The following is a 43,811-nucleotide window of genomic DNA, read 5'->3' on the forward strand; positions in this document are numbered from 1 at the left end:
TGCTAGAACCTACGAAGAATTAGATCAAGCTATCACAAATGCCCTAGATGCAGTGACTAAAAAAGACATTATTGGATGGTTTACTCACTGTTGTTACTATATTGCACCCAACTGAGAACCGCTATATAGGTCTCGCTCAAGCAAGGATCGTAGTAAGATGTGGACAGTAGGGAAGTCCAGCCTGGTGCTACCGATTCTGTGGAGACAATTCCTGAGCCATCGGACTGTAAGCGAAAAATGAGTACACGATCGCTCTTCAAAAATTGCCTGACTTCGCTGACAGTAGTTTGGAGAATTTCGTCAATATCCAATGATTGATGAATTTTTTGAGTAATTTGCGAGATTAATCTGTCTTTTTCAATGCGTAGTTGCAGTTGGTTTTGTAGTTCTACTCTGGCGATCGCCGAGTTAACGGCCATTTGCAGCCTTTCTGCGGTAATCTGCTCTTTGACTAGATAATCCTGCGCTCCCGCTTTCATCGTCTGGACGGCGATTATTTCGCTACCCTGTCCAGTTACAACAATCACAGGTAAGTATAGCTGTTGAGATGAAGCAGGATACAAGGTAGCAATAAATTCCAGTCCATCGGTATCTGGTAAGCGGTAATCTAGCAATACAACATCTGGTTGATGCTGCTGCCATAGTTCTAAACCTTGCTTGCCAAGAGTTGCTTCTAAAATGTTATAAGAATAGTCTTTGTCTTTGAGCAAACACCGCCGATAGAATTCTCTGTCGTTTGGGGAATCATCGACTATTAATACAGTACGCTGTTGCTGGCTCATGAGCAATTGTTGGGGTAATCTGGCATAATCTTAATTTCAAAACGATAATCTACAAAGGTTTCGATGTCTGCTTTAATTAAAAAAAGTTGAGCAGCTTGGCGATTTAGCTGTTGACTTTATATTTTGTAACAATCCGAAATATCTTTGTAAGATTAAGTAAATTTAACTTTAATTCTTATGTGAATTAAAAATTTTTAAACAATATCAAATTTATCACCCTGAGCTTGAGTTAAAAACTCAAGCTGGAAGAAATAAACATAAAAAATAGTTGCATTCGCTAGCAATTAATTAGCAAGAGGATTAAGCTATTGTGCATACAAGTTGCCTCATTAAAATTGTATGTCAATCGCCACCAAACCAGCTATTACTAAGCGAGTGGCTCAGGAAGCAAAAATCGCTACAGAAATTGAGTATCAGATAGTACATAAAATTCCTGGCAGAATTCGATTTCGCGTTCCGTTGTTAAACCACGAACTAAATTATGCTCAAAACCTACAAGAGTTACTAGAAGCTGATAGTAGAGTTTTACAAGTAAGGATTAATTGTGCTTGTAGTTCTGTTGCAATTAGCTATCAATTATTTAGCCAGAATCATGAGTTAATACAAGCGGATTTAGTCGGTTTGTTAATTGAGGCGAGGCAACGTCAAAATTCTCTCATTCAAAGTCAAAACGTAGCAGAAGTAGATGATGATGGTCTGAAGTTGCCAGCTTTTGCGACGGTTTTAGCTTTACTGGGTTTAGGGTTTCCTATCCCTAGATTGATAATTGCGGCGACTGTAGCATTAGCAGCTTTACCGATCGCAAAACGGGCTTACGTTAGTATTACGCAAAAACGCAAATTAAATATAGATTGCCTAGATTTTATGGCGATCGCTCTCACTTCTGCCCAAGGCAATTTATTAACACCAGCTTTGGTGATGACTCTGCACGAAATTGGCGATATGATCCGCGATCGCACTGCACGCGTTACCGAAAATCACGCCGCCGATTTACTCGATTCTTTGGGACATTTTGCTTGGGTAGAACAACCAGACGGACAAAAACAACGCATCCTCGCCACCCAAGTCCAACCACAAGACACAGTAATCGTTTATCCTGGTGAACAAATCCCCGTAGATGGACAAATTCTACGCGGCACAGCGTTAATCGACCAACAAAAATTAACTGGTGAATCAATGCCAGTCGTGCGCCAGTCAGGACAAGCAGTTTACGCTTCTACTTTAGTCCGCGAAGGCGAAATTTACATCCAAGCGGAACGCATAGGTGCAGCGACTCGTGCCGGTGCAAGTATTGAGTTAGTGCAGAAAGCCCCAGTTCACGATACACGAATGGGTAATTATGCCGCCAACATTGCCGATAAAGCAGTATTGCCAGCTTTAATTTTTGCTGGCTTGGTATTTGCCACCACCCGTAACCCCGCCAGGGCTGCATCTATTCTCACCCTCGATTTTGTCACTGGGATTCGTGTTTCTTTACCCACAACTTTCTTAGCAGCCTTGCACCACGCCACTAGACATGGTGTATTAATTCGTAGTGGCAGTACTTTAGAAAAATTGGCAGAGATAGACACCTTAGTATTTGATAAAACAGGCACTTTGACTCAAGGTGATATTGAAGTTGTCGAAGTTGAAACCGTGGCGGGGAAAATGCCTACTAAGAGAATGTTAGCCCTAGCCGCCGCTGCCGAACAACGCCTGACGCACCCAGTCGCCGCCGCCGTAGTTAAATATGCCGAAAAACAAGGGATTGAAATTCTCCCCCGCCAAGAATTTGTTTATGAAATTGGTTTGGGTGTCCGCGCCGAAATTGATGGTGAACAAGTTATAGTCGGGAGCGATCGCTTTTTGCGTCAGTGCGGTGTTGTCCTCGATTGTCTTTATGAACCACATCATTGCAACGATGCAGATTGTCCACACCATTTAAATTGCCGTATTTCTGCCCATGATTCTTTGTTATATGTGGCAGTTAATCAAGAATTTCAAGGGGTAATTTATTATACAGACCCGCTACGTCCTGAAAGTGCAGATGTGATTGAGCAACTGCAAACCCAGTATGGTATGGAAATCCATCTGCTGACTGGAGATAATCAGCAAAGGGCCGTAGCGGTTGCTGAAGAACTGCATCTGCCCCTATCGCAAGTTCATGCTGAAGCATTCCCCGCCCAAAAAGCTGAAATAATCCAAAAATTACGTCAATTAGGGAAAACAGTCGCCTTTACTGGCGATGGCTTAAATGATTCTGTGGCTTTAGCTTATGCTGATGTAGCAATTTCCTTTAGTAATGGTTCCGAAGTAGCCAGAGAAACCGCCGATGTTGTCCTGATGGATGATAACCTCAGCAGTTTTTTAGCAGCAATAGCGATCGCTCGTCAAACCAAAGCAGTCATTAAACAAAATATCGGTTTAGCCGTCGTTCCCAATTTAGCCGCCTTGGGATTAGCTACAACTTTCGGGTTGCATCCTTTAGCCGCGACAATTATTCACAATGGTTCAGCAATTGCGGCTGGGTTAAACGGGTTGCGTCCCTTAATGCACCAAGATCCACCAAGACAGTCACAATAAAAGAGAGGCTAGTAATTTTTAGCTTATAGCCCATGAAATAAAATGGCTATAAGCAGTCCTAAATGAATTACAAACATCTCTACCTTGTCTCTTTAATTCTCATATCAAATAGGATTGCTATATGTCTGTAAAACCTAATTACCAACCACAGGCTACAGACACAAATATCGATGCAGATATTTATCTATTTGCGCGGCTGCAAAAACTTTCATTGGCTCAACGAATAAAAATCTTTGCTGCCCATGATAGTGGTGTGAAAAAACTATGTTTGGCAGGAATTAAAACTCGACATCGTGATGCTGATTTAGAAATAATTCGCAGTATATTCGCTCGTGCTGTACTAGGAGAAAAATTTACTCCCACTTTTCAAGCAATAGGTTTTAATGAAAGTATGTGGATTCAAGACTCGATTAGCCTTGCAGGTGAAATACACCAAATTTTTGAGTCTATAAATATTCCTTATTATGTCAGTGGTGGTGTTGCTAGTTCAATTCACGGTGAGCCTCGTTCAACCCGTGATTTAGATTTGGTGATTGAAGTTCAAATTGACCAAATTGATTTACTAGTAATCACACTAGAAACTGCTGGCTATTATTGCCCAGCAGGTGCAGTTGAGAACGTGAAACAAGCAAAAGAGCGAATGCTCAACATTACACATACAGAAACTATTGCTAATGCTGACATTTATATCAGTGACAAGTCCCCATTTGCTATATCACAAATGGCACATCGGATTTTAATTAATTTAGATGGCATATCACCTTTTTGGGTAGCTTCAGCCGAGGATACTATTTTACAAAAGCTGCTATGGAGTCGTGGTAGTGAATCTCAAAAACAATGGCGCGATGTTTTGGGGATACTCAAATTACAAGCACAAAATTTAGACTATGTATACCTTGTAGAATGGGCTGAAAAGTTAAATTTAGTTGATGTTTTTAGTCTGGCATTAAATGAAGCTGGTTTATAAAAGTTAAACTAGTTCTTAACTTTTAAATAACAAGTATGCAGCAACTTTTATCACATTGATGCCCAGTTTGCTTTGTGCGATCGCCAAATTTAGGTAAAATCTTGAGGCGATCGCTATCTTTGAGATATACCATGAGCAACATTCCCCAAGCTGGACAACCTACACCCACTTTTGCGACACCAGACCAAAATGATAATTTAGTAAGTCTAGATGATTTTAGTGGTCAATGGATTGTCCTTTATTTTTACCCTAAAGATGACACCCCTGGCTGCACCACAGAAGCCCAAGACTTTACCCAATTAAATTCAGAATTTAGCCAATTGGGAGCTAAAATCATCGGCGTTAGCCCAGATTCTATTAAATCTCATTGTAAGTTTATCAACAAACATAACTTGTCAATTACCTTGTTGAGTGACCCAGAACACCAATTAGCAGATTCTTATGGTGCGTGGCGATTAAAAAAGTTTATGGGTAAAGAATATATGGGAATTGTGCGCTCAACTTTCCTCATTTCCCCAGATAAAATCATTGCTTATGCTTGGCCGAATGTCAAAGCCAAAGGTCACGCTCAAGCAGTACTCAATAAATTATCAGAATTAGCAAATCATTAAATATATGAAAGCACCACACCTGATAATTAGTCAATTAACTTTACTGGCAATAACTTGTATATTCGGAGTGCAAAATTCTGCCCTGTCCCAGTCTCCAACTCCCGCACTTTTGCCATTTTTTGATGATATCGATAACCCAGTTCCAGTGGGATTTCCTAGAGGACAGCAATTAGATATCTCACCAAAACCACCCACACTTAATACTTTTGACGGTTCTGTTCTGAAAACTTGTGGTGCGATTGGTACAAGAGTCCAACCCAATCAGTTTAAACAATTACTATTATCTTATCCCAATGTATTGCGAAAAATTCAACAAGCTAGTGGTGGCGAAATCCGTTCTGGTCGCCGCAGTCAAAACCAGTTTCTTGAAGATTTAACTAATGTTTGGTTTAAGAATAAAGGATTTGAACATATTTTTTGTGGTGAAATCTATAACGCCAATGATATTGGTGGGTTACATTTTGCTGGCAGATATTTGCAACTCCAAAATTCAGGCATTGCTGGCAGATTACCCAATAATCAAAAGCGGGAAGAAGTGGTTCCAGGTGTCATCTATACCCTGGGAGTAGTCATTAAACAAAATAACAGAACAGTTACAGATAAAATTAAGGGCTATAGTTATCTCAGCAATGCCGAAGAAATGTTAATTGATGCCACTAGAGCATTTAAATTACAACAAAATCAAGAAGGTGCTTGTATTTATAATGTTCGTGACTCAGAAACAGGTACAACCTTTCCTACTGTTTTTGTCAGGAAAAACAAAGCAATTGTGACTTTTTATCCTGATGCTACTCCCCAAGGGACAAAATGTAGAAATTGATACCGAGTTGCTGTCAAAGATAGAAATTTAGGGTGAGAGTAGGGAGTAGGGAGTGGGGAGTAGGAATTCGTTCCACCCAACCTACATTTATTTTTCTCTCTTACCTGTCACCTGTCACCTATTACCTGTCACCTATCACTGATACCCCTTCCAAGGAGTAACTTCTAGTTTGCCATTAGGATTAAACACTACTTGGTAATGCGCTAGAGGTTCTTGGTTGTTTGGTGCTGCGCCATTGGAACCATAAACAGATTGAAACATATTGGGCAATGGCGTTTCACGGAAATTATCAAAGGCGACTTGATTTAATGGTTCATAATCAGCAATGATGCCATCTTTATTGACGGCGACTCGATAGCGTAAATCTTTGGTGTAGCTGGGAGTCCCTTTCCAATTTTGGCGAATTGTGTTGTACAGCTTTTGGTTTAACTCTTTAACTGTGTTAGCGTCTGTAATTTTCCGACCTACTACCTGTGGTGTACCAGCATAACCGCGCCAAGGGCTAACTTCTAACACACCTTTGCTGGTAAACACTACTTTAAATTGGGCTATGGGTTCATTATTAATTGCCGAACGTTTTGCCGGGTTGTAAAGCAGTTTTGGTAACGGGGTGAAATTGATTCCTTCGTTTGACCCTTGATTTACTGCCTTATAACCAACGATCGCACCATCACCAGCTACACCTACACGATAAACTAAATCTTCTTTGACTGTCGAGCGATCGCTCCAAGCCGGGTCTATTTGATTCCACACCTGACGATTTAAAGCCCGTAGTTGAGATGGGTCAGTAATTTCGGCTGTTGTATTTAATAGGGCTTCTAAGTCTGTGGTTGGGGGTGCTGTAGCAGCTGTAGTCGGAGTGGCTGTCGGTGTGGCGCTGGCTAGGGGAGTTGTTTCTGCGGTGGGGGTAGGAACAGCAGTCGTAGTTGGTGTCGGAGTGGCGCTGCTTTGGGTTTCTGGTTGCGGTTCTGGTGTGCGGACTTGGGGGGGTGGAATCAAACTAAAAGCCACAGCTGCAACGGCTACACTCGCAACTCCAATACTGGCTGGTACTGCTTGTTTGATGACAACTTCACTAGCACCACTGTAGCGTCGGGGTATTGGTTGTAACTCTAGGGCTAACTCCGGGAGTGTTTGGGTATCGGCAAAAAATTGATCTACTGCTTCTACTAAATCAAACAACTGCACCGTGTTCATATCAATTTGAATCGGTGATTTATTTTGCTGAGAACCCAACACTTCGGTACTGCTTTCAGCATGAACAATTAGCCGATGACGGTTATGGTCAATTTTTTGGAGTTCTACTAATTCTGAGTCTTGGTTATGGGCTTGGGGGTTGGGTACATTGCTTAAAAATTCTTGTCCATAAGCACTTACAGCCCTCACCAAACTTTCAAAAAATTCTCGACCTCCAACTAGAGGCTGCTTATAACCAGATATATAGCATTCTACATTTACCAATATCGATAATTCTGGGCGGAGTTCTTGTAAATGTGCTGCCCTGGAAGCATCGCTTAAACCCTCTAAAAGCAACGTACAGTTAGGTAAACTGTATTTCCGTTGAATGTTCATTCCACTTCCCCATCAAAAAGACTAATCCAGAACCGTTGCATTCCGGCCGTACCAGTACAAAATAGAAGTTTTTCTAACAAATTAATTGCTAACTCATCCAATTTTTCATCAGAAGTTAATGCTAGTACTCCAGAGCGCCGCGCATTCATTCTGCTTTTAAAATGCACTCGGAAGCGTTCTAGGTAATTAGATAAACGTAAATTTTGTTCCAGAGGAATCTGTTTTTCATTCATTTGCTGATATATCATCAGCATTTGGCGGATGACCACGGTTAACCGCCGAGCAATGTAACAAGCAATAACTACTAAAGCCTTGGCTTCTATAATTGTTAATGGTCTGCGGATATTAGCGCGGCGCATGGGGTTAGAGCTACGCATCCGCCATAAATTTACCCGATTTTTAATGATTTCTTTTAAATCCAACTCTTCTGCAAAGGCCAAAATCGCTTCGGAACCACCAAGTTCTAAAGCTTCAATGGCCAATAAGATGAGGTCGATTTGTAGCCGAGTTCTGGGCGGACATCCTTGTCCTGCGATCGCCGGATCTGGTAACGTATCCAGAATCATGGGCGTTGATGCAGGTGCGGGACTGTTGAACGGCGTTATGCTCGCGGAGACATTCATTCTATAAATTACCTTGTGCGCTTCCAACAGACTAGATACACTAGTACAACTAAATTTAAGATAAGTAGCCAAAAAATAACATTAAACCTGTGGCAGTAGCCATAATACTTGACGTATACATGACTTAACTTGTTCTACTCCAAAGTTTGCATATACTTAAATTCCAGTTTTTACAGCATCAGTTCACCTTCTTGTATTGAGTACCATTCCATAATTTAAGCTTGGTGTAGATTCTCACTATCGTCAATGGATGATGATACTAGAGCCTCAAATCCAGCGTATGACATTATAGTGTACGATTTTTCAAGTCTGAAGTTTAAAGTATGAAGTCTGGAGTGGAAAATGCTAGATTTTCTTCTTCAGCCTCTCACCCCAGTATATTTCTGCTTAAAATTAAGCACCCATTACTGAGGAACAGAAAAACTCAACTACTCATTTCATACTTCACACTTCATACTTGACCTACTCCTTATTTTCTAACTGTTTATGGACTTAAAATCTCTAGTTCGTGAAATTCCAGATTATCCCAAGCCAGGTATTTTATTTCGAGATATTACTACTCTACTGCGCGATCGCGACGGACTGCGATACACTATTGACTTTTTTACGAAAAAATGCAATGAAGCGGGATTCCAAGCAGATTATGTTATCGGGATGGAGTCACGGGGATTTATTTTTGGCGCTCCTCTAGCTTATAAATTAGGCGCTGGGTTTATTCCCGTCCGCAAAAAAGGCAAGTTACCCGCCGCCGTTCACTCCATTGAATATCAACTAGAGTACGGGACTGACTGCTTAGAAATGCACCAAGACGCTTTACATCCAGGGAGTCGCGTTTTAATTATTGATGATTTAATTGCTACAGGTGGTACAGCTGGTGCAACCGCCAAGTTAGTCCAAAAGCTTGAATGTGAACTCGTAGGTTTTGGGTTTATTATCGAGCTACGAGATTTACAAGGGCGGAAACAACTCCCAGATGTGCCGATTATTTCGTTAATTGAATATTAGTCAATGGTCATTAGTCATTTGACTAATGACAAAGAACGAAGAACAAAGGACACAGGACAGAGGACAAAAGACAAATGACAGCTACAAAAATTTCTTTGGAGACCGGTCGAGATTGGCTAATTAGGCTAATTACGAGTGAAACTTTTATTTATGTGGTGAAACGGGTATTACAAGCGTTGTTTACCTTATTGTTGGCATCGGCGCTGTCGTTTTTCATCATCAAATTGTCTCCAGGAGATTATGTAGATACTCTGCGCCAAAATCCCAAAATTTCCCCAGAACGAATTGAGGAAATTAGGAGACAGTTCGGGTTAGATAAGTCTTGGCCTGAACAATATTTCTTGTGGTTGTGGCGGATATTTACCAAAGGGGATTTTGGTACCAGTTTTGTCTATCAGCGTTCTGTAGCTTCGCTGTTGTGGGAACGTGTACCGGCAACCTTATTATTAGCGATCGCTTCTTTAATTGTGACATGGGCGATCGCTATTCCTCTGGGCATTGTTGCGGCGGTGAAGCAAAATCGCGCTACAGACCGCATCTTACAAGTCATTAGCTACGCCGGGCAAGGCTTTCCTAGCTTTATCACGGCGTTATTTTTATTAATCTTTGCTCAATTTACCTCGCCTTTATTTCCAGTCGGTAGTATGACCAGCATTGATCATGCTGATTTATCCTGGTTCGGTAAAATTGTTGATATCGGCTGGCACATGATTTTGCCCACAATTGCCTTGAGTATCACCAGTTTTGCTGGTTTACAACGCATTACCCGTGGGGAATTGTTAGATGTTCTGCGTCAAGATTATATTCAAACAGCCCGCGCCAAAGGACTGCCAGAAAATCGCGTTATCTACGTTCATGCACTCCGCAACGCTATTAACCCCCTAATTACTTTGCTGGGATTTGAATTAGCCAGTTTATTAGGCGGTGCATTCATCGCGGAACAGTTCTTTAACTGGCCTGGTTTAGGGAGATTAACCTTACAGGCAGTTATCGCTAAAGACCAATACTTAGTTATGGCGAGTTTGGTGATGAGTGCGGTGCTGTTGAACGTCGGTAACTTACTCGCAGATTTAATGTTAAAAGCAGCCGATCCTCGAATTAAGTTAGATGCTTAAATAATTTAGTCAATGGTCATTCGTCCTTTGTCAATATGCTTTCCGACGTTTATTATCTAGTGCGTTCCAAAACAGATGGTCGTTATTTAACAGCACGTCCCAACTCAGAAGAGTTAGGTTACATATTACTGTTTCGAGAAAATTTTGATGCTTTAAGCTATCTCAATACTCATGCAGCAGAGGTAGCAAACCGCTTTGCTGTGGAGTCTCTTCCAGGTAGCCAACTCAGCAGCTTGCTCAAACGCTGGGGGTTTCTTGGAGTAGCGATTGTTACTGACCCTCTGTTACCCAAAGTAGAATTTTTACAGCATGGTTGAGTAGAGTCATTGGTCATTTGTCATTCGTCATTGGTTAATGGTCAATAACACCAAGCTCTCCCCTACTCCCCTGCGGTCTTTTGCTAGAAATTAAAATCACCTTCTCCGAGGGGGAGTGGGTGTTTTTTGAAACGAGGCTATCAGCAAACAAACAATACCTATACTGATAAATGAATCGGCAATATTAAATACAGCAAAATTAATCAAACGTAAATCTAAGAAATCTACTACATAGCCTAAAACAAAGCGATCGATACCATTGCCCATCGCCCCGCCTAAAATTAAACCATAACCCAACTGATCCCAACGACTGAGCATTGAGCCGAACAAACCCAAGGCGATTAATACTAAACTTACTCCTAAAGATAACCAGCGTAACCACTCCACCTTGCCACTGAATAAGCTAAAAGCTGCACCAGTGTTCGTCACATAAGTAAAGTGAAATACCCCTGGGATGAGTGGTAATGTATCTCCTAATTTAAAGGTTTGGACGACCCAATATTTAGTCAGTTGATCTAAGAAAAAAGCAGTGAAGGCAGCAATCCAAAACAGGCGATTTTTTAAATTCATAGTGAGTTAATTCAGCGTCATTAGTCATTGGTCATTAGTCATTAGCTTTTGACAAAGGACAAATGACAATGGACTAATAACTAATAAAACATTAAATGGCGTAATAAATAAGCTATTGAGGTAACAGCACAAACTACAGCTAATTGTCCTGGTACTGTAAACCAAGAGTATTTCAGAATTGCTTGGATTAAGGAGAGATTTTCTGTACCTTGCCACTGAAAAAAGTAACTCATGGTCAAATAAGTAATACCGCAGAAGTGAATGGTTAACAAGCCACAAATACAACTAAATGCCAAAGATTCTAGTTTTGGTCTGGCTTGAAATGCTAAAAATCCACAAATCCACGCCCCAGGAATAAAGCCTAAAAGATAGCCAAACTGGGACAGTCTGACATAACCTAGACCTCCACCTTCGGAGAATACAGGCAATAAAGTTAACCCCATAACTAAGTACGCAATTTGTGAGAGCGCCCCAGCATTCTGCCCTCCCAAACAACCTACCAGTAATACGGCACCAATTTGAAAGCTAACACCTAAAGAAAAGGTTTGAATTCCATGTTGAGTCCAACTCCAAGGCCAGGTGATACTATATGCTTCCAAAAATGTGCCACCCATTGTTAGGAGTAAGCCAATCATAGACCATAATAATTGAACGGTTCCCACAATATCTGTACTTTCAGCTATGAATCTCTTAAATATGCTCAAAGACGGTAATTTTTAGGTTGTAAGTAAATTAACTGGAATATTTTTAGCCTCAAGAACTATGCTTAATCAGTTTTAGATCCCCGACTTCTTAAAGAAGTCGGGGATCTAGTTGTTCACCAATAATTTAGGACTTCTGGTAAATAGTTGAGGATTAGGTACTCAGAAAAATTTCCCCATCATCCTCGGTTTTTTGCAAGTTTTTACTACTTCAAAGCAACTTCGATGCTGGCTACAGAAACTTCTTTCGTTGCTGGTTCAAGGGTAACTTGATTATTTGCTGCTGATGCTTTCCACCACAAGGTAATCGCGGGGGTAACACCTAAAACTAAACCCAACAATACGGGAATGGAGAAGCCAGCCGCCAAGCTCATGACTGTAGCAAAACCAAAGTTACTTAAGTAGACTACTAAAGGTAGATTTAGTTGCGATCGCTCAAATTTAATTGGCTGATTTTTCCACAACAATGCTGCTACTGTCATGAATACTGCACCAGTACCTAACCAACCAGCAAAGTTTTGATAAGGCATCCCAAAGAAAGCGCCTGGTTGTTGCCAATACCAGAAGGGTAGGGTAGTTTGGCTCATGGCTGGGTCAAGCACAAAATCCCAGGAGGTTAGCAGCAAAGAACCCAAGCCAATTGCGCTAATATGCCGCCACAAGCTTGGTTTTGTATCTACTTCTAAGCCTGCACGAGCTAACAAGTAAGATACACAGCCTAAATAAAACCACGATAAGGGAATTGTAAAGGGAACTAAACCAGCAATTTTATATCCCAAGCCGCTTAAATATTGATAGTGACCAAAAGGAAAGCCTGTACTGGTTCCCAATAATTCACTAGTTAAAGAAATTAATACAGCAGGCAGCAGAAATGCCACAGCACGACCCACACCCAATGTCCGCGAGGCATATAACAATACGGCTGCTGCACCCAAAATCATATAAACTACACCGCCACCAGCCATACTCCACTGCATAGCAGTTTGTCCAAATTCAGACAAGTTCAAAATGAGTTCGGCATTGGGTACAACCAATAATATCCCTACTAACCCAAACACCATTGACACAATATGACCGATGAGGCTTACACGCTCAACGACAACAAGCTGTTTCATGACAATTCCTTAATCAGATGTGATACTTTGCTACTCTGCTGCTAACAGTTTACAAATGTTTACGAAAATATTTAACTAGTTTGTACTGTAATTCTTGGGAAATTTAGAAAATTTGCGGACAGACTATTGATTAGGTTTGGCAAAAATAGGATGATAAACATATAGTCTAAGTCATTCTCGTCAAAATATACCCAAACTAACCCAGCTTTCTGAAAGAGAGCGATCGCCTTTACTCCCGCCAGCATCACAACTCCTACAAGTATGGCTAAAAGCCAGATGAGCAACACCGCAGGAGATTAGAGTCAAGGCTTTTGTGCTTTACCCACTGATGCACCCATATCAAAACCAAGTAGTTGATTATGATACATCAGAAATCAGAATATGCTTTCTATCTAGCTTTGATGACTCAAGCTGTATAGTTTACTAACTGGTAATCTGCTGTATCAGTTAAAGTTTTTGGTTATGGAAAATTTATTTAAAGCATCACTTTACTTATTCATAACAAGGGCAACTTATGTCTATTTTCAAAAACCTTCCTTGGACATCACTATTATTAGTCCTGATTAGTTATAGTACCCTGGGCTGGGTGTTATCAGAAGCACACATGCCTTTATCTCTTTGGATAGTCATCGTAGTTGGGATATTAGTTTTACTATCAAGTTTAGCCATTCCCTTTTTAGCAATGGCTAATTATTCTAGTGTATTTTTTGAGTCGAGCATCAAAACTTTTTTTATTGCCGTGTTTGGGGCATTTTTATTTTTCCTGATGGTTGCTTGGTTTCGCCTCTTTCTCGACACCTTACTGATTATTGCGGCGGCAATCTTAGCAAAAATTGATTTTTACACAGCCGGATTTAATGGCAGGTCAGCTTTTTTAATTACATCCTTATTTTCATTGGTAGGTATAGCTTGTGGCGCAATCCTGCATGAAGAACTTGCTATGTATACATCTATGCGATAAATAAATGAGGGTGGAAGTGACCAACCCTCATTTATTTATCAACTATTCTGGCTAATGAATCAAATTATCAAGCATTTAGCTGGCTACGGCTTCTGCGGGTGCAGCGACTGGATAAATGCTAACTTTTTTGCGAGATTTGCCTTTTCTTTCAAAGGTGACAACGCCATCAATTAAGGCAAACAAAGTGTCATCACTACCGATACCTACATTGTTACCAGGGTGAAATTTTGTGCCACGTTGACGTACAAGAATATTACCTGCACGCACAACTTGACCACCAAAGCGTTTAACACCTAGACGCTGGGCATTAGAATCACGACCGTTGCGTGTACTACCTGTTCCTTTCTTATGAGCCATAATTTCCTTGTTATGCTTATTTTTCTATGATTCAGCAGTGGTTTCCGCAGAGGAATCATCAGCTACAGCCGCCGCTTCAGATGCTGTAAATACCTGACCATTAAGAGTAATGGAGTTAATTAACAGTCTGGTAATTTCTTGGCGATGACCCCGTTTTTTACGGGTTTTCTTCTTCGGCTTCATTTTGTAGACCAGAACTTTGCGGCCTCGGAAGTGGCGCAATACAGTTCCTTCTACAGTTGCCCCAGATACTAGAGGCTGACCGATACTGAGTCCACCATCATGTTGTACTAGTAGTACAGAATTTATTGTAACTTTTTCGTCTGGTTGGGCAGTTAGCAGTTCAATGTCGTAAAAACGACCAGGCTCAACTCTAACTTGTTTACCACCAGTTTCAATAATTGCGTAGGTCATTAAATTGTCCTTGGAGTTGCCGTACAGGTAGCTAACAAAAATCTCTTGTAGAGAAAGCGATATACCTGAGCTTGATGAATCGCTGTGGTTAGCCTTTGTGGTGTGTCTACCTGATCCGAGCAGGAATGAGACAGACAATCTAAAATCATAATTTATTTATAGGAATAACGTCAATATAAATATGCACCAAGGTTGTCTGTAGACAATTGGGTAAGGGTTTGAGTCAGTAATTGATTTTTCGTTTTATTGCGGAAGTTTTATGGTATGTGAGAGTCAGTTGAGTAAATTTACAGATTATTTTTTTATAATTTGCGTAAAGTTGGTGAATATGGCTGAAGTTAATAGTGACACAGAACAGCACCAACAAAATCTGAGCGGAAGATGTCACTGCTCAGATTTTTCCCTTGATTATGGTGATTTTGGAGTTATTTAAAGATTAAATCTAGCCGTTGCTGACTAGTTTGGAGTGCTTCGGTTGGCGAAAGTTTACCCAGTAACACAGCTTCTACTGCCCGTCCGATACTATCGGAAATGCGATTGTAACCAGGAAAAATCGGGCGACTACGGCCATACTCTGCCTGTGTTAAAAAAACTTTTAACTCTGGTATTTTCTCGATAAATTCTTGATATTTGGCACTTTGGCGAGATTTTAAATTAATTGGTAAATAACCTGTTCCGAGAGCTAATTCTGTTTGAAAATCAGCACTCATGGCATATTCCGCAAATTTGAAGGTTGCTTTTTGGCGTTCTGGCGTGGTTTTGAATAAGAAGAGGTTTTCACCACCAATATTTGTAGCGGGCTTTTTGTTCACTGGCAGGGGAAACACCCCAAAATCAACGTTAGTAGCTTGAAATTGGCCTAAATTCCAAGGGCCATTGATTTGCATTGCAACTTTACCCGATAACAAGGGGTCTGTTTCATAACCTCGTTCTGGGGCAGATAACATTGTGGAACCGTCTGTAATTAAGTTACGCCAAAATTGTAAAGCTGCGATCGCCCCTGCATTTTCTGTTAATCTCACACCTGCGGGATTTTGGGCATCACCAGTCACCAACTCACCGCCACTACTCCACATAAATGGCAACCAACTAAAAACTGTAAATTCCCCTTTACCCAAGGGCAGAAACATTCCATACTGGTCTATCTGTCCGTCATTGTTAAAATCGCGGGTTAATTTTTGGGCAACTTGGCGAAATTCTTGCCAATTGTGTGGAAGTTCTGTAATACCTGCCGCTTTAAATAAACTTGGACGGTAAAAAATGCCGAGGTTATTGGTAGCAAAGGGAACTGACCATAACTGGCCTTTGTATTCCATTGCCGCATATAAGGTTGGGTCAATTTCGTTTTTAACTGGGGAATTTGCCAACATCTCATCTACAGGAATTAGCGCCCCTAGTTCTACCAATTGTCCAGCAATAGTTGGGTTGTACCACAATAAATCCGGTGGGGCATTACCAACAACAGCAGCCAAAATTTTTGGTGTTTGCTGATCTTGTTGCCCAATGTATAAAGATTCGACTTGAATATCTTTATGGGTTTGGTTAAATTTATCTACCAACTTTTGTAAGACATCTCGATTTGGTGGTGGATTCACCCCATGCCATAAAGTAATATGAGTAATCTTACCTGCTTCTACTCTAGAACGCAGAGTTTGACATCCACTTAAAGCAACTATACCTATGAGCAGTAATAGAAGTGATTGCTTAAGATATTGCGGCAATTTCTTTTTTCTGCGCCTAAATGTGCGATTGGTACGCAAAAATCTTGCCAAAACTCGCTGGAGAAGAGGAATCATTAATTTAACAGGGAATAGCAACTCTTGAAGAATGAAAGTTAAATTTCTATACTTCATACTTCAGACTTCACACTTCATACTTCACTTGTATATCCTAATCTTTGGAGATAGCGGAAATAGTTACGAGTTATGGCAGGTCATAGTAAATGGGCTAATATTAAGCGCCAAAAGGCTGTAGTGGATGCTAAAAGAGGAAAAACTTTCACGCAGTTATCGCGGGCTATTATTGTGGCGGCGAGAAATGGTGTACCAGATCCGGCGGGGAATTTTCAACTACGTACAGCGATTGAAAAGGCGAAGGCTGCGGGTATCCCCAATGATAATATTGAGCGAGCGATCGCTAAAGGTGCAGGTACATTTAACGGCGATAATCACACTTTAGAAGAAATTCGCTACGAAGGTTACGGCCCTTGTGGTGTGGCAATTTTAGTTGAAGCCTTGACTGATAATCGCAATCGCACGGCGGCTGATTTACGGGTGGCTTTTAGTAAAAACGGCGGAAATTTAGGTGAGACTGGTTGCGTTAGCTGGATGTTTGACCAAAAAGGCGTGTGTGTTGTGCAGGGTGTGGTTGATGAAGAACAGCTTTTAGAAGCATCTTTAGAAGGCGGCGCTGAGTCTTATGAAATGACCGAAGATGAAACAGCGGAAGTATTCACCGAGGTGGCTAATTTAGAAATTCTCAACAAAACCCTGAAAGACAAAGGTTTTAAAGTCACTGATGCCGAATTGCGCTGGATTCCCAGTAATAATGTAGAAGTTACAGATTCTGAACAGGCGCGATCGCTACTCAAGTTAATTGATACTCTAGAAAGCTTAGATGATGTGCAGAATGTCACATCTAATTTTGATATGTCAGAACAGTTGTTGGCTGTAAGTGTTGTTTAAATATCTATCTAGCAACTTGGTAGTAAACAGTTTGTCATTTTTGCCCAATTTGACACAGAAAATTTATATGCAGAACAAAATAATGACACACTACTTTGCGATAGTTTTGTTTGTAAGTTACTAATGAGATGTCCATTCTCGCTAAGTAATTAGCTTCAAGGTTAATCTGGCTTTAGTCTTCTCAAATTAAAAGATGTTTTCCATCTTCACCTGCATTTTCGAGAAGACTAATTAGCCATTTCTCCAAATAAAACTTTACAGGAGGCTATAGCTATAACTCAAAAAATCTAAATTTTTGTCCAACTACTAGATTCCTCAACGAAAATATTTTCCAGGTATTTTATTAATTTGTTTCTATACTATTTTGCCCTGTACCATATCATAACTGCTGTAAATCACAGCAGTTTTTTTATGCTGATACGAACTTCAAAATTCACATAAAATCCATATCAACAACAAGCAAATGACATAAGTAATTGGCATATTTAAATCATCAACTCATCGAGCAGATATTAGGAAATAAAATGAAAAACCTCATCAAAGTTTTAGTACTAGCTTTAGCAGTTTCTTCACCTCTTGCTGTGATTACACCTGCTGTTCATGCGGAAACAACATCTAATACTAAAACAGCACCTTTGACTAAAACAGAGACTGCTAAAATTCATCACAAAGCTGCAATTACTAATAGTAAGAGTCAAGTAAAATCATCTAATGTTAAACATACAAAACACTTAAAGCATCACAAGCATCACAAACATACTGCTACAAATTTAACTAATAAATCTACTACTGCTGCTAACAAAGCTCACAAATAATAGTTCTGCATAGATTTATATCTTCTCAAATTTCTGGAAAGGTAATTACTTAGGTTGACACTCGCTGATATCTACAGATAACAGCGAGATTTTTTTATAATTACTGGTTTTAAATTTTTGTCTCAATTGTTGGTTCTTGATACTTGACTCCGCGTTTTGTATGACGGGAATTAGCCACAATAGGATACACAACAGAACGTAAGCGATTAATTGCACCAACAGGACGATGCACCGCTAAACCATTTCCTGGCGAGAACCGGAGATTTTCACCAAAGTCATTTTCTAGGGGAGAATTGACTTTTTGATGTTTCACTGTCAGACAACCAATTGTAAAAAAGGGTGATTCTTCTTCACTCCAAACAATGGTGGAATCATCAACAGACATTTCTGGTTTTGTTTGAAATTGAATTTGAAAATCCCAAGTATATTCTGCATCTGGCTGGGCTAAAGCTTGCATAATATCTTCTCGGTAGTAGTTATCCTCTGCACCGGAAGTTTTGACACGTTGAAGCTCACTTTCTGGTCTCGACTCTAAAGGTAGTGGTTGATGAGGTGCTTGACTAGAAACCGGAACAAACCCATATTTAATGACTGCTGGATATTCTACAGGAAATCGACCTGGTTGGGATGGGTCAAAATCTGATTTGAGTCCCACAGCATAAGCTGAAGCACTCCAATAACGTTCTGTGAGTAAACTTTTAGGAAACCGTTTGAAACTGGTTTGTAAAAGAGTAGCTTCGTAGGGATGTAACTTGAGCCAGATTAACACCAACAGCCTAAAAAGTGGAAACAACCCAGCTCGATAAATTGTCAAAAAGAAGCTGTAGAAGTCTTTAATAGTTCTCACAAAAAAGACATCATGATTATGAACAATAATGTCATGGGTGTGTAACTCATGACTGTGGGGTATTCGTTCTCCTTCGACACCGATAACTTTAATTGCCATTGAGCGCGTATCACCTTCATAATCATTTTTGACAGAAAAGGCTCCACTGGCAAATCTTAACCACACCGGATATTGTTTTGCTTGAGCAAATAAACCTTGTTTGAGGGAAATACCTTGAATTTCAGCCTCAGTTAATGCAGTACGTTGACGCAATTCTTGTTTAATTGCGGCTTCATCAAAGTCAAAAATTTCTAAAGTACCTTGAACAGCAGCATGGGTTTTAGAGTGAGTGTCTCGCTTGGCAATTTTTTGCTTTTCGCCCTTGTACAGATTATCCATATTCTTTTTGACTAGCTCACTCATCAGAGCGCAGTACTTAGCTTCTTCTTGTTCTGGATATTCAGTAAATAGTTTCATTTTGCAGTTGCTAGATAAGTAGAAGAATTAAATTAAAACATGAGAGTTTTAGATCCCCAACTTCTCAAAGAAGTCGGGGATCTGGTTGTCTCTATCAATCAAACTCAAATTAACTATGCTTTGTGGAGGTCAAAAGTAACTTTATACTTTTTACCCGATGACGGAACATTGCGATTCACTAAATCTGATACTGTGTTGGTAGTTTGATAAATTTCCCAACCGATAGGCGACAGCGTATTTTGATTGAAGATTTTTGGTGATAATAAAGGATTAGTCAAAGCTTGGGAAAAAGCATCAATCCCAATTAACCTTGCGACTAACGGAGGAATCGTAGAATTTTGTCGCACATCTTCTGCATAAAGTCCTACAAAGAACTCAATATTATCAACGTGACCATAGAATTCTTTAAGTTTTTGTTGGGTAAATTCATCACCAGTAATTTGGTCAAAGCTGGTAACTCTGGGGAACCCACACAATTCTCGATAATCGTTGTAGCTGGCTAATTGTAATTCTCTTCCGAGTCTGATGGAAGGTAATTCAGCTAGTTCAACCAAGATATCAGGTGTGTTAAATAAACCAATTCTTGTCCCTGCTTGGGAACAAGTTTCTTCCATTAATGAGCCTAACCCTTGGTCAATTAATATTTTATTGTTCCAGAGAGTTTCGACAACATGAGTGGGTTTACCGTTACAAACAAATTTTTCAGGAATTGCACTATGCCAACGATAAACAAAGTCAAATTCAATAGCCATGTGATTGGTACGATACCAACTTTCTTTGGTAAAAGCCTCTGGATCAGCAAATAGTTTAAAGTGATAAGGAGTGATGTGGTTAATGTACTCTTCCATAATAATTTTGAGAATAATTGCCATGAGAATATTTCTGGCAGTTTGGAAGAGACGTTCATCATCCCAGGCAGGATAATTCTTAGCTAAAATATCACACAGACGATTGTGTTCGCGCAGACAAAGAACATTGAGCATAACATAGCCAATTTGAACATTGGCTCGTTCTACACCCATCGCAAACATATATTGTTTTTTATCTGCTGGCTGTCTTTTTTCATCATTAATGGGTTCATAAAGTCCAGCAAATTGTGGGTCTACTATACCTTGTGCTGGGTCAGAATAATAAAATAGGGGGTATTCTTCTTCTACTCCGTCTTGGCGTTTGAGTTTTTGAGTTTTGAATTTACCGCCTTCAAAGCTTCTTAAAAGATGTGTTTGCTTTCTGGTTAAACCATAAACATTACACAAGTCAATTTCATGGTTGGATGTATTTTTTAATTTGTTTTGATGATCGATGCGGAGGAAACTATCGGTAAACCACTGTACCCAATAGGGAAACAGCATCGTTGATTTGCTAGAGTAAATAGTCTGACCGTCTCGTTTGCGGAATAAAACAGCTAAGTCTTCAACTTTGGGGAGGTTTTCTGGCGTGTTGAGTTTGGGATCTGGTGGTAAGTGTCTGCCTGTATAAGTGCGATCGTTGAGTGATTCCCAGGAAGTATAAGTATCAGTTTTTTTATTTCTATCTGTATCAGGAATATGCTTATCTAGTGTCATCATACTGTAGGGATTGGGACGAGTGGGAATTTTGTAGATGAGACTATTGAGCAATGCTTTATTTACTTTTCTTTTGATAGATTCATTACTTTGAAGTAATCCCCAAACGCCTTTAAAATGGGTTAAGACAAATGTTTGAATTTTGTTGTTTAAACCATCTCTGGATGTGTCTCTTTTACCAGCCATAATAATTACCTCTGTATTGATTACTAGTAAAATCAAAAATGCCAAAATTGGAAGTTAATCTAATAGTTTGGCAATAATCTTTTGTAAATTTTTGGGGCGATAGTCTTGGCGGACTTTTAAACGATTGATTGTGCTGTCGTGTAGTTCTTCAATGACATCGCCGACATCCCGTAGCTTGATTCCTGCTAATTTAAAAAATCCAGGGTCATTCTTAAATTCACATTTATAATTGGGGTTGATTCCTGTAGGAATGACGCTTGTATCAAATTCCAGTCCCAGTCCTAAATCAGCCACGGAATCAATCATCCACTGCAAGGCTGCATCAGATAAGCCGCTATGTTCTTCAGTTCCACCTCCAACGCAACCATGTTCACCCGGAAACCATTTTTGAATTACCCGTTGGTTTGTGGCTTCAGGATGGGGTTTCATGGGGGTAACATCAAAGATTTCCCGAATTTCATCAATGGCCATTGCGTGCAGTGCATTTTGGATATCTTTGTTTAATGTGGTGTCGTGGAATCTGTAACGCTGATTCAGTTGGTCGTGGAATTTTTTGAAGGCGGCTAACGCAGGAATTCCCAGCGCCCCAACGGTGTCAAAACAACCAATTAAAGTGATCGGAACGCGATCGCCATAAGTTTTCCGATAATCTACAGCTTCTTGATCTTTGGGCTTGATATTGCGTTTCCGATAAAGTTCGTAAGCTTCATGGGCTTTGGTGATATGCGGTCTGTCTAGCAGACCGGAACAATAAATCATTCCTGCTAGACTTCTGACTGTGTAAGCACCACGACTAAAGCCAAATAAATAAATTTCATCACCAGGAATATAGTTAAGCACCAAAAACCGATAACAGTCTTCGATATTTTGATCAATGCCTAATCCCGTTGCTCCACCTAAAATCTTTTGATTTTCGGTACCAATTCCCTCATCATAAAATACAATCTGCGGAACTCCGTCATTTGCAGTTGGTTTCACTGATTGAGCCAGTTTCACAACATTGCTGGGGTAGGCACTCGTTAACTGTTGCCAAGTTCCATCACAACAAATTACAAGACGTTTCATTATTCTGTTTTTAAGTCATGAATTAGTTTGAGCGTGGAAAAAATGTCAAACTTTAACTCATAATTGATAAGTTAAATTAAGACTTATTAAGCATGTAAATTATGTTCTATCAATAACTAAAATTGCCATACGCCAGACTACAAACACTTTATTAATTCAGCAAGTATTTGTACAATAAATTTACTTTTTCTCTATTAGAAGCGGACAGTTAAGACATTTAAGACATTTAAGCCAAGTAAATTAGTTAGAAAAATTCATGAATTAATGATGGGTGTTGATGGCAGGATTGAGAATTGAGGTTTCAACTTGCTCTATGGGGGGCGATCGCGTAAGAATAATAATTAGGATGGCTTAATTTATCTTAACAATGACGCTAACGCAGTTTACTCAAACTACTTACCTTCAGCAACCCGCAACAGACAAACGGGGATACGACTATGATTTGGTGATTGTCGGCGGTGGAATTGTTGGGTTAACCCTAGCCGCAGCTTTGAAAGATTCTGGCTTGAATATTTTGCTAATTGAGGCGAAGGTAACATCAGCATCTGTAGCCAAAGGGCAAGCTTATGCAGTGCATCTGTTATCAGCACTGATTTACCAAGGTATTGGCATTTGGGACAAGATTTTACCCCACATTGCTAAATATCGTCATGTGCGGCTTTCTGATGCTGACTATCCTGATGTGGTGGAATTTGACGCAGCAGATATTGGTAGAAGTTCGCCAGAGTTAGGTTACGTGGCGGAACACCAAGCTTTGTTACAGCCATTGCAAGAATTTGTCCAGAAATGCCCGAATGTGAATTACCTTTGTCCGGCTGAGGTTGTGAACACGCAGCATCAGCAGGATATAGTGGCAATTGATATCAAGATTTCTGAGCAGATATACACAGTCCGCAGTAAATTATTGGTGGCGGCCGATGGATCGCGATCGCCGATTCGCCAAGCTGCGGGAATCAAAACTCATGGCTGGAAATATTGGCAGTCTTGTATAGTGGCTTTTGTCAAACCAGAAAAACCCCACAACGATACTGCTTACGAAAGATTTTGGCCGAGTGGCCCGTTTGCGATTTTACCTCTGCCGGGGAACCGTTGCCGCATTGTCTGGACAGCACCCCACGAAGAAGCGAAGGCTTTGTGTGCTTTGGATGATGAGCAATTTTTGGCAGAACTTAGCCGCCGCTACGGTGATCACATGGGTAAATTGGAGTTACTTGGCGATCGCTTTGTCTTCCAAGTCCAACTGATGCAAAGCGATCGCTATGTCCTCCCCCGCTTAGCCTTAGTTGGTGATGCAGCCCACAACTGTCACCCCGTTGGTGGACAAGGTTTAAACCTTGGTATTCGAGATGCAGCCGCCCTCGCCCAAGTTATCCAAACAGCCCACAAAAAAGGCGAAGATATCGGTAAAATTCAAGTCCTCAAACGCTATGAACGCTGGCGAAAACTGGAGAACCTGACAATTTTAGGGTTCACCGATTTGTTAGATAGAATGTTTTCTAACCAAATCCTACCTTTGGTAGCGGTACGGCGTTTGGGTTTATGGTTAATGCAGCGTGTCCCAGTGTTAAAAGTATTCGCCCTCAAACTAATGATTGGCTTAAAGGGGCGGACTCCACAATTAGCGCAAAGATTTTAATCTTAGAAACGTTGCGGCAATGCAACGTTTCTAGATATACTGTCTTGTTTCCTCTGTTTGTCCAGTTGTACTATTTCTCAAGTTAACCTCTATTACAAGGTGAAAAACCTTTGAATAAATTATCTCAAATGTAGCGATCGCGCTTGTGATCCCCAGTAAAGTTGCCAGAATTTTGATTCTGACTTAGTAGGAACTTTGATATATTCTGCTTTAGAGTGAGTAACACTCAAAGTTTTTAGGTAATACTGAAAAACCTGCCAAAATGGCAACCTAACTCTAATTAACTGCGCTAAATTTATAAAAGATAAACGACTTCAAGGGTTTTGTTATCAGGGTCTACCTAGCAAATGAAATACCGAATTCATTGTTGATTGCTATATATATTTAATAGCAAATTATAGATATTTAATTTGAAAAAATAGATGAATGAATCAGGCTTCACATTTGCTGCAACCAGGATTCAAAATGTATAGACATTGCCATTTTCGCACAACTTAGCCCCCTAAATAAAAAGGCAATGTTTGTACATAATCCTGGACGCTACAGCAGCAAATGTTGAGTGGGAGAATGAGGCGATTGGTATGCCTCCTCCCACTCTTTTTTTATGGAAGTAGTTATGGCAGGAGGAAAAGTTTTATTATTCCCAGCATTCAAGCTTTCTAACTACCGCTATAACCAATTCAAAATCCACCATTCTGCTGTCGTTTACCTCTACCTATAATCGCTGCCAAGTTAGTTCTTTCGTAGTTTCATCCCAATGCCAGCGTAATAAATTAGCAGGTTGCCCTGGAGAAATTACAGGCAAATTCATGGCTTTTCTGGGGGCATTTGTAGCTAAAGCGATCGCTCTTTCTACATCACAAATTCCCCATTTCAAAAGGTTCTGTACTCCCACGAATAACGGTAAAGTCGTGCCTGTTAATGTCCCATCTAGTAACCGGGCTGTACCGTGTTTAACTTCAATGTGGCGGCTATCCCAAGGATATATCCCATCAGGTAGCCCCAAAGGCGCTAGGGCATCACTGACTAAGAATAGTTCCTGAGTCGCCCGCAAAAGAATTTTTAGCATGGTTGGCGCGACATGCTGCCCATCGGCAATCAAACCACACATAACATTGGGATTGGTAATGGCGGCCCCTAATAATCCCGGTTCGCGGTGATGCAATGGTGGCATAGCGTTAAAGGCATGAGTTACCATCGTTGCACCCAAATCAAAGGCTTGTTGGGCTTGGTCGGCAGTTGCCTGAGAATGTCCTAAACTGACTGTGATCCCCAAAGAACGCAAATATGCTATGACTTCGCCGCTGGGATCTAATTCTGGTGCTAGGGTAATAATTTTGACAATCGAGGCATAATTGCTTAACACCCGTTTAACTTCCTCAATTGTCAGAGGTAAGAGATATTCAGCTGGATGTGCGCCACGCTTGCCATAATTCAAAAACGGCCCTTCTAAATGTACACCGAGAATTTTCGCTCCAGTTGTGGAATGAGCAACAAAATCAGCAATAATGGCCAGCGATCGCTGAATATTTTCGATGGCAGTGGTGACTAATGTTGGTACATAAGCATCGACACCAGCATCCCATAAATATTGGGAAATTTTCGGCAACATTGCCGCGTTTTCTGGTGTTAGTTCGGTAAAGGCCAAGCCTAGCGCCCCATTAATCTGTAAATCAACACCGCCTAATGAAATCCAATCACCAGCTACATCCAATATTTGTAAATCCGGTGGTGGAATTCGTTTGAATACCGTACCCATTGGCAAGATTTGTTCAATCACACCTTCGTGATTCACTAAGAGCATCTGTAAATCTTGATAACCAGGTACACGCGCATTGATAATATCTACATTTGAAGCGATGGGTTTGTGTGTTGCTTGGGTCATCACCTTGGACTGAAAGTAGCTAAGTCTAAGTCTGACACGATTCTAAATCTCGCAATCAGCCTTTAATCGAAAATCCAAAATCCAAAATCAAAAATTCTATGTCTCCCCTTGTCGGTATTATCATGGGCAGCGACTCTGATTTGCCCACTATGAAAGATGCGATCGCAGTTTGCACAGAGTTTGGTCTAGAAACGGAAGTGGCGATAGTTTCTGCCCACCGTACCCCAGAACGGATGGTGCAGTATGCTCAAACCGCCCATGAACGGGGTATTAAGGTGATTATCGCCGGTGCTGGTGGCGCAGCCCATCTCCCTGGTATGGTAGCTTCTCTTACAGCGTTACCAGTAATTGGCGTACCTGTGGCTACTCGCAATTTGCAAGGCGTTGATTCTTTATATTCTATTGTCCAAATGCCCGCCGGTATCCCCGTGGCCACAGTCGCCATTGGTAATGCGAAGAATGCTGGGCTGTTAGCTGTGCAGATTTTGGCTACTCACCAACCAGAGTTATTCGCCAAAGTACAGCAATACCGCCAGTCTCTCTGTGAATTGGTGATGAACAAGCAAGCAAAATTAACACAGCTAGGTTATGAACAATATCTCAAAGAAGAACTTTAACCACAGGTTAAAAGAGTTAGGGGAGCAGGGAGCAAGGGGATAGTCTAAGACAGAGCTTGTACTCTACACCAGATGAACAAGCCAGTAGTTTACCGACCAACCAAATATTTCTGTGTAGACCTAGCTCTTGTGCCGGAGGCAGGAGGAATTGGGGAAATATTCTCCCCCTTGCTCCCGGCTCCTTGTCCTCTTCTCCCTGCTTCTTCGGTGATGATTGTCACTTCATTGGTTAAGTAACAGTTAATTAATTTTTTTTATAAAAATTTAATATTGTTTGAGAATTTTCTTGATCGAAGAGGATAAATCCATTACCTGTAAAGCATGTGGTTTTTGCTCTCATTATTTTTAGCGTAGTAAAAAACACAATCCCCAAAAAACAGTATCTAAATATACAGAATTACAGTTTTGATAAATAGAAAATCAGTCAAACAATTTTGGATTTTAGCGGTGAAATTTTAGATTGACAATTTTAGATTTTTTTGATCTAGTCTGAGGCAGGAGTTGTACTAAAAACAGTCCAGAATCCAAAATTTGAAATCTAAGAATTGGCACATTAAATTTACTTCTGAGTTCAGCAATTAAGCATATCGAGCAAAATAATTCAAGATTAAAGATTGGGTAAAGAAGACTTGACGGTTGCGGATAATACATAATAATTTCTTAAGGATAACAGCAAAAAATATTTACATTGGGTTTAGTGAAATTCCTAAACTCATCTTTGGGTTGTTTGGCTTTCTAGCGTGGAAACAAGTAGTTGAAAAATCTGGATCAAAAATCATTGCTTTTGACTGAGAGTATTAGCTTTTTGCTCTAGATGTTTTTCCTTTCAGGACGGTATGGAGGGTGAGGTTCAAATTCATGCAAAGACAACAATCAAAAACAAAAATCAGGCGATCATCGGCCAGAAATTACGCTAAAAGCACAGGATTTAACTCAAAAGTAAAGCAGTTAAACTTAGCAATTAAGCGGCTGTCTCCCAGTTGGCGAGCTTGTTTACCTTTAGCTTGTTTAATTGTTTTAGGATGGAGTTATGTAGCGGTTGCTCAAACTCCAGTGCCTGCGGGGCCAACAACAGCAGATTTAAAAATCGCACTTGATACATTATGGGTAGCGATCGCTGCCTTTTTAGTATTCTTTATGAACGCCGGTTTCTGTATGTTAGAAACCGGGTTTTGCCGTCAGAAAAACGCCGTTAACGTTCTCGCCAAAAACTTAATTGTATTTGCCTTATCGACCGTAGCATTTTGGGCGATCGGGTTTGGCTTAATGTTTGGTGATGGCAATGACTTCATCGGACTCAGTGGCTTATTCTTAGCAGGTGCAGACAATAGCCCTGCAACTGGCGATGCTTATAAAGGAGTATTTAGCGCCCTAAGTTGGACAGGCGTTCCTTTAGCTGCTAAGTTCCTATTCCAGCTAGTATTTGCTGGAACAGCAGCCACAATTGTCTCTGGTGCTGTTGCAGAACGGATTAAGTTTGTAGACTTTTTAGTTTTCAGCCTGTTACTTGTTGGTATTGCCTACCCCATCACTGGACACTGGATTTGGGGCGCTGGTTGGCTGGCAGATATGGGCTTTTGGGATTTTGCTGGTTCTACTGTCGTTCACTCAGTTGGTGGCTGGGCTGCATTGATGGGAGCCGCATTTTTGGGGCCTCGCATTGGGAAATATCAAGATAAGCAAGCAGTGGCTCTCCCTGGCCATAATATGAGCATTGCCACTTTGGGTTGTTTAATTTTGTGGTTGGGTTGGTTTGGTTTTAACCCTGGTTCTGTAATGGCTGCTGACCCCAATGCAATTACTCACATTGCTTTAACAACCAACATGGCAGGTGCAGTTGGTGGAATTGCTGCTACTGTTGTGGCTTGGGTGTACTTGGGTAAGCCAGACTTATCCATGATTATTAACGGAATCTTGGCTGGTTTAGTGGGTATTACCGCATCTTGTGCTTACGTCAGCATTCCTAGTTCTATTGTTATTGGCTTGATTGCTGGTATTTTAGTTGTTTTCTCTGTGCCATTTTTTGACAAACTCGGCATTGATGACCCAGTAGGCGCTACTTCAGTTCACCTTGTTTGCGGTATTTGGGGAACTCTTTGCGTTGGTTTATTTTCTGTCGGCCCTGGTGGTTATCCTTGGATGGTTGACTTAGCAGGTAAACCAGTCGGGCCACATGGTTTATTCGCTGGTGGTGGTTTTGGTACATTAATTCCCCAGATAGTTGGTATTCTCGCCGTTGGGGGAATGACTGTTCTTCTTAGCACCATCTTTTGGTTAGTGCTGAAAGCAACTTTAGGCATTAGAGTTACCAGAGAAGAAGAATTAGAAGGCTTAGATATCGGCGAACACGGTATGGAAGCTTACAGTGGATTCTTGAAAGAAGCTAGTCCTGGTGGTTTTTCGGAAGGGTCAAATTCTGGAGAAATTTCATCAGGTGGTGATTTACCAAGTACCCTGTAAGTCTCTAAATTTCTCATCTTATTGCTGACTACTATCCGCCCCTAGAATTTTTAGCGGGCGGTTTTTTTATTCAGAATCAGGTGATAAGTGACAGCTTATACCAATTCTATGCGAGGCTGCATTTAATCTTTTATCTCTTTTTTATTTGTGTTCTTTGCGCTCTTTGTGGTTCGTTCTTTAATTCAGTGTATCTTCATAGATAATTGGTATTACAGTTGACAGTTGTAGAGAGTAAATTTAATATTTGAGTTTTTGATCATGATGAAATCCCTAATATATTTTGTTTGGACTGGTTTATTTGAATTAGGAGGCTGTTATCTCATCTGGTTATGGTTAAAGCAAGACCAGTCATTTTGGTTAGGAATTTTGGGTGGAATTACTTTAGTTTTGTACGGTGTAATTTCTACTTTTCAACCTGCAAATTTTGGGCGAGTTTATGCGGCTTATGGTGGCGTGTTTATTGTTATGGCAATGCTTTGGGGTTGGCGAGTAGATAAAGTTACCCCCGATACTTACGACTTGATTGGGACTTTTATTGCATTACTTAGTGTTCTAATTATCATGTTTGCACCTCGGAATTAAGTGCAATTTCTCTTGTGAATTTTTCACTGATTATGTGGTAAAGATGCTAACTCAAACTACAGCGTTTTTAAAACCCTTACAGAAATAAGGTGACTAGAACAATAATGTAAAAATTTTATAGATACACATTAATTAATGTCTGAACAACTATCACAAGGATTATATTTTTGTTAATCTTTTAAAAATCAATTCGGTTGAGTATCTTTCACGACAAAAATCAGTTGCAAAACAGAATGAAATGTATTTAAGTATACATAAAATTTTGACTTCTGACAGAAGGGGACAGAAACAAGTGTTCAAGAAAGTTTTGACGATCGCGGTTCTTTCTATATTCCTGTTAGGATGGCCGCTCATGGGTAGTGCTTATGCTCAAACATCAGCAGCAACACCACCTGCGGCTGATACAGGAGATACAGCTTTTATGCTGGTATCATCTGCACTAGTTTTGTTGATGACACCAGGATTAGCATTTTTTTACGGTGGATTTGTGCGATCGCGCAATATCCTCAACACCTTGATGATGAGCTTTGTGTTGATGGCGATTGTGGGTGTTACCTGGGTTTTGTGGGGCTATAGCTTGGCTTTTGCACCAGGAAACGCGATTATTGGTGGTTTACAATGGCTGGGGTTAAATGGTGTCGGGTTAGAAACAACAAATTATCTCCAAGGTTCCGAACCACAAGATGTAGTTTCTTATGCTGGAACAATTCCCCATCAGGCATACATGATTTATCAAGCCATGTTTGCCATTATCACCCCAGCCTTGATTTCTGGTGCGATCGCGGAACGGATGAGTTTCCGTGCTTACAGTTTGTTTGTCTTGTTGTGGTCAACCTTTATTTATAGCCCTCTAGCTCACATGGTTTGGGCTAAAGGTGGATTCCTTGGCTTATATGGCGGTTTAGGCGCTCTCGACTTTGCTGGTGGTACAGTCGTTCATATTAGTTCTGGTGTATCGGCGTTAGTGGCTGCAATTGTTCTCGGCCCTCGCAAAACTCACCCCGACCGCCTCAGCCCGCCTCACAACGTACCTTTTATTTTATTAGGTGCTGGCTTGCTGTGGTTTGGTTGGTTTGGCTTCAATGCTGGTAGTGCTTTATCTGTTGCTAGTGGAACTTCCGGTGATGTAGCGACAAACCTAGCCACCACTGCTTTTGTTGCTACTAATACTGCTGCGGCTGCGGCTGCTTTGATGTGGCTGATTTTAGAAGCAACACTACGGGGTAAACCCACAGCTGTAGGTGCAGCCACAGGTGCAGTTGCAGGTCTGGTTGGTATTACTCCAGCCGCCGGATTTGTCACTCCGTTAGCAGCGATTTTAATTGGTTTTATTACCTCTTTTGTCTGCTTCTATGCGGTGAGTTTCAAACATAAACTGCAAATTGACGATGCCTTAGATACTTATCCTGTACATGGTGTAGGTGGTACAGTTGGGGCAATCTTGACTGCTATTTTTGCTACTACCCAGGTTAATTCCGCAGGTAAAGATGGTGTACTCAAAGGTAACTTTAGTGAACTAGGAGTAGAACTAGTAGCAATTGTAGTTGCTTATGTAATTGCCGCAGTTGGTACTTTTATTATTCTCAAAGTAATTGATGCTACCATTGGTCTCCGTGTTAAAGAAGAAACGGAAATTCAAGGTTTGGATATCAACGAACATGGTGAAGAAGGTTACAACTCTGAATTTGGTGGGGATAGACCTATTAATTAATTCCCCAGCAGTTTGCTCATCTTTGCCGATAGTGGTCAATGTAAAAGCAATTACTAAATATAGTGTGACTTTTGCGAACTAGCGGATAAAATTTGAGTCAAATTATTGGCAAATTTCGCTAGTCGTGACCACTTCTGTAAAAACCTTCCCCACTTGGGCATTGTTATCGTTGGCAACCAACGGCATACTGATGTTGGCGGTCATTCTGCTAATTTTGCAAAAGCAGAGACTGACCGCCGTTTTTAGTGGTTCGCCGTCACAACAAACAATTAATACATCCCAAACTGTTGCACCAGAGTTAGGCCGCCATCATCAACTTAATTACCAACAGTGGTTAGATATTCTGAAACAAGAAGCTCAAGCTGCTACTGAAAAAAATCCTGAGCATTTAAGTATCTTGGCGGGAGATTCTATCAGTCTTTGGTTCCCCACAGAATTATTACCAGAAAATCGATATTGGCTGAATCAAGCAATTTCTGGCGAAAACAGCACAGGACTCTTAAAAAGATTAGATATATTTGATAGCACTAAACCAGAGGTGATTTTTGTCATGATTGGCATTAATGACCTCATTCGGGGAGAAAGTGATGAGGTGATTTTAGAGAATCTGCGGCAAATTATCAAATACCTCCGTAAAACTCATCCCACAACCAAAATCGTTGTTCAGTCAATTTTGCCACACGGCGCAGAAGAAGCCACTTGGGAAGGGCGAGACAAACTTTTAACTATTCCCAATAGTCGCATTCGCTTATTAAATGAACAATTACAACGCATAGCCACTAGACGCAAGGCCAAATATCTCGATTTATATTCCTTATTTGCTAATCAACAAGGTAATCTCCGTCCAGAACTTTCCACTGATGGCTTACATCTCAGTCCCGCCGGCTACCTGGTTTGGCGTACTGCATTGCAGATTTATACCACATCGGGTGGGGAGTAGGAGAAGATAAGGGAGACAAGGAGGACAGGGGGACAAGGTAGACAAGGAGGAAAATTTTAGACTTTATACTTCACACTTCTAAATTTGGTCTCCACGCGCGAAAATCAGAAGGAGGAGACACCAAAAATTAAACATGGATACAAAAGCTTTTAAACGTACACTCCAACATTCAGAAAATTACAATCGTAAAGGGTTTGGTCATCAAGCAGAAGTCACAACCCAATTGCAATCTGAATATCAAAGCAGTTTGATTCAAGAAATCCGCGATCGCAATTACAGTCTGCAACGGGGTGATGTTACCATCCGGTTAGCCCAAGCTTTTGGGTTTTGCTGGGGTGTAGAACGCGCTGTTGCAATGGCTTACGAAACTCGTCAGCACTTCCCCACCGAACGTATATGGATTACTAACGAAATTATCCACAATCCTTCTGTGAATCAGCGAATGCAGGAAATGGAAGTTCAATTCATTCCTGTAGAAACAGGCAAAAAAGACTTTTCGGTTGTGGAGAACAACGATGTCGTAATTCTTCCTGCATTTGGAGCCAGCATTCAAGAAATGCAGATATTACACGATAAAGGCTGCAAAATAGTTGATACAACCTGCCCTTGGGTATCTAAAGTTTGGAATACCGTGGAAAAGCACAAAAAAATCGATTACACCTCAATTATTCACGGCAAATATAAACACGAAGAAACAGTTGCAACTAGTTCCTTTGCTGGCAAATATTTAATTGTCCTAAATTTAAAAGAAGCGCAATATGTAGCTGACTACATTTTAAATGGTGGTAATCGAGAAGAATTTTTGCAAAAATTTGCTAAAGCTTGTTCTGCTGGTTTTGACCCAGATCAAGATTTAGAACGGGTGGGGATTGCGAACCAAACTACTATGTTAAAAGGGGAAACCGAGCAGATTGGTAAGCTGTTTGAACGGACGATGATGCAGAAATATGGCCCCGACCAATTAAATGAGCATTTTCAAAGCTTTAATACCATCTGTGATGCTACCCAAGAGCGACAAGATGCGATGTTGGAATTAGTACAACATGAATTAAATTTAATGGTGGTAATTGGCGGGTTTAACTCATCAAATACTACGCAATTGCAACAAATCGCCTTTGAAAAGGGTATTCCTTCTTACCATATTGATTCCGTAGAACGAATTAAATCAGGTAACGCCATTCAACATCGCCAGTTAAATGGAGAATTAGCGATCGCTGAAAATTGGCTACCACCCGGTAAAATCGTCGTTGGTGTGACTTCTGGCGCATCCACCCCCGATAAAGTTGTTGAAGATGTAATTGAAAAGATTTTTAGCCTCAAAGCTTAAAATTTTTGGACTGACGCACAAAAATTCTCTGTTGAAAATGGGTGTAAGGGTTTTGAACACCCACACCCTTAAACCCTTATACGCCTAAACCCTTATTCAATAACTATCTTGTATTTTCGTCTACACTATTGGCGCTGCGTTTAGCTGTATCGGGATAAACTGAACCCCATTGTTTAACCGCTTCTGCTGATTCTTTCGCAATTCTTTGAGTGCGTTTACCAGGCTCATCTTCTGTTTGACGAGCTTCTCTGTTCCACTCACCAGTAGTTTTTGGTCTATCAGCCTTATCTTGATGTACAACTCTATCAAGCTCTCTAGTGACAGCTTTGGTGTTACCACGCTCAATATTAGCGTTGGTTGTCAGGACTAAAAATCCTACTAGCACTACGGCTAAAAACCGCTTTACCTGAAATTGATTCAGCAGAGAATTAATGCGAGAAAATACCTGAGAAATTAAGTTTATCATGACCGGATTGTACTCCATTATCTTGAGGTTTTTGGAGTTAATTGGCTGACTTTAAATATAAGTTAGTGATGAAATTGAGCTAAATCTAACCTAATTTTGGAACCAATCAACTTTATCCAAGACATATCAAGACTATCTGTAACAAAGGTAAAGATTCCTCTAGCAGAAGTCAGAGCTTGATTTATGGCTAAAAGAGCATATTTAATGTTTTACAGTCCGACATCTGAATCGTTTGATTTAAAAAACATCTATCTTAAGTGCGATCGCATTCCGTAACTTGCCAAAGAGCAACTTGCTGTCTGAGTTCTTCTATATCTAAATAATCATCAGCAAAAGCTTTGCGTAATAAAGCATGGGGTATAAACTCGTCATATTTTTGCATTTCTGGAGCTTCGGCTGTACTTACTAAATCTTCGGCGGAAATTCTTTGCTCACACAACGAAGCAATTTCTGTTTGTAGAGATTTCAGCTTACCTTTGCCTAATTTCAAAATCATATAATAAGGGTTCATTCCCCCTATACTACTAATTTCTAAAGATTCTCGGCAAAAAGCATTCAGCAATCTTTCTAAAGTGCGATAAGCTACTGTTCCCATCCAAGGGAAAATACAGCATTTATTTTTTTCTAATTGCAATATATTTGATTTTGCTAATCCCGCAGACTGAAATAATTCTCTAACTGTTTTTAGCCGTTGTTGAGCATTTTTTTGTAAATAGCTATATTCAACATCTTCTATTAAAACCTGTCGCATCCGTTGTAAAATTTTAGTATGAATAGTACCGCCACCACCACGCCAATAAACCGTTGCCTTACCATCTACTTGTTTAGCTAAAACTAACTTTCTTTTAAAATCAACTTCTACAACTTCCCAAGTGCGACCAGCTAAACCAAATTGATTCCCCACAGGTGGCGGTGTCACAATACTACCAATTTCTGTTGTGCCTTGCTTCACAGTATATTCTTGATTATCAGCAAACACAGCATAAAATTGAAATCTTCCGACTATCTTTTCTCCAGTCAAGCCGATGATTAATTTACCTTGCTCAGTTTGTTGAATATGACCAATATCAATTAAATACCGTAATAATAATTTCAAATCTGCTGGAGAAATTGCTACAAAAGGTGGCATGTTTAAAACTTGTTTAGCTAAACTTGCCGGGGATAATTTTCCCGCCGCTAATAAAATACTCATTGTCTGATGATAAAGCAAACTCAAAGGATATTTTGGTGGCTTTATCGGCTCAATCCAGCGTTCTTCTAAATACAATTGAATAATGGCGATACACTGTAAAAGTTGCCAGGGAATTTGCTCAGGAAGATATGCTTCCGATAATGGTTCATCTTCAGCACAAACAAAGCGCATATCCGCAGTTGCACCTCTTCTCCCAACCCGTCCTAATCTTTGTAAAAAACTAGCTACAGATAAAGGTGATTCTAACTGAATGACTCGCTCTAAATTACCGATATCTATACCTAATTCTAAAGTGAGTGTTGCCGCAGTCACAGCAGGATGATGGGGTTCTTGCATAGCTTTTTCCGCAGCTTGGCGCAAACTGGCCGAGATACTCCCGTGATGGACATGATAAATATCTGGTTGTGCCTGTTCTTGTGCAATTTGCCGCAAAGAAGCAATTACAGATTCAGTTTGAGTGCGATTATTCGCAAAGATAAGACATTTTTTATTTTGGCTAAGATTAAAAAGATAATTATCATATATTTCAGATGAATTAATATCATCACGAAGATAAAAATGTTCGACAGCCAGTTTAATTTGACGTTTACCAGCTTCAATTTTAGGAGTAATTACTTGTTTATCAGTTCCTGAACGCAGCCATTCTTCCGCCATTGAATAATCGCCAAGGGTAGCTGATAAACCAATGCGTCGGGGTTGTGATTGAATTGCATTGGCTAAACGCTGCAATTGACAAATAACCTGACAACCGCGTTCCGAACCCATAAAAGCATGAATTTCATCAATAATGACAAATTTTAAATCTCCAAACAAGCGCACTAAATCATGATGTTTATTTATTAATAAACTCTCCAAAGATTCTGGCGTAATTTGGAGAATACCTTGGGGATTTTTTAAAAGCTGATTTTTGCGACTTTGAGCCACATCACCATGCCAGTGATAAACAGGAATATCGGCTGTTTTAAGTAGTCCATTAAGGCGTTCAAATTGGTCGTTAATCAACGCTTTAATCGGGCCGATATATAATGCACCGATTGTATTAGTAGGGTGATTATGTAATACAGTTAAAACTGGTAGAAATGCTGCTTCTGTTTTTCCCGCCGCCGTGGCTGCTGCTACTAACAAGTGAGCATCAGTGTCAAAAATCACTTCACAAGCAGCAATTTGCACTGGTCGTAATTCAGTCCAATTGTGATGGTAGATATATTCTTGAATGAAGGGTGCAAGTCGGTTAAAGGCATTAGTCATGTTGAGTGTTCAGGCTGAAAATAATACTATCTTTTAGCACAGAACACCCACTCTGTTGAAATTAGGATTTACGCAAAGACTCTCTCAAAATCTTATAACTTCGTTTCTTACCCTGCGGGAAGCCGCTTGCGCGTCTATGCGGGAAACAAAAAATAATTGTGCCAATAGTATACTGTCTAAAATATATTTTTTAGTATCCCCTTCTAGCTTTAATTACAAACTAAATTCTGCTGCGTCATCTTCATCGATAGCTGCATTTTTACCAACGGTTGTAGGTTTGAATTGAGAACCATGAACTAATTCGCTGAATGCCATTTTTGGATTTTGATGTAAGATATTCAGCACGCTAATAAAGTCGCGGATGATTTCGCCGGGGGTGAGTAAGGCTTCAGCGCCTAAGCGGCTAACGATTTCTTGTAAGAATTCGTGTAAGTTGCGATCGCTCAACGTTTTATCATAGCCATAGTGGGTTACATGAATTTCTTTCAGGCGTTGTAGAAGTGTACAAATTTCCGTCTCACTCAAGGGATTTAACCGAATAACTGGCCCTAAAAATTCCTGAACATTCGCTTGGGTAGCAAAGCGACTTTCTTTGGTACGTCTGCGCCAAGCTTGGTCAGCAAACAGTCCCCGGTTTTGGTCTTCTAAAAACTTGGTAGTACCACCAATAAAAATCCCCAGATGTTCGGCTTTGCATTGCATGGTATCGTTAAACATTGCCAATAGTCTGTTATAGTTCTTCTCGCGGGTAACTGTGGTGGATATTTGGTACAAATTTACCGCTTCATCTAATAATACTAATAAACCTTTATAACCAATTTCAGCCACAAATTTAGCTAATAATTTAACGTAGTCGTACCAACTTTCATCATCAATAATTACCCGCACACCCAAAGCAGACCTAGCTTCAATTTTGGTGCTGAATTCCCCCCGCAACCACCGCAAAGCTGCATTTTTTAAATTATCATCATCTAATCGATAACCACGCCAATAAGCAATAATCACATTGCCAAAATCAAAACCGTGAACTAAATCTTCAATATACTGCACAACTTCTCTGATTTTGGCTTCTACTTGGTCATCAAAACCTTCGTCCGTTGGACGCATATTAGTTTCTTTAACTACTTCTTGTTGGATTTTATTAATCCAGCCTTCTAAAATTGAAACTAAAGCACCACCATCAGGACGGGTTTTGGTAGAAAGGTGACTCATTAATTCTCTATAAGTCGCTAAACCTTCATTATTACTACCTGCGAGGCGGCGTTCATAAGATAAATCAGCATCAGCTACTACAAAACCTTGCTCCATAGCACGGTTGCGAATCATTTGTAGAAGAAAGCTTTTACCTGAACCATAGTTACCAATAATAAAGCGAAATGCTGCTACACCTTCTGCAATGTCATCTAGATTTTGTATGAGGCTTTTAAGTTCTTGTTCTCGACCGACTGCTATATGTTCAACTCCTAGTCTTGGTACTACTCCCGCACCCAGGGAATTAATTAAAGCAGTGGAAATTTTCTTCGAGATTTTGAGCTTTGCCATGTACTTCACTAGATTTTAGATTTCACCCAATAATAATTCTACGATAACAAGTAATTTAATTTGATGATGCTTGCCTGCTCATCAAGTCTTCGTACATAGCAATCATTTTGCGGACATTGTGCAGATGTTCTGAATAAACTTCAGGATTGTCTTCTCCTGGTTCGATGATTAATTCCCCAATTGTATCATTTGCCCTGTCATTAATAGAATCAATTAAGAGATTAGGCATAGTAATATTTGCTTCCGCAATTTGTTTAATTGTTGTTTTGGGGTTATCTGCTTGTAATATTGCTTTTAATACTTCAATTTCATGACCTGGTAATTTTTCTAACAAATTAGTCCATTCTTCTGGTAAGTCTTCACTGGGATCTTCTGAAGGTGCAATTAAATCAGCAAATGGAAATAATTCGGGTTCATCTTCTAGGGAGAGATTTATTGGTATAGGTTCTAAATTTAGCGTTTCTGTTTGTTGCAGTAAGTCCCAAATTTGACTTTGTAATAAATCTCGTTCTCCTTGTAAGATTAAAATTTGACTGTTTAACTGCTCTATCTCTGATTGTTTATCAATTTTTTGTTGATGCAATTCAGTTAAACTATTGGTGATTTTGTTCTTTTCTGTGGTGATATCTGCCAATAATTGATTTTGCTGATTAACACTATTTTCTAGCTCTTGAATTTCTAATCTGAGTTCATACATTTTTTCTTCTAGCTGCGGTTTGAGTCTACCTAGTAAAGTTAAGTTACTCTCAATCTCTTGCTTGTCTTGGCGCAGTTCATTAAGTTGAGTTTGTAACTGGGCAATTTCAGCATGAGAAACATTACTATGTAACTCTAGGCGGCGTTTTTCGGCTGAGAGGTTAGTACAAATGTTACTAAGTTCTGTATTAGTTTTCTCTAGTGTTTGAATAGTATTTTTAAGGTTATTAGTCTCAGCTTCCAATTGCTTTTTTTGTCCGGCAAAATTACTCAATTCTCTATGTAGACTATCTCTTTGATTGCGAGATTCGGCAATTTGATTTTGGAGTTTTTGAGTCTCGGCGTATAACAAGTTGTGATGTTCTTCGATTTGTTTGATTTCTCGATAAATGCGATTTTTTAAAGATTCTTGCTCTTTGATGCGTTTACGTAAGGTAGTTAACACCAGTAGTTCATGATGTCTCCGGCGCTTATCGACAAATAATGCTGCTGTATAGGTAGCAAGGACAGTAATTATGCCTGTTAGGAAAGCTTGACCAAAATTCCAATTTGGAACCAGACTAAGCCCAAAACTTACACTGAAGGCAACTACACCTAGAAGAAATCGATTACTGACCATTACTGCTTGCATATTGCTGGTATGAATTCGTAATTAAGATTGGGGCTGAGGATCAGATTTATTATTAGTTGTACCAAAGAGAGATAAATCTGCTTTTAGAAAGTCAATGAATTGTCGTGCTGTGCGTCCAGAACGGCCATTATGACGGGTTGCCCACTGTAATGCTTGATATTCTAAATCTTCTGGACTGAGATTAATTTTGGCTTGTGACGCTAAATGACGAATAATTGTTAAATAAGTATTTTGATTTGCTGGCTCAAAGGTTAATGTCAAACCAAAGCGATCGCTAAATGATAACTTCTCTTGCATCGTATCCCCAGCATGGATTTCTTCATTATCCTTGGGAGAAGGTCTATCTGCGAAATACTCTCGAATTAAGTGACGGCGGTTAGAGGTAGCGTAGACAACTACATTTTGTGGTCGTGCTGTTAAGTTACCTTCTAAAACTACTTTAAGAGCTTTAAAAGCGTCGTCATCTTCCTCAAAGGAGAGGTCATCGACAAAAATGATAAATTTTTGTGGCAACCCGCGTAACTGTTCGACAATTTTTGGTAAATCATGTAAATCAGATTTGCCAACTTCTAGTAGACGTAGGTTGCGATCGCTATACTCATTCAACAAAGATTTGACTAAAGAAGATTTCCCCGAACCGCGACTACCATAAAGTAATACATGCAATGCTGTTTCACCCGCTAGTAAAAACTCTGTATTTTTCAGCAAAGCATCTCGCTGCCATTCGTAACCCACCAGTGTAGTTAACTTAATGGGGTCAGGATAAGGAATACCAACAAACTGCCCATCTTGCCAACGCAAGGCGCGATACTCAGCAAATAAACCTACGCCAAATTTTTGATAATAAGCGGCTAATTCTTCCACCGCATCAGCCCAATTTTCCCAATCTGGCAAATGCAGGGTTTGGTTGCTGCTATGATTGTGTTCTTGATACCAAACAACAGGCGAAACTGGCAAATGAGTTACAGCTTGTACCCACTCGCTGAGAGAAGCTGTGCTGCATTCGTAAAGACTTTGTAAGATGTGTAAATCATGTTTAGCGGCTGCAATTAAAGCCGGGGGTAATTCCTCAAAATCTTGTTGCTGCGCCAGTCGGCTAAAGGGGTTTTCCGCCAGGAGTATTTGGGAAATTAAATGGTCTTCCCAATTTTGATTGCTTGCGGCTAAGGCGTGGAAGTAATTGCCATAGGCTTGCAGACAACTCCTGCCATCGGCATCAGTGTAACGTATTGCTTGCAACAGTTCCAGAAAGGCGATCGCGGCTTCGCTCTGAAGGACAGATTGGTAAAGTAAAAGAGATGCTGCTTGACGTTGGAGGAATTGCACCTGGACATAGGACGAAGTACTTGCCGTTGGCATTGCGAGAATATCCATCAATCAACTAGGTGAAATAGCTAAATAGCTATGGTAAATTGTCTGCCGACCTTGGCTGTAAAGTCAAAATCTACATAGGTTTTAACAATGAATTTAGGTATAATTGCTGCTTTTGCCTACGGTATCTTCGCAATTGTTGGTGGAATTATTGGCTACGTGCAAGCGCGTAGTCTGGTTTCACTTTTGAGTGGTGGTGTTAGTGGTTTGTTACTGATTTTATTTGCTTACTGGCACTTGCAAGGACAACCTTGGGGTTTAACTTTAGCCGCTTTTGTAGCTGGGGTTTTGGTGGTTGTGTTTGCTTTGAGGTTTGCCAAGACACGCAAATTTATGCCTGCGGGACTGATGATTGTTTTAGGGGCGCTGGCGCTGGTGTTGATGGTGCATCAACTGGTGGTTAAATAACATATAGATGAGTCTACTGAATTAGTACATTTATATTATTGTATAGCTGTGGCGATCGCTACAAATACTTTTACACTTCCTGTTCCCTGTTCCCTGTTCCCTTTAATTGGGAGATATTCGTGCTTTACCAATTTGGGTAGCATTGATGGTGTTGACAACGATAGATGAAGAAATTGCACCCTCCGAAGCCAGATATTTGGTAGAGCGTTCAGCAACTGAGCAACCAGAAACCACCAGTCGCGCCATAATTGAGTTAGTCACAACAATTATGGTGTACAAGTTTGAGCAACTAAGTCGCACAGAGGTAGAAGCAATGCTAGGAATTACACTCAAGGAAACACGAGTTTACCGAGAAATTATAGAAGAAGGAGAGCAAAGAGGAAGAACCGCAGGAGAGCGATCGCTTGTTCTGCGTCAACTAACTCGTCGTGTGGGAGAATTATCTCAAGATGTGCGCGAACAAGTGGAAACTCTCTCCCTAGAACAATTAGAAAATTTGGGCGTAGCATTGTTAGATTTTACCGGTATGGCTGATTTACTCTCTTGGTTAGCAGCCACCTCAAAGTAAAAGTAAGTATTGTTAAAAACTTAGCTTGTTGCTGAATGTCATAAATAATGACTAATATTTGGCTGGAAAAAAGTCATCATCCTTTTGCCAAAGTATCCGGTTTTGCTGATTCACCAGTGATAAATAAAAATAAGATTGCATGTGATTTTAACAGTTTTGGGTATAGTCGAGAGCTTACCCATTCAGCAACCGGGGTTTGTGCGTTCATATTCAAGTAAAAATTCAGTAACCAAGAGTCAGAAGTCAGAAATAATTATTCAGCACCATATTCTGATGTCTGAATTCTGACTCGTGAATTTTTACATATCACTTTGGTAAATTCTGCATATAGTATTTCCAACTAATTTCAGGCATAATCAACATCCTGAATTAGTTTTGCATCCTAATTTTTCATTAATATCCATCTTGAGAGAGTTATTTTTGGATAAGTCTTCAATTATTGCTGTGGATTGATGAGTCATACAATTCATAAGTTTTAGTTGTCCTTTGATCATTAGGCAACTAATAAATCATGTTTTTGCTGTTACTGAATATTTATGCTGATATTTAAATTAACTCAAAAGATATGTGGTAGCCAAATGAAACCAAGACTGAAATCCTTTTATAGAAAGACTTTTGTCTCAATTTTACATGCTTGAGGTTAATGATTTTAACGCTGTTATAGTCAAAATAAATTAGCAATAAGTAATTTAGATTACTTTTTATATTTTTGTTGAATCAGAAAATATCAATGCCATAAACTAAGTAATAAACAAGTCTAGTAATTTTTGTCAATGTATATTATGATTTTAAAGATTTGATAGTAAAAATAGTAATATTTAAAGCAAAAATAAAGTTATTAATGCCATTTTGGCAGTTCTAAGTATCAGAAATAAGATATTAGTGGAGAAGAAAGAATAATCGATATTTAGATATTTGTAGTTATCTACTTAAATTCCTCAAGTAACAATAATCCTGAAAATAAGTAATTGATTATCTCAGCACTTTTACGAAATAGGAAATCAAATATGTTATTACCATTATCTTCTCAAAATGTTACCCAGTATCTGCACGCAGCAGGCTTGTGTAGCTTAGAAGATGGCAATTTAGACTTATCTCAGTTGCCAGGAAGTAGCAAAAAGAATTTCAATTTACTAGTGACTCTGGGAAATAATCGACAACTACTAGTTAAACAAGAACATCATCAGGAAAATGTGGGAAACCTGCATGAGTTTTTTAATGAATGGCTATTTCATCAATTACTCAAGCAGTTTCCAGTTTTAGGTAATATTGCAGCGATCGCATCATTAGTAGTACATTACGACGAGGAAAATTCTGTCCTTGTCCGCAATTATTTAAGTGAATATCTAGAATTAAGTAGCTTTTATCAACATCACCATAGCTTTCCGACAGAAATCGCCATTGCTATTGGGACGACAATTGCAGCTTTGCATCGCGCGACTTTCCAACGCCGCGAATATCGTGATTTTATGGCTACAGCGCCACAAGGACAGTATCGCTATAACTTTTACAACCCAGCGCAGGGTATAGAATCACTGACACCAAATATTTTTGGTGCAGTGCCGAAATCAGCATTGCAATTTTATACTGTTTATCAGCGTGATGAGAGTTTAGAATCTGCGATCGCAGATTTAGCTTACGAGTGGAAACCTTGCTGTTTAACTCACAACGATTTGACGTTAAACAATATTTTGCTACATTCCCGTTGGGATAAATTAGATAACTGCTTAGTGCGCCTCATCGACTGGGAAGCCTGCGCTTGGGGAGATCCCGCATTTGATTTAGGTACTTTAATTGCCAGTTATTTAAAAATTTGGCTTTCTAGCTTAGTTGTCGATGTCACACTGGAATTAGAAGAATCCTTACAGTTAGCCATTATCCCACTAGAAGCGATTCAACCTTCATTATTAACTTTAATTCAAGCTTATCTCAACGCCTTTCCCGCTATTTTAGAACACCGCCCAGACTTTGTAGAGCGTGTCATCCAGTTTGCTGGGTTAGGATTAATTCACCAAATTCAAGCAAAAATTAACTATCAACAGCAATTTTGTAATACTGATATGTGTACCCTACAAGTAGCACAGAATTTGCTAACCATGCCAGAAAAATCTGTACACACGGTTTTCGGTGTTACTCAAGCAGAAATTATCCAACCGATGTCCACACAGCATCAGCATACCCAACCGCAAAAATCACAAAAATTAATTCCCTTGTATTACGAGAAAACCCGTTTACGCGGCTGTTAAAAATTTGCCCTTTCTCTTCATCTCCCCTGTCTCCCCACTCCCCACTCCCTTTCAAGGGTAGGGAATTAAAAATCAGGCAGTAGAGAGGGTGATTTGAGAAACACGGAGTTGTGGAGTCAGGGTAGGCCAAGGTTCAGGGAAAAAACCACCGATTGGTAAAGGAAGATGTTGGAGA

The 43,811-nt window shown here is 40.0% G+C and carries 38 protein-coding genes and 1 pseudogene; 20 read left to right on the top strand and 19 right to left on the bottom strand.

The features are described 5' to 3' along the window. Positions 1-80: 80 nt before the first annotated feature. On the bottom strand, positions 81-782 hold the full coding sequence (locus H6G75_RS27710) for a two-component system response regulator (RefSeq protein ID WP_190983116.1): 702 nt from the start codon (positions 780-782) through the stop codon (positions 81-83). Between the two features lie 339 nt (positions 783-1,121). Here H6G75_RS27710 and H6G75_RS27715 point away from each other — a divergent pair, with 339 nt between their 5' ends. The 4 genes from H6G75_RS27715 (at position 1,122) to H6G75_RS27730 (ending at position 5,742) form a co-directional block, all read left to right on the top strand. After that, on the top strand, positions 1,122-3,344 hold the full coding sequence (locus H6G75_RS27715; protein ID WP_190983117.1) for a heavy metal translocating P-type ATPase: 2,223 nt from the start codon (positions 1,122-1,124) through the stop codon (positions 3,342-3,344). A 121-nt stretch (positions 3,345-3,465) separates the two neighbouring features. After that, positions 3,466-4,311, top strand: a complete 846-nt coding sequence (locus H6G75_RS27720) for a hypothetical protein (protein WP_190983118.1) — start codon at positions 3,466-3,468, stop codon at positions 4,309-4,311. Between the two features lie 131 nt (positions 4,312-4,442). Further along, positions 4,443-4,922 (top strand): thioredoxin-dependent thiol peroxidase, encoded by a 480-nt coding sequence (gene bcp / locus H6G75_RS27725; RefSeq protein WP_190983119.1) that lies wholly within the window; start codon positions 4,443-4,445, stop codon positions 4,920-4,922. 4 nt (positions 4,923-4,926) lie between these two features. Then, positions 4,927-5,742 (top strand): EndoU domain-containing protein, encoded by an 816-nt coding sequence (locus H6G75_RS27730; protein ID WP_190983120.1) that lies wholly within the window; start codon positions 4,927-4,929, stop codon positions 5,740-5,742. A gap of 135 nt (positions 5,743-5,877) precedes the next feature. On the opposite strand, the gene H6G75_RS27735 is transcribed toward H6G75_RS27730, so the two are convergent. Next, entirely contained in the window at positions 5,878-7,314 is a 1,437-nt protein-coding gene (locus H6G75_RS27735; protein WP_190983121.1) for a DUF4335 domain-containing protein, read from the bottom strand. Further along, complete coding sequence (locus H6G75_RS27740) at positions 7,311-7,937, bottom strand: DUF3038 domain-containing protein (RefSeq protein ID WP_190983122.1); 627 nt, start codon at positions 7,935-7,937, stop codon at positions 7,311-7,313. The genes H6G75_RS27735 and H6G75_RS27740 overlap by 4 nt, the downstream gene beginning before the upstream one ends. Positions 7,938-8,423: 486 nt before the next feature. Here H6G75_RS27740 and H6G75_RS27745 point away from each other — a divergent pair, with 486 nt between their 5' ends. The 3 genes from H6G75_RS27745 to H6G75_RS27755 all read left to right on the top strand — a co-directional run bounded on the left by H6G75_RS27745 (position 8,424) and on the right by H6G75_RS27755 (position 10,374). Beyond that, a complete protein-coding gene (locus tag H6G75_RS27745) occupies positions 8,424-8,942 on the top strand; it encodes an adenine phosphoribosyltransferase (RefSeq protein WP_190983123.1) in 519 nt (172 codons plus the stop codon). Positions 8,943-9,016: 74 nt separating this feature from the next. Then, positions 9,017-10,057, top strand: coding sequence for an ABC transporter permease (locus tag H6G75_RS27750; protein WP_190983124.1), 1,041 nt, complete (start codon positions 9,017-9,019; stop codon positions 10,055-10,057). 35 nt (positions 10,058-10,092) lie between these two features. Continuing rightward, positions 10,093-10,374 (top strand): hypothetical protein, encoded by a 282-nt coding sequence (locus tag H6G75_RS27755; protein ID WP_190983125.1) that lies wholly within the window; start codon positions 10,093-10,095, stop codon positions 10,372-10,374. Between the two features lie 96 nt (positions 10,375-10,470). On the opposite strand, the gene lspA is transcribed toward H6G75_RS27755, so the two are convergent. The 4 genes from lspA to H6G75_RS33635 all read right to left on the bottom strand — a co-directional run bounded on the left by lspA (position 10,471) and on the right by H6G75_RS33635 (position 13,066). Then, positions 10,471-10,944 carry a signal peptidase II gene (lspA, locus tag H6G75_RS27760; protein WP_190983126.1) on the bottom strand — a complete coding sequence of 158 codons (474 nt, stop codon included), beginning with the start codon at positions 10,942-10,944 and terminating at the stop codon, positions 10,471-10,473. Positions 10,945-11,024: 80 nt separating this feature from the next. After that, positions 11,025-11,579, bottom strand: a complete 555-nt coding sequence (locus H6G75_RS27765; protein ID WP_190983152.1) for a biotin transporter BioY — start codon at positions 11,577-11,579, stop codon at positions 11,025-11,027. A gap of 272 nt (positions 11,580-11,851) precedes the next feature. Next, entirely contained in the window at positions 11,852-12,760 is a 909-nt protein-coding gene (cruF, locus tag H6G75_RS27770; protein WP_190983127.1) for a gamma-carotene 1'-hydroxylase CruF, read from the bottom strand. Between the two features lie 180 nt (positions 12,761-12,940). Beyond that, entirely contained in the window at positions 12,941-13,066 is a 126-nt protein-coding gene (locus tag H6G75_RS33635) for a hypothetical protein (RefSeq protein ID WP_277884113.1), read from the bottom strand. Positions 13,067-13,274: 208 nt separating this feature from the next. Here H6G75_RS33635 and H6G75_RS27775 point away from each other — a divergent pair, with 208 nt between their 5' ends. Further along, the gene (locus H6G75_RS27775) at positions 13,275-13,721 is read left to right on the top strand and encodes a hypothetical protein (RefSeq protein WP_190983128.1); all 447 of its coding nucleotides are present in this window, start codon (positions 13,275-13,277) and stop codon (positions 13,719-13,721) included. A 75-nt stretch (positions 13,722-13,796) separates the two neighbouring features. On the opposite strand, the gene rpmA is transcribed toward H6G75_RS27775, so the two are convergent. The 3 genes from rpmA to H6G75_RS27790 all read right to left on the bottom strand — a co-directional run bounded on the left by rpmA (position 13,797) and on the right by H6G75_RS27790 (position 16,345). Next, positions 13,797-14,078 (bottom strand): 50S ribosomal protein L27, encoded by a 282-nt coding sequence (gene rpmA / locus H6G75_RS27780; protein WP_190983129.1) that lies wholly within the window; start codon positions 14,076-14,078, stop codon positions 13,797-13,799. 24 nt (positions 14,079-14,102) lie between these two features. Then, complete coding sequence (rplU, locus tag H6G75_RS27785) at positions 14,103-14,492, bottom strand: 50S ribosomal protein L21 (protein ID WP_190983130.1); 390 nt, start codon at positions 14,490-14,492, stop codon at positions 14,103-14,105. Positions 14,493-14,917: 425 nt separating this feature from the next. Further along, entirely contained in the window at positions 14,918-16,345 is a 1,428-nt protein-coding gene (locus tag H6G75_RS27790) for an ABC transporter substrate-binding protein (RefSeq protein ID WP_397332858.1), read from the bottom strand. A 72-nt stretch (positions 16,346-16,417) separates the two neighbouring features. On the opposite strand from H6G75_RS27790, the gene H6G75_RS27795 reads away from it, so the two are divergent. Together H6G75_RS27795 and H6G75_RS27800 are read left to right on the top strand one after the other, a co-directional pair. Continuing rightward, positions 16,418-17,176, top strand: a complete 759-nt coding sequence (locus H6G75_RS27795; protein ID WP_190983132.1) for a YebC/PmpR family DNA-binding transcriptional regulator — start codon at positions 16,418-16,420, stop codon at positions 17,174-17,176. 524 nt (positions 17,177-17,700) lie between these two features. Then, positions 17,701-17,991, top strand: a complete 291-nt coding sequence (locus H6G75_RS27800; protein ID WP_190983133.1) for a hypothetical protein — start codon at positions 17,701-17,703, stop codon at positions 17,989-17,991. Positions 17,992-18,100: 109 nt separating this feature from the next. Here the strand turns inward: H6G75_RS27800 and H6G75_RS27805 are convergent, their stop codons facing one another. The 3 genes from H6G75_RS27805 to H6G75_RS27815 form a co-directional block, all read right to left on the bottom strand. Next, positions 18,101-19,294 carry a catalase gene (locus H6G75_RS27805; protein ID WP_190983134.1) on the bottom strand — a complete coding sequence of 398 codons (1,194 nt, stop codon included), beginning with the start codon at positions 19,292-19,294 and terminating at the stop codon, positions 18,101-18,103. A gap of 113 nt (positions 19,295-19,407) precedes the next feature. Then, positions 19,408-21,045, bottom strand: a complete 1,638-nt coding sequence (locus H6G75_RS27810; RefSeq protein ID WP_190983135.1) for a peroxidase family protein — start codon at positions 21,043-21,045, stop codon at positions 19,408-19,410. Between the two features lie 54 nt (positions 21,046-21,099). Continuing rightward, positions 21,100-22,110 carry a DUF2235 domain-containing protein gene (locus H6G75_RS27815; RefSeq protein WP_190983136.1) on the bottom strand — a complete coding sequence of 337 codons (1,011 nt, stop codon included), beginning with the start codon at positions 22,108-22,110 and terminating at the stop codon, positions 21,100-21,102. A 367-nt stretch (positions 22,111-22,477) separates the two neighbouring features. Between H6G75_RS27815 and H6G75_RS27820 the strand changes: the two genes are divergently transcribed. After that, positions 22,478-23,746, top strand: coding sequence for an FAD-dependent hydroxylase (locus H6G75_RS27820; protein ID WP_190983137.1), 1,269 nt, complete (start codon positions 22,478-22,480; stop codon positions 23,744-23,746). 715 nt (positions 23,747-24,461) lie between these two features. On the opposite strand, the gene nagA is transcribed toward H6G75_RS27820, so the two are convergent. Further along, a complete protein-coding gene (nagA, locus tag H6G75_RS27825) occupies positions 24,462-25,631 on the bottom strand; it encodes an N-acetylglucosamine-6-phosphate deacetylase (protein WP_190983138.1) in 1,170 nt (389 codons plus the stop codon). A 98-nt stretch (positions 25,632-25,729) separates the two neighbouring features. Between nagA and purE the strand changes: the two genes are divergently transcribed. The 6 genes from purE (at position 25,730) to H6G75_RS27855 (ending at position 33,268) form a co-directional block, all read left to right on the top strand. Then, positions 25,730-26,248 carry a 5-(carboxyamino)imidazole ribonucleotide mutase gene (gene purE / locus H6G75_RS27830; RefSeq protein ID WP_190983139.1) on the top strand — a complete coding sequence of 173 codons (519 nt, stop codon included), beginning with the start codon at positions 25,730-25,732 and terminating at the stop codon, positions 26,246-26,248. 858 nt (positions 26,249-27,106) lie between these two features. After that, the gene (locus tag H6G75_RS27835; RefSeq protein WP_190983140.1) at positions 27,107-28,708 is read left to right on the top strand and encodes an ammonium transporter; all 1,602 of its coding nucleotides are present in this window, start codon (positions 27,107-27,109) and stop codon (positions 28,706-28,708) included. Positions 28,709-28,966: 258 nt separating this feature from the next. Beyond that, entirely contained in the window at positions 28,967-29,290 is a 324-nt protein-coding gene (locus tag H6G75_RS27840; protein WP_190983141.1) for a YnfA family protein, read from the top strand. Between the two features lie 352 nt (positions 29,291-29,642). After that, on the top strand, positions 29,643-31,001 hold the full coding sequence (locus tag H6G75_RS27845; RefSeq protein ID WP_199338053.1) for an ammonium transporter: 1,359 nt from the start codon (positions 29,643-29,645) through the stop codon (positions 30,999-31,001). A gap of 124 nt (positions 31,002-31,125) precedes the next feature. Further along, positions 31,126-31,941, top strand: a complete 816-nt coding sequence (locus tag H6G75_RS27850; RefSeq protein ID WP_190983143.1) for a GDSL-type esterase/lipase family protein — start codon at positions 31,126-31,128, stop codon at positions 31,939-31,941. A gap of 133 nt (positions 31,942-32,074) precedes the next feature. Then, a complete protein-coding gene (locus H6G75_RS27855; protein ID WP_190983144.1) occupies positions 32,075-33,268 on the top strand; it encodes a 4-hydroxy-3-methylbut-2-enyl diphosphate reductase in 1,194 nt (397 codons plus the stop codon). Positions 33,269-33,371: 103 nt separating this feature from the next. On the opposite strand, the gene H6G75_RS27860 is transcribed toward H6G75_RS27855, so the two are convergent. From H6G75_RS27860 to H6G75_RS27880, 5 genes are all read right to left on the bottom strand, one after another. Continuing rightward, positions 33,372-33,734, bottom strand: a complete 363-nt coding sequence (locus H6G75_RS27860; protein ID WP_190983145.1) for a hypothetical protein — start codon at positions 33,732-33,734, stop codon at positions 33,372-33,374. A 253-nt stretch (positions 33,735-33,987) separates the two neighbouring features. After that, on the bottom strand, positions 33,988-36,174 hold the full coding sequence (locus H6G75_RS27865; protein WP_190983146.1) for a DEAD/DEAH box helicase: 2,187 nt from the start codon (positions 36,172-36,174) through the stop codon (positions 33,988-33,990). A gap of 213 nt (positions 36,175-36,387) precedes the next feature. Beyond that, a complete protein-coding gene (locus H6G75_RS27870) occupies positions 36,388-37,716 on the bottom strand; it encodes an ATP-binding protein (protein ID WP_190983147.1) in 1,329 nt (442 codons plus the stop codon). A gap of 55 nt (positions 37,717-37,771) precedes the next feature. After that, a complete protein-coding gene (locus H6G75_RS27875) occupies positions 37,772-39,043 on the bottom strand; it encodes a tellurite resistance TerB C-terminal domain-containing protein (protein WP_190983148.1) in 1,272 nt (423 codons plus the stop codon). 21 nt (positions 39,044-39,064) lie between these two features. Further along, the gene (locus H6G75_RS27880; RefSeq protein ID WP_190983149.1) at positions 39,065-40,417 is read right to left on the bottom strand and encodes an ATP-binding protein; all 1,353 of its coding nucleotides are present in this window, start codon (positions 40,415-40,417) and stop codon (positions 39,065-39,067) included. 87 nt (positions 40,418-40,504) lie between these two features. On the opposite strand from H6G75_RS27880, the gene H6G75_RS27885 reads away from it, so the two are divergent. The 3 genes and pseudogenes from H6G75_RS27885 to H6G75_RS27895 all read left to right on the top strand — a co-directional run bounded on the left by H6G75_RS27885 (position 40,505) and on the right by H6G75_RS27895 (position 43,636). Then, complete coding sequence (locus H6G75_RS27885) at positions 40,505-40,822, top strand: TMEM14 family protein (RefSeq protein ID WP_190983150.1); 318 nt, start codon at positions 40,505-40,507, stop codon at positions 40,820-40,822. A 106-nt stretch (positions 40,823-40,928) separates the two neighbouring features. Beyond that, positions 40,929-41,390 (top strand): annotated as a pseudogene (locus H6G75_RS27890) (DUF4351 domain-containing protein); the annotation flags it as partial. Between the two features lie 1,007 nt (positions 41,391-42,397). Then, the gene (locus H6G75_RS27895; protein WP_190983151.1) at positions 42,398-43,636 is read left to right on the top strand and encodes a phosphotransferase family protein; all 1,239 of its coding nucleotides are present in this window, start codon (positions 42,398-42,400) and stop codon (positions 43,634-43,636) included. Positions 43,637-43,811: the final 175 nt, after the last annotated feature.

Origin of the sequence: Nostoc sp. FACHB-280 (assembly GCF_014697615.1) — a bacterium.
GTDB lineage: Bacteria > Cyanobacteriota > Cyanobacteriia > Cyanobacteriales > Nostocaceae > Nostoc_B.

Excerpts from the sequence above, each read along its gene's own strand:
- H6G75_RS27730 (WP_190983120.1), top strand. The coding sequence starts at position 4,927 with ATGAAAGCACCACACCTGATAATTAGTCAATTAACTTTACTGGCAATA.
- H6G75_RS27885 (WP_190983150.1), top strand. The coding sequence starts at position 40,505 with ATGAATTTAGGTATAATTGCTGCTTTTGCCTACGGTATCTTCGCAATT.
- H6G75_RS27745 (WP_190983123.1), top strand. The coding sequence starts at position 8,424 with ATGGACTTAAAATCTCTAGTTCGTGAAATTCCAGATTATCCCAAGCCA.
- H6G75_RS27755 (WP_190983125.1), top strand. The coding sequence starts at position 10,093 with ATGCTTTCCGACGTTTATTATCTAGTGCGTTCCAAAACAGATGGTCGT.
- H6G75_RS27835 (WP_190983140.1), top strand. The coding sequence starts at position 27,107 with ATGCAAAGACAACAATCAAAAACAAAAATCAGGCGATCATCGGCCAGA.
- H6G75_RS27870 (WP_190983147.1), bottom strand. The coding sequence starts at position 37,716 with ATGGCAAAGCTCAAAATCTCGAAGAAAATTTCCACTGCTTTAATTAAT.
- H6G75_RS27800 (WP_190983133.1), top strand. The coding sequence starts at position 17,701 with ATGAAAAACCTCATCAAAGTTTTAGTACTAGCTTTAGCAGTTTCTTCA.
- H6G75_RS27855 (WP_190983144.1), top strand. The coding sequence starts at position 32,075 with ATGGATACAAAAGCTTTTAAACGTACACTCCAACATTCAGAAAATTAC.
- H6G75_RS27860 (WP_190983145.1), bottom strand. The coding sequence starts at position 33,734 with ATGATAAACTTAATTTCTCAGGTATTTTCTCGCATTAATTCTCTGCTG.
- cruF (WP_190983127.1), bottom strand. The coding sequence starts at position 12,760 with ATGAAACAGCTTGTTGTCGTTGAGCGTGTAAGCCTCATCGGTCATATT.
- H6G75_RS27790 (WP_397332858.1), bottom strand. The coding sequence starts at position 16,345 with ATGAAGTATAGAAATTTAACTTTCATTCTTCAAGAGTTGCTATTCCCT.
- nagA (WP_190983138.1), bottom strand. The coding sequence starts at position 25,631 with ATGACCCAAGCAACACACAAACCCATCGCTTCAAATGTAGATATTATC.
- H6G75_RS27740 (WP_190983122.1), bottom strand. The coding sequence starts at position 7,937 with ATGAATGTCTCCGCGAGCATAACGCCGTTCAACAGTCCCGCACCTGCA.
- H6G75_RS27715 (WP_190983117.1), top strand. The coding sequence starts at position 1,122 with ATGTCAATCGCCACCAAACCAGCTATTACTAAGCGAGTGGCTCAGGAA.
- H6G75_RS27765 (WP_190983152.1), bottom strand. The coding sequence starts at position 11,579 with ATGATTGGCTTACTCCTAACAATGGGTGGCACATTTTTGGAAGCATAT.
- H6G75_RS27815 (WP_190983136.1), bottom strand. The coding sequence starts at position 22,110 with ATGAAACGTCTTGTAATTTGTTGTGATGGAACTTGGCAACAGTTAACG.
- bcp (WP_190983119.1), top strand. The coding sequence starts at position 4,443 with ATGAGCAACATTCCCCAAGCTGGACAACCTACACCCACTTTTGCGACA.
- H6G75_RS27840 (WP_190983141.1), top strand. The coding sequence starts at position 28,967 with ATGATGAAATCCCTAATATATTTTGTTTGGACTGGTTTATTTGAATTA.
- H6G75_RS27875 (WP_190983148.1), bottom strand. The coding sequence starts at position 39,043 with ATGCAAGCAGTAATGGTCAGTAATCGATTTCTTCTAGGTGTAGTTGCC.
- H6G75_RS27805 (WP_190983134.1), bottom strand. The coding sequence starts at position 19,294 with ATGAAACTATTTACTGAATATCCAGAACAAGAAGAAGCTAAGTACTGC.
- H6G75_RS27795 (WP_190983132.1), top strand. The coding sequence starts at position 16,418 with ATGGCAGGTCATAGTAAATGGGCTAATATTAAGCGCCAAAAGGCTGTA.
- H6G75_RS27865 (WP_190983146.1), bottom strand. The coding sequence starts at position 36,174 with ATGACTAATGCCTTTAACCGACTTGCACCCTTCATTCAAGAATATATC.
- purE (WP_190983139.1), top strand. The coding sequence starts at position 25,730 with ATGTCTCCCCTTGTCGGTATTATCATGGGCAGCGACTCTGATTTGCCC.
- lspA (WP_190983126.1), bottom strand. The coding sequence starts at position 10,944 with ATGAATTTAAAAAATCGCCTGTTTTGGATTGCTGCCTTCACTGCTTTT.
- H6G75_RS27810 (WP_190983135.1), bottom strand. The coding sequence starts at position 21,045 with ATGGCTGGTAAAAGAGACACATCCAGAGATGGTTTAAACAACAAAATT.
- rpmA (WP_190983129.1), bottom strand. The coding sequence starts at position 14,078 with ATGGCTCATAAGAAAGGAACAGGTAGTACACGCAACGGTCGTGATTCT.
- H6G75_RS27895 (WP_190983151.1), top strand. The coding sequence starts at position 42,398 with ATGTTATTACCATTATCTTCTCAAAATGTTACCCAGTATCTGCACGCA.
- rplU (WP_190983130.1), bottom strand. The coding sequence starts at position 14,492 with ATGACCTACGCAATTATTGAAACTGGTGGTAAACAAGTTAGAGTTGAG.
- H6G75_RS27820 (WP_190983137.1), top strand. The coding sequence starts at position 22,478 with ATGACGCTAACGCAGTTTACTCAAACTACTTACCTTCAGCAACCCGCA.
- H6G75_RS27735 (WP_190983121.1), bottom strand. The coding sequence starts at position 7,314 with ATGAACATTCAACGGAAATACAGTTTACCTAACTGTACGTTGCTTTTA.
- H6G75_RS27750 (WP_190983124.1), top strand. The coding sequence starts at position 9,017 with ATGACAGCTACAAAAATTTCTTTGGAGACCGGTCGAGATTGGCTAATT.
- H6G75_RS27880 (WP_190983149.1), bottom strand. The coding sequence starts at position 40,417 with ATGGATATTCTCGCAATGCCAACGGCAAGTACTTCGTCCTATGTCCAG.
- H6G75_RS27775 (WP_190983128.1), top strand. The coding sequence starts at position 13,275 with ATGTCTATTTTCAAAAACCTTCCTTGGACATCACTATTATTAGTCCTG.
- H6G75_RS27720 (WP_190983118.1), top strand. The coding sequence starts at position 3,466 with ATGTCTGTAAAACCTAATTACCAACCACAGGCTACAGACACAAATATC.
- H6G75_RS27710 (WP_190983116.1), bottom strand. The coding sequence starts at position 782 with ATGAGCCAGCAACAGCGTACTGTATTAATAGTCGATGATTCCCCAAAC.
- H6G75_RS27845 (WP_199338053.1), top strand. The coding sequence starts at position 29,643 with ATGGGTAGTGCTTATGCTCAAACATCAGCAGCAACACCACCTGCGGCT.